A 55724-nucleotide genomic window follows, 5' to 3' on the forward strand; every position below is an offset into this window, starting at 1 on the left:
GGCAGCCTGGAGGCCCAGGGCATCACGGGCGACCTGCGGTTCCACTCGGTCTCCGGCGACCTGACCGTCTTCGAGGGCGCGGGCTCCTCCGTTCGGGCCGAATCGGTGAGCGGCTCGATGATCGTGGACCTCGACCCGGCGGGCGCCCCGACCGACATCGGCCTGACGAACGTCTCGGGCGAGATCGCGATCCGGCTGCCCCATCCGACGGACGCGGACGTGGAGGCGAACACCGCGAGCGGCAACGTGTCCAACGCTTTCGAGGATCTGCGGGTCAGCGGCCAGTGGGGAGCGAAGAGGATCACCGGCCGCCTCGGCACGGGCAGCGGAAGGCTCAAGGCGACGACGGTCTCGGGGTCCATCGCGCTGCTGCGCAGGCCACCGACGGAGGAAGATCCATTCGACGAGGCCCCACCGGCCGCGCCCCCCAAGGACACTCCCCCGGCCGGCGACGCCGCCCCGACCGACAAGAAGGTGCTCTGACATGGCCCCCGTGTTCGCCCACGGCCGACTGCGCCTGTATCTGCTGAAGCTCCTCGACGAGGCCCCGCGCCACGGCTATGAGGTGATCCGCCTCCTGGAGGAGCGTTTCCAAGGGCTCTACGCCCCCTCGGCGGGCACGGTCTACCCGCGCCTGGCGAAGCTGGAGGCCGAGGGCCTGGTCACGCACACCACGGAGGGCGGCCGCAAGGTGTACTCCATCACGGACGCGGGCCGCGCCGAACTGGCCGACCGCAGCGGTGAGCTGGCCGACCTGGAGCTGGAGATCCGCGACTCCGTCGCCGAGCTCGCCGCCGAGATCCGGGACGGCGTGCGGGGCGCGGCCGGTGAGCTCCGCCGCGAGATGCGGGAGGCCGCAAAGGAGGCGCGTGCGTCCAGCGGCGCGTCCGGCACGTCCGGCGCGTCCGGCGCGTCCGGCGCGTCCGGCGCGTCCGGCACGTCCGAGGGCAGGAGCGGCGCAGGCTCCGGCAAGCCCTTCCCCGACCCCGCCGACTTCTTCGACGGCTCCTGGGGCGACAAGGAGGGCTGGCGCCAGGCCAAGGAGGAGTTCAAGCGCGCCAAGCAGGAGTGGAAGGAGCAGGCGCGACGCGCGAAGGACGAGACCCGCAGGGCCCGCGAGGACGCCCAGCGCGCTCGCCGCCAGGCCCAGGACGCACAGGAGACCGCACACGCCCAGGCGCAGGAGGAAGTGCAGCGCATCGCACGGCGCGTCCAGGACCAGGTGCAGGACCACTTCGCACGGGGCGACTGGCCGACGGGGGTCCGCGAGGGGCTGACGGAACTGGCCAAGGAATTCGGCGAGTTCGGCAAGGAGGCGGGCAAGGACCGGGGCCGCAAGGGGACGCGATCCACCACCGAGGAGCCCACGTTCACGGGCACCCGCGAGGACGAGGTCCCCACGGAGTACGTCCCCGACTGGGCCCAGGAGGACACCACCGGCAACCCGGCACGTGACCTGGACCGCCTCCTGGACCGCTTCCGGGACGACATCCGCGACGCGGCCCGGGACCACGGTGTGACGGAGGACCAACTCCGCGACACCCGGCGCCACTTGTCTTCGGCGGCGGCCCACATCGCGGCGACACTGCGCACGCCGATGGCTTGATCCGGGCGGCCATCGGACCACCCCGGGCCGGTCGGACTAAGCGGCACCCGCGCCGTCCGACCCGGAGCCGTCCGTGCCGCCCGTGCCGTAGAGCACCCTCTCCACCGACTCATGGGTCACCCCGTGGTCCGCGAGCACCTCGCTGACGGCTCCGGGGCGGGCGGTCAGGGCGAACAGGATGTGCTCGTCGCCGATGTGCCGGTCCCGGCGGGCCGTGGCGATGCGCAGGGACTTCTCCAGAGTGTCCTTGGCTTCACGGCTGAAAGGCCGGCGCCCGGTCCAGCCGCGACCGGTCCGCCCGGCCTCGCGCCCGCCGCCCGCCAACGCGCCCACGCCATGGGCCTCCTCGACCCGGGAGACGATCTCGGACACGTCGATGCCGAGCCCGGCCAGCGCCTCCGTGTCGGCCTGCGAAAGGCCCCCGCGGCGGCGCGCCTCGCCCAGCGCCTCCTCGATCGAGTCCCGGCGCCGCGCGGCCCCGAGCGAGGCCAGGGCGAAGGACGCCCGACTCGCCTCGCGGTCGAGCAGCGCCAGCAGCATGTGCCCGTCGTCGACGGAGCCCGCGCCTTCACCCTCGGCATGCTCGACCGCACCCTTGACCACGGCGCGGGCGTCCCTCGTGAACCGCTCGAACATCACTGCCTCCCGTACTTCTTGTGCACGGCCTGCCTGCTCACACCGAGCTCCGCGGCGATTCCCTGCCACGACCAGCCCTGCTGACGCGCACTGCGCACCTGCACGGCCTCCAACTGCTCCACCAGCCTCCGCAGCGCGGAGACGGCACGCAGCCCGACCCGTGGATCGCGATCACCCGCGCGCTCGGCGAGATCCGTAGCTTCGGTCATGCATGTCAACTTACGTTGACAACGGGGGCACGTCAACCGAAGTTGACGTCGAATGGCGGCTTCAGAGCCTCAGAGCACCAGACCTCCAGGCCTCCAGGCCTCCAGACCTTCAGACCTCCAGCACGATCTTTCCGAACTGCACGCCGGACTCCATGCGTTCGAAGCCCTCCCGCGCCCGGTCCAGCGGGAGGACCTCGTCGATGACGGGACGTACGCCCGTGGCGGCGCAGAAGGACAGCAGGTCCTCCAGCTCGTCCTTGGACCCCATCGTCGAACCGACGATCTTCAGCTCCAGGAAGAAGACCCGGGTCAGCTCCGCGTGCGAGGGACGGTCACCGCTGGTCGCACCCGAGATCACCACCGTGCCGCCCGGCTTGAGGGACTTGATGGAGTGCGACCACGTCGCCGCCCCCACCGTCTCGATGACGGCGTCCACCCGCTGCGAAAGACGCGCACCGGACTCGACGGCCTCCACCGCGCCGAGTTCCAGCGCCCTCTTCCGCCTGGCCTCGTCACGGCTCGTGGCGAAGACCCGGAGCCCCGCCGCCTTGCCGAGCACGATCGCGGCCGTGGCGACACCGCCACCGGCGCCCTGGACGAGGACGGAATCCCCGGGGCGCACACCGGCATTGGTGAAGAGCATGCGGTAGGCGGTGAGCCACGCGGTCGGCAGACAGGCCGCCTCGGCGAAGGACAGCTCCGCGGGCTTCGGCAGCAGGTTCCACGTGGGCACGGAGACCTGCTCCGCGAACGTCCCTTGATACTTCTCGGTGAGGATCGAGCGGCCCTCACCGGGGTCGACCCCGTACCCGGTCTGGCCGATGACGGAGTGCAGGACGACCTCGTTGCCGTCCTGGTCGATGCCCGCGGCATCGCAGCCGAGGATCATCGGCAGCCTCCCCTCGGGGAGACCGACCCCGCGCAGGGACCACAGGTCGTGATGGTTGAGGGAGGCGGCCCGGACGTTCACGGTCGACCAGCCGGGCCTGGCATCGGGGGCGGGACGCTCCCCCAACTCAAGGCCACTGAGCGGCTGGTCACGGTCGATGCGGGCGGCGTAGGCGGCGAACATGTGGCAGACGATAGGGGGGCGCCCTACCCGCACGTAACCAGGAGCGCCTGTGACACACCCCGCACCGGACCGCAGGCCGTGAGGCACCGACGGCGAGGTCCTCAAACAGGAGACGGCCACCCGGTCAACAGGATGCGCCCACCCGGTCAAGAGACTGAAACCGGTGGCCGGGTGGGAAACGCACGGGCCCCGCCACAACGTGACGGGGCCCAGAGATCCAGCGGCCCAGAGATCCTGTGAGCCGGACATCCAGCGAGCCAGAGATCCTGCGAGCCAGACCTCCAGCGAGCCAGAAATCCTGCGAGCCGAACATCCAACGGCCCAGAAATCCTGCGAGCCGGACATCCAGCGAACCGGAGATCAGCGCCGAGCCACGCCCTCCGCGCGGGCGGCAGCAGCCACCGCCGCGGTGACCGCCGGTGCCACCCTCTCGTCGAACGGCGAGGGAATCACGTAATCGGCGGACAGTTCCTCGCCCACCACACCGGCCAGCGCCTCGGCCGCGGCGATCTTCATCGTCTCGGTGATGCGCGAGGCCCGCACCTGCAGCGCCCCCGCGAAGATGCCGGGGAAGGCGAGCACGTTGTTGATCTGGTTCGGGTAGTCCGAACGCCCCGTCGCGACGACCGCCGCGTACTTGTGGGCGATGTCCGGGTGCACCTCGGGGTTCGGGTTGGCCATGGCGAACACGAACGAGTTCGGCGCCATGGAGGCGACCGCGGGCTCGGGGACGGTGCCGCCCGAGACGCCGATGAACACATCCGCGCCAGAGAGCGCGCTCTCGAGCGAACCGCTGAGACCGGCCTTGTTGGTGATCTCCGCGAGCTCCCGCTTGACCGGGGTGAGGTCGTCCCGGTCCCGGCTCACGACGCCCTTGCGGTCCGTGACCGCCACATCGCCGAGGCCCGCCTCCAGCAGGAACTTGGCGATGGCGACACCGGCCGCGCCCGCGCCGGAGATCACGGCGCGCAGCTCGCCGAGCGTGCGCCCGGTCAGCCGCGCCGCGTTCCGCAGCGCGGCGAGCGTCACGACCGCCGTGCCGTGCTGGTCGTCGTGGAAGACGGGAATGTCGAGCCGCTCCTGGAGCTTGCGCTCGATCTCGAAGCAGCGCGGGGCCGAGATGTCCTCGAGGTTCACGCCGCCGAAGGACGGCGCGAGCCGCACGACGGTCTCGACGATCTCGTCCGCGTCCGTCGTCGCGAGCGCGATCGGAACCGCGTCCACGCCGCCGAACTGCTTGAACAGGATGGCCTTGCCCTCCATCACGGGGAGGGAGGCCTCGGGACCGATGTCACCGAGACCGAGCACGGCCGTGCCGTCGGTGACCACGGCCACGACGTTCGACTTCCATGTGTAGTCGTTCACCAGCTCCGGCTGCTCGGCGATCGCGGTGCACACTTTCGCGACGCCGGGCGTGTACGCCAGGGACAGGTCGTCCTTGTCCCGCACCGGCACAGTGGCCTCGATGGCCATCTTGCCGCCACGGTGCAGCGCGAACGCCGGATCGAAGGGCTCTTCAGCGCCTTCGTGACCCGTATTGCTGTCGCTGCGAGGATTGACGATCTCCGCTGCCACTTGTCTTACCCCTTAAGTCTTAAATCATCAGTTGAGGGTGTCCACTCCTGGTTGAGAAGTGGGCGGGCACCGCGCCTGTGCCCCGCCTGTCGGCGGAGGGAGGTACAGACACGCGAGCGCGCCGCACACGCGCTCTGGGCCCCGGATGAGGGGTGTAACGCACCTTTCTACCTGACGGTGCCGGGGACGGGCGAGTGGGATTGGTTACCTGAGGTGCCCCCGGTCCTTGTAGTGGTTCCACAAGAACGGAGCGGTCGTCCCAGAAGAACGGACGACGGCGTCGCAAGAACGAACGACGGCCCCATGCCCGGAATTTCCGAAGAGCGCACGCCTCCGGTCCACATCGCGAGATTGACCCGGGATTCACGGAAGATCTCAAATAGCGGTACTTCGTTCCCCGCCGGTACGGCCCGGTTGTCCCGACCTGTCTGGGTTCCGTGATGACCCGTTATCCGATTTTGACATCTCCGGCACCCAGAATCGGACGGACCAAATGGCAAGATGCCGTCATCACACGAGGTCGCGACACCCGAAGGTGTGTGCACGACCGCTCGGCAACTCCCTCATCCGCCGGAGGACCCTCATGACCGCACGCTTCATCTGTCGTACCACCGCAGGTAAGTCCGCGAAGTCCCGGACGGCCACGGTCGGCGCGATCGCGGTCGCCGGCGCGCTGCTGCTGTCCGGTTGCGGTGACCAGACCAAGAGCAAGGACGAAGGCGGCGAGAAGGTGAGCAACGCACCGCTCGCCGACAAGCTGCCCAAGGACATCCGGGACGCCGGTGTCATCAAGGTCGGTTCCGACATCGCCTACCCGCCCGTCGAGTTCAAGGACAAGTCCGGCAAGACGGTCGGCATCGACCCCGACCTCGGCGAAGCGCTCGGCAAGCAGCTCGGCGTGGAGTTCCAGTTCGACAACGGCACCTTCGACACCCTCCTCGGCGGCCTGCGCTCCAAGCGCTACGACCTGGCGATGTCGGCCATGACCGACACCAAGAACCGCCAGGAAGGCGTCGACGAGGAGACCGGCAAGAAGATCGGCACCGGCGTCGACTTCGTCGACTACTTCACGGCGGGCGTCTCGATCTACACCAAGAAGGGCGACGACCAGGGCATCAAGACCTGGGCGGACCTCTGCGGCAAGAAGATCGTCGTCCAGCGCGGCACCGTCTCGCACGACCTGGCCAAGGCCGAGTCGAAGAAGTGCAAGAGCGGCAAGAAGATCGCCATCGAGTCCTTCGACAACGACCAGCAGGCCCAGACCCGACTGCGCTCCGGCGGCGCGGACGCGGGCTCGTCGGACTTCCCGGTCGCGGCGTACGCGGTGAAGACCTCCGGCGGCGGCAAGGACTTCGAGCTGGTCGGTGAGCAGGTCGAGGCCGCTCCGTACGGCATCGCGGTCTCCAAGAAGAACTCCGAGCTGCGTGACGCGATCAAGGCCGCGCTCGACGCGATCATCAAGAACGGCGAGTACGACAAGATCATCTCGAAGTGGGGCGTCGAGGACGGCTCGGTCAAGGCAGCCAAGGTCAACGGCGGCAAGTGACCACGTCTCGTCACTGAAAGGCCACTCCTGTGACTACCGACATCTCCAATAAGGGGCCGGAGGACACTCCCCGGTCCTCCCGCCCTGAGGCCATCAAGGCCATCCCCGTCCGGCACTACGGCCGGTACGTCGCCGCGCTCGCCGCCATAGCCGCGCTCGCCGCGATCGTCTACGCGTTCTCCCAGGGCGACATCAACTGGAACGCGATTCCGGACAACTTCTTCGACGACCGCATCCTGCGGGGCGTCAGGGAGACCCTGATCCTGACCGCCCTTTCGATGCTCATCGGCGTGGTCGGCGGCGTCCTGCTCTCCGTGATGCGGATGTCGAAGAACCCGGTGACGTCGTCGATCGCCTGGTTCTACATCTGGTTCTTCCGGGGCACGCCGGTCCTGGTCCAGCTCTTCGTCTGGTTCAACCTCGGTTTCGTCTTCGACTACGTGAACCTCGGCCCCGTCTACAAGGACGAGTGGTCGGACTTCATGACGCCGTTCCTGACGGCGCTGCTCGGCCTGGGTCTCAACGAGGCCGCGTACATGGCGGAGATCTGCCGCGCCGGCCTGCTCTCGGTCGACGAGGGCCAGACCGAGGCGTCGCACGCGCTCGGCATGAGCCACGGCAAGACGCTGCGCCGGATCGTGCTTCCGCAGGCGATGCGGGTGGTCGTGCCGCCGACGGGCAACGAAGTCATCAACATGCTGAAGACGACCTCGCTGGTCGCGGCGGTCCAGTACTACGAACTCCTGCGGTACGCCCAGGACATCGGCACGTCGTCCGGCGCGACGGTGGAGACCCTGCTGCTAGCCGCGTGCTGGTACCTGATCATGACGTCGATCCTCAGCGTCGGCCAGTACTACCTGGAGCGCTACTACGCGCGCGGTTCGTCGCGCACCCTGCCCGACACTCCGTTCCAGAAGATCAAGGCCAACATGCTGTCCCTCGGCAACCGTGCGGGAGGTGTGCGCTGATGACCGCCATGGTGAAGTCCGAAGGCGTTCACAAGTCCTTCGGCAACCTCGAAGTCCTCAAGGGCATCGATCTGGAGGTCGAGTCGGGCGAGGTCTTCTGCCTCATCGGCCCGTCCGGCTCCGGCAAGTCGACGTTCCTGCGCTGCATCAACCACCTGGAGAAGATCAACGCCGGGCGGCTCTACGTCGACGGCGAGCTGGTGGGCTACCGGCAGAAGGGGGCCAAGCTCTACGAGCTCAAGGACAGCGAAGTCGCCCTCAAGCGCCGGGACATCGGCATGGTCTTCCAGCGCTTCAACCTCTTCCCGCACCTGACGGCCCTTGAGAACGTCATGGAGGCGCCGGTCCAGGTCAAGGGCGAGACGAAGGCGGCGGCGAAGGCGCGCGCCGGGCAGCTCCTGGAGCGCGTCGGCCTGGCCGACAAGGCGAAGAACTACCCGTCGCAGCTCTCGGGCGGCCAGCAGCAGCGCGTGGCCATCGCCCGCGCGCTCGCGATGGACCCGAAGCTGATGCTCTTCGACGAGCCGACGTCGGCGCTCGACCCGGAACTGGTCGGCGATGTCCTCGACGTCATGCGCGACCTCGCGGAGTCCGGCATGACGATGATCGTCGTCACGCACGAGATGGGCTTCGCGCGCGAGGTGGGCGACAGCCTGGTCTTCATGGACGAGGGCGTGGTGGTCGAGTCCGGTCACCCGCGCGAGGTCCTGACGAACCCGCAGCACGAACGGACGCAGTCGTTCCTGTCGAAGGTGCTGTAACGCGGACATGACAGAAGGGGCGGTACGGGTCCAAGACCTGTACCGCCCCTTTCGCGTCTACGCGCCACCTGAGTACGCGCTACTTGAACACGCGCAACACGCGCAACACGCGCTGCTTGAGCACGCGCTACTTGAGGCCCAGCACCATCGCGTCCGACGGCGACGACCACACCGTCCGCGCCTCACCGAAGCCCGCGTCGCGCAGCGTCCGCGCGTGCCACTCGGGCGGCGGGGTGTCGCCGTCCGCGTGCTCGCCGTAGATCTCGAAACGCTTGGCGGTGGGCCCCGCGAGGACCGGGTCCTTGGCCGCGAGCTGCCACCACTCCTTCCAGTCCAGGGCGCCGTCGGCCTTGGCCTGATCCATGCGGGCGTGCCGCTGGGTCCGGTCGGCCTCGTTCAGACGGGGTGTCGCGGGGTCGGGCATGTGGTCGGCGTTCAGGAAGACGCCACCGTCCCGTACGACTCCGGCGAGCTGGCCGTAGAGGGTGGTGAGGGGGTCGCTGTGCAGCCAGTGCAGGGCGGTGGCGGTCAGAACGGCGTCGTACGAGTCGTACGGGAGCTGCGCCGTCCACTCGGGGTCCTTGAGGTCGGCGGTGACGAACGTGACCCGGTCGTCCCCGGCGAAGGTGCCCTCGGCGATGGCGAGGAGCGCGGGGTCGAGGTCGACGCCCGTGCTGACCGCGTTCGGGAACCTCTTGAGCAGCCGGTCCGTAATACTCCCCGTACCGCACGCGAGGTCGAGGACACGCGGCTCGGGGCCGACGACGGCTTCGACCATGTCCAGCATGACGCGGAACCGCTCCTCGCGGTCGGGCAGATACCACTCCTGCTGCCGGTCCCAGCTGTCCTGCCAGGCCCGCCAGTCGGTTCCGGACACCGTTTCCGTCATCAGAAGCCCTCCAGTACGTAATACGCTCTCGTAATACCCTCGAAGTACGCGCAACTGTTACTCACGCACGTGACGAAGATAGCCCGCCCCGGTAAGGACTACAAGTGGAACTGGCCTATTACTCAGACTATGCGGTACGTCTGGTCAACAGCGAGGAGCCGGGTCGCAACAAGGACACGCTGACGTCGGTCGAGGCGGTCCGTGAGCTGTTCGGAGGCAGTTCGCAGGCGGCGCGCCGGGCCACGGACGCCGACGTCACCCGCTTCCGCTCGGTGCGGGCCCGGCTCAGGTCGGTCTTCGAGGCGGCCGACGGCGGCGACGAGACCCTGGCGGTCGATCTGCTGAACTCGCTGCTCATGGAGTTCCCGGTCAGCCCGCAGATCTCGGGGCACGGCGACCACGACGCCGAGGGGAAGCCGATGTGGCACATGCACTTGGCGGACCACCCGTCGAACGCGACGTCCGGGTACGCCGCGATCTCCGCGATGGGGCTCGCCTTCCACCTCACCGAGCACGGCGTCGACCGCCTCGGCCTGTGCGAGGCCGCGCCCTGCCGCAACGCCTATCTCGACACGTCGACAAACCGTTCCCGGCGCTACTGCTCGGACCGCTGCGCGACCCGCGCCAATGTCGCCGCCTACCGCGCCCGCAAGCGCTTGGAGACGGACCGGTCCGCCAGCACGGGCCGCGCGGCCGAGACGGCCCAGCGCAGCAGCGCGAACGGCGAGCGCTGACCGGACGTGAACTGGGGCGGGCGGTAGCGGAACCAGACCTTCCCCAGGACGAGCTCCCCGGGCACCGCGCCGTAGTCCGTGCTGTCCCCTCCCGCGTACGCGTTGTCCCCGAGCACCCACCAGCCGCCGTCGCGCCGCTCGGCGGCACGCTTGACGACCAACAGGTCCTGCTGGAACGGATGGCGGAGCACCACCACGTCACCCACTCGGACCCTTGCGCCCCACTGCACCACCAGACGGTCCCCGTGGTAAAGCGTGGGCACCATCGACGGGCCGGTCACCTCGGCCGCGCCCAACGGCAGGACGGCCCTTCTCCGTTCGCTCTCCTGCGACAGCTCCGGCATCACCGACACCTCCCCGGTCCTATCCTCCACGAGTCCCAGTCTGGCCCTGGACTTTTGACCTAAGCCCATGGGGGCACCCGCGAAAACACGTCTCTCACGGAGTAATGTCCCACCTGAGAAGACGATCACGAGGAAGGACCGCTACATGCTTTCCCGCCTGTTTGCCCCCAAGGTAACGGTCAGCGCCCACTGCGACCTGCCCTGCGGCGTGTACGACCCGGCCCAGGCCCGCATCGAGGCGGAGTCGGTCAAGGCCGTCCAGGAGAAGATGGCCGCCAACGACGACGCGCAGTTCCAGACGCGTGCCATCGGCATCAAGGAGCAGCGCGCGGAGCTCGCCAAGCACCACGTGTCCGTGCTCTGGAGCGACTACTTCAAGCCCCCGCACTTCGAGAAGTACCCGGAGCTGCACCAGCTGGTCAACGACACCCTCAAGGCCCTCTCGGCCGCCAAGGGCTCGTCCGACCCGGCCACGGGCCAGAAGGCGCTGGACCTCATCGCCCGGATCGACGAGATCTTCTGGGAGACCAAGAAGGCCTGATCGCCAGCAATGGCATCTGACCTGCTCTTTTCTCCGAAAGAACAGGTCCAGAAGACCGCACCCGGCCCGCAGGGCGCCCCACACGGCGCCCATGACGGGCCGGGTGCGGTCTTTCGTTTCCAAAGCTCGGCCGCTGGTCCTGGTGGCCCGGACGCCAGTGCCCTGACGGTGGAGGCGGCGGCCCATAAATCAGTTGCCGCCCCGCACCGCCCCTGCTGCACTTGCCGTGCACCACCACCTGCCGGGCCCTCCGCCTGCCAGCCCCCCCCCTCCACCTCCTCAAGGAGACGCAATGCGCCGTTTGTTCATGTCCAGCCAGAAGGGAATCGCCATCAACCCAGAGGACATGACACTCAGTGCATACGTCGAGCACGTCCAACTCCCTGAATTTGGGGATCCTGGCGCATGTTGACGCCGGTAAGACCAGCCTGACCGAGCGGCTTCTGCATGCCGCCGGGGTCATCGACGAGGTCGGTCGCGTCGATGCGGGAAACACCCAGACCGATTCGCTGGCCCTGGAACGGCAGCGCGGCATCACGATCAAATCCGCCGTCGTCTCCTTCGCCGTGGACGACGTCACCGTCAATCTCATCGACACCCCCGGCCACCCGGACTTCATCGCCGAGGTGGAACGGGTACTGAGCGTGCTCGACGGCGCCGTACTCGTCATTTCCGCGGTCGAGGGTGTCCAGGCGCAGACCCGCGTACTCATGAGGACGCTGCGGCGGCTCCGCATTCCCACGATCGTCTTCGTGAACAAGATCGACCGACGCGGCGCCCGTTACGAGGATCTGCTGCGCGGCATCGCGGAGCGGCTCGTCCCGGGGAGCCCGGCCATCGTGCCCATGGGGACGGTCCGCGGCCTCGGCCTGCGCGACGGGGTCTTCGTGCCTTTCGCGGCCGGCGACCCCGCCTTCACCTCCCGCCTCGTCGACGTACTCGCCGCGTACGACGACGCCCTGCTCTCCTCGTACGTCGACGACGAGGCAGGCCTCTCCTACCGGCGGCTCCGCGCCGAACTCGGCTCGCAGACCGAGCAGGCCCTGGTCCACCCGGTGTTCTTCGGTTCGGCCGCCACCGGCGCGGGCATCGGCGAACTCATGGCGGGCATCAGGGAGTTGCTGCCCTCCGAGGACGGTGGCCGACGTGCCGACGATCCCGTGTCCGGCACCGTCTTCAAGGTCGAGCGCGGTGACGCCGGGGAGAAGATCGCGTACGTACGGATGTTCTCGGGGACGGTCCGCACGCGGGACCTGCTGCCGTTCGGCGGCGGGCGCGAGGGCAAGGTCACCTCGGTCAGCGTCTTCGACCGCGGGTCCGCCGCCTCGCGCGAGGGGGTCCGTGCGGGGCAGATCGGGAAGCTGTGGGGGCTCGGCGATGTCCGGATCGGCGATGTCCTCGGCGTACCGCGCGCGGAAGGCGCAGAGGGCAGCGCGGGTCAGCGCTTCTTCTCGCCGCCCACCCTGGAGACCGTCGTCGTCCCCACCCGCCCCGGCGACAAAGGCGCGCTGCATCTCGCGCTCGCCCAGCTCGCCGAGCAGGACCCGCTGATCAATCTGCGGCAGGACGACCTCCGCCAGGAGGTGTACGTGTCGCTCTACGGCGAGGTCCAGAAGGAAGTCATCCAGGCGACTCTCCTCGATGAGTACGGGATCGACGTCGCGTTCCGCGAGACCACCACCATCTGCGTGGAGCGCGTGACGGGAAGCGGCTCCGCGTACGAGATCATCGACAAGGACGACAACCCCTTCCTTGCCACGGTCGGGCTGCGTGTCGATCCCGGTCCGCCGGATTCCGGCGTGGAGTTCCGGCTGGAGATCGAACTCGGTTCGATGCCGTACGCGTTCTTCCGTGCCGTCGAGGAGACCGTGCGTCAGACGCTGCTCCAGGGGGTCCACGGGTGGGAGGTCAGTGACTGCGTCGTCACCATGACGCACTCCGGTTACTGGCCGCGCCAGAGCCACGCGCACGGCACCTTCGACAAGAGCATGTCGAGCACGGCGGGGGACTTCCGGCAGCTGACCCCACTGGTCCTGCTGAGCGCGCTGCGCCGGGCGGGCACCGAGGTGCACGAGCCGCTGCACCGCTTCTGGCTCGGCGTCCCCGACGACGTGTTCGGGCAGCTCCTGCCCGCGCTCTCACGGCTGCGGGCGGTACCGCACACCCAGCTGGCGCGCGGCGCCTCGTACGTCGTCGAGGGCGAGATCCCCGCCGCCCGCGTGCACGAGCTCGAGCAGCTGCTGCCCTCGCTGACACGCGGCGAGGGCGAGCTGGAGTCCGCCTTCGAGCGGTACCAGCCGGTCCGGGGCGAGGCCCCGGACCGACCGCGCACCGACCGCAACCCGCTCTGCCGCAAGGAGTACCTGCGGGAGGTGGCGGGTGTCCGGCGGTGAGGTCCTCTCGACCGACGCCGTGTCAGCCGCGGATCTCGGGGAGGCCGAGGGCGCGCATGCGGGCGGGGTCCACGAGGATGTTGAGCTCTACGATCCTGCCGTTCGAGATCGTGAACTCCATGACCGAGACGACCTGGCCGTCCGGCACTCCGATCGCGCCGACACGGCCGTTGATGAACGCGAGCTCGATGGCCGGCGCCCCCTCCGAGAACATCGCGGCCTGCCCGGCCACCACCGTCGCGCCGCGCACCAGCTTCGAGAGCCCGGAGGCCAGTTCGCCGGTGTCGGCCCGCAGCACCACATCGGGGTCCAGCAGTTCGAGCAGCGCGTCGAAGTCGCCGCCCCGCGCGGCGGCGAGGAAGGCGCCGACGACTTCACGCTGACGTACGGGGTCGTTGTCGGGCCTGGGAGCCGAGCCCTGCACCCGGCGGCGGGCCCGGCTCGCCAGCTGCCGGGTCGCGGCCGGGGTGCGCTCCACGATGGGGGCGATCTCGTCGAAGGGCACGGCGAACATGTCGTGCAGCACGAAGGCGAGGCGTTCGGCGGGCGCCAGCGTTTCGAGCACGACGAGGAGCGCGAGCCCGACCGAGTCGGCGAGCAGCACCTCCTGCTCGGGGTCGACCACGTCTCCCCGGCTCACCACGGGGTCCGGCACATGCGTGTCCATCGAGAACGACAGGGAGTCCTCGCGCCGCGACTGCCTCGTACGCAGCATGTCGAGGCAGATCCGGCCGACGACGGTGGTCAGCCAGCCCCCCAGATTCGCCACCTCGGTGGTATCGGAGCGGCTCAGCCTGATCCAGGACTCCTGGACCGCGTCGTCGGACTCGCTGAGCGAGCCGAGCATGCGATAGGCGACGGACTTCAGATGCGGGCGGTACTCCTCGAAGCGGGCCGCCAGCTCATCGTGCCGGTTCGCCGGTGCTCCGTTATCGTCCATCGTCACGTTCCCCCATCGTCCATCTGTCACGTTCCCCCGTCGCGATACGTCGTTGAAGTGGCGCACAGTTCGGCGCACTTGGAGGAGAACAGTAATGAACGCGCGCTCCACACCGACCACCCGCGTCCCGGAGGCGCACAGCGCATGAGCACGGAGACGACAGGGCCCCGCACGTATCTGATCCCGCTGTCCTTCCTCTGGGACGGCGGGAGCCTGCTGGTGGCCACTCCGGACGCCAGCGTGACCGGCCGCGATCTCCGGGCGTCCGGCAAGGCCCGGGTCGGCGTCGGGCCGACCCGTGACGTCGTCCTCATCGAAGGGGCCGTACGCGCCTTGGGCGAGGGCGAGTTGACCCCCGAGGCGGGTGACGCCTCCGCCGGGAAGACGCGCTTCGGCCCACGGGGGCTCGACACCGTGTACACCTACTTCCGCATCACCCCACAGCGGCTCCAGGCCTGGCGCGAGGCCGACGAGTTGGCGGGGCGGGAGTTGATGCTCGGCGGGCGGTGGACGGTTCGGTGAGGCCGGCGGGGCTCGGGTCTCAGCCCCGGTCGAGGACCGGGGCCAGGGCCTCCCGCAGGTCGTCGGGTCCCGTGTAGTGGAGCCCGATCATGCCGAGCGCGACCGCCGCGTCCACGTTCTCCTTGCGGTCGTCCACGAACAGGCAGCGCTCGGCGGGGATCCCTGAGCGCTCCACGGCGATCTCGTAGATCCGGCGGTCCGGCTTGACGACGCCGACACCCGCGCTGCTGACCACGGTGTGCGCGAGGTCGGCGATGCCGAGCAGGGCCAGGTCTTCGTCGAGCCAGGGGGTCGCGTTCGTGACGAGCGCCACGTGCAGGTGCGCGCGTGCCTGCCGCAGGAGGCCGACCACGGTGGCGTCCGCCGAGAACTTCGCCTCGGCGAGTGCGGTGCCGAGCGCGTGCCCGCGCTCGTACGGCACGCGGTCCGCGAGGCCGCGCGCGATCGCCTCCACCCACTCCTCCTTGCCGGTACGCCCGAGCATCAGCGGCAGATCGGTCTCGGGTGCGAAGGCGATCTCGGCGGTACTGCCGTGCGGGAGACCGGCGGCTCGTTCCATCTCCTCCATCTCCGACATGTCGTAGAAGCGGATCACGCCGTCGAGGTCGGAGAGGACGGCGTCGAACGGCAGCGTCGGCAGCACCGGCGGCGTCGGCAGGACCGGCGGCGTCGGCAGGACCGGCCAGCTGAAGCGCAGCTTCTCCTTGGCGTGGGCGCCGATGCGGCCGTAGAAGCGGATCGCGCCCTCGTTCCACGCGGGCGTCTGCCACTGGACCTCGGTGAGGCCGAGGGCTCGGGCCTCCGCCGCCACCGCGTCCGTCAGGAGCGGGCCGAGGCTCAGACCCCGGTGTCCGTCGCGCAGGAAGAGACAGTCCATGTGGAGGTACTCGGCGCCGTCCCAGGTGGAGATCTCCGGCGCGCACGTGGCGTAGCCGACGACCTCGCCACCGGGCAGCTCGGCCACCAGGCAGCGCAGGCGCGGCTCCGGAACCCCGAAGAGGAGGGCGTGCAGGCGCCGGTCGAGGCCCGGGGCGGGCGGTGTGCCCTTCTCGTAAGCGGCGTGCTCGGCGACGAGTTCCACGATGCGGGGCAGGTCGGAGGGGAGGGCGTGGCGGACGCGGGGGGCTTCGCCGTTCTGTGTGGGCGATGCGCCGCTCTGTGCGCGCGGCCCGTCCTGTGCGTGTGCGCGCGGTCCGTCGCCCTGAGCTCCCGCCCCGCCGCCCTGTACGCGCGCCCCGCCGCCCTGTACGCGCGCCCCGTCGCCCTGTGCGCGCGGTCCGTCGTACGTCATCGGAGATCCCCCTCGATGACATCCTGGCCCCACGCGGTGAGCCGCTGCGCGAGCGCCCCGACCCCGTCGAGCACGCACCGCACGTACGCGTCCCGCTCATGCGTGAGCACGGCGGCCTCCCACACGCAGGGCGCGAGACCGGCCCGTCCCGGACGCAGGCCTCCGGGGTCCCCGGCCGGCCCGGTGAAGACCGCGAGGTCCGACATGTACCCCTCGATCCAGCTCTGCACGAGGACATAGTCCCCGTCGCCGCCCGCGTGCACGATCAGTACGGCGAGTCCGGCCGACCCACGGGCACGACCGAGCCCCAGCTGCGCCCCCGCGATCGCGAGCGCGGCCTCCTCGTCCCGCTCGGTCACCTTCCGCCCGGGCGCCTCGACGGCGTACGCCTTCACGAGGTGCCCGCCTGCCTCGCGGACACCCAGGGGCCGTGCGGTACGGGCGTGATGGCCGTCGGCGAGGGCCAGCAGTTGCTCGGCGTCGACGGCCGACGGAAGCGCGTCAAGCTCGGTCATGTCCATGAGCCCATGATGCAGATGTCCGCTGACGTTTGTGATGCGGGTGCGCGCTACTTGCCTGTGATGCGGGTGCGCACAACTGCTTGTTATGCGGGCGGGCGCTACTTCTCGCCGAGCGCCCGCTTCACGTTGGCCCGCACCCGGGCCTGGTCCGCGCGCACGCCGTCGTACGCGTCCTTGTGGCGGGCCACATCGGCGCGCTGCTTCTCCCGGCGCACCACCCACCACACACCGGCCGTGTTGTGCTCCCGCTTGCACTCGACGTCGGCGGTCGCCGTGGCCAGCTCCTCCTCGGTCCGGTCGGTATTGCCGCCGTGGTCGTTCCCGCGGCCCCACGCCTTGTCCCCGAACGCGTCGCTCGGGGTCTCGTAGCGCTTGACGCCCTTGCTCTCCAAGCACTCGGACCAGGTGTCGAGGGCCTCACGCACCCGCTCATCCCCGGCAACCGCCTTGTCCAGGCTCTGGCGCCGCCGTGGGACGTACGTATACATACGCGTCTTGTCCTGTACGCCTTCGGTGAGACGGTCGGCGCCCCTGCTCGCACAGCCGTCGGCGGGCTTGCCGCGCCATCCGTCAAGTGCCTTCTGCTCCCGCGCCGTGACGGCGCGCCCCTCGGACTGCGCGGAATCGGCCAAGGGCCGCTCCGGGTCCCAGCCGTAGCCCCAGCGGCGGGCGCTGTCGAGGTCGAGCGGCCCGTACGGATACGACGACATCGCCACCGCGGTCATCTCAAACGAATTCGCCATCTTCGGCGACGCCGGATAGCGGGGAAAGTCCTCGAAGCCGAGCTTGCGCATGCAGCTCTGCGTCACGCGCGCCTGCGCCTCCGTGTGACGCCGGATGTCGCGCGTACTGGCCTCGTAGCGGTCCAGGGGCAGTGCGGGGAGGTCCTTCTCCTCCTTCACGGAGGGCACAGCGGGCAGACCGGGATCACCGGGGTCACCCGGGCCTCCCCCGGAGAACTCGGCCCCGCATCCCGCGAGCCCCACCGCCACCAGCCCCGCCACCAGCCCCGCCACAGCCCACCGGGTCATCCCCCGCAGCCTCATCAGTCCGTCCCCTCCCCATGCGCCTCACAGACCGGAACCGTCGGACCATACATCCCGCCCGACTTCCGCCAGCAGGGATACGCGGCCGAGATACGTCGAGGTCCGCTTGCGCACGGAGAGCGTGGCCGGTTCCCACGGCCCCCGCGAGGTCTGCGTACACATCGCACTCATGCCTTCAGCGCCGTGTCCACCAGCGAACGCACCTCGTCCCCCGAGAGCCCAAGCTCCAGCGCGTCGGCGACGAACACGCGCACCCGCTCCCCCAGTTGGGCCCGCGCCTGCGCCGCCGCGCCATCCACGACCGTCGCGCCGCGCCCCCGCCGGAGCTCGATCAGGCCCTCCTCGCGCAGGCGCTGGTAACCACGCAGCACCGTATGGACGTTGACCCCGAGGGAGTCGGCCAGCATGCGCGCGGCGGGCAGCCGTTCGCCCGGCCGCGCCGAGCCGTCGGCGACGGCGCGGCGCGCGCAGGCGGCGATCTGGTCGGCGAGGGGCACCGACGACGTCGCGTCGATCCGGAACAGCATGTCGTCAGCGCCGCCCGTCCTGGGGCGAGGCCTCGCGCTCCACCAGTGCGTTGAGGAGCGCGGCGGCCGTCGCCGAGTCCTCCACGGTGACGGCGAAGTCGTTGCCGTTCGCCCGCCGCACGACCAGCGCCTCGCCCGACCGCATGATGATGCCGGAACGTCCGGGGACGATGCGGTAACCCCAGCCCCCGTAGTCCGCGAAGGCGCTGATCTGCCGGCTGTCCGCGCGTTCTATGCGGTCGAGACGCAGCCGGATGCGCGGCCACGGCACCAGTCCCGGCGACACCATGAGCCCCCGCCGGTCCACGGTGACGCAGGCCCGCGCGAAGGCGGCGATCAGGAGTCCGGAGACGAGCATGGTCAGCGGCGCCAGCCAGCCGTCATCCGTCAGCCACGCGGTGACGATGCCCGCGACCGCCATCGAGACGCCCATCCCGCTCAGCATCCACGAGCCCGTCCGCCGTACCCACCCGGCGACCTCGTCACGCCCCAAGTCGATCTGCCCGGCGTCCACTTGGCCGTCCGCTCCGAGCGGCGAACGCGCATCGGGCAGCGGCACGCACCACGAGAGCGCCGCCCCGAAGCCCGCCGCGAGGGCGGCGACTCCGGCCGCGACAGCGAGGTGCCACAGGGGGAACACAGGCGCCTCGCCGTCGGCGGTGCCACGGTTGGCCACGAGGCTCGCACCCATCGGCCAGGCCAGGAACGCGGAGGTCGCGTACACACCGGCGAGCAGCCCGCGCAGTCCGCGCCGATAGGTGGCGAAGTCGCTCCTCAGCGCGAAGAAGACACTGATCGCGCCGAGCACGACGAACGTCCCGACGAGCATCGCGAGGAATCCGCCGTGCCCGACATAGCCGTCCGCCTGCCCGTCGCCGCCGAAGTGCCGGGCCAGCCGATCGGGCAGTTGATCACGAACGGTCACATACACAGCCAGGTCGGCGACGAGTCCGAGCACGAAGGGGAGCGCGGCGAGCAGCGCGACGCGGGCGCCCCCGGGGGCACGAACGTCACGGGCGCCGCGACGGGGTGAGTGATCAGCCATAGCCATAAAACCTCCATTGTTTGCATCTTAGTAGAACAATGAAGATGTAGGGAGGCGCATCGACTCGATCGCGTCGACGACCAGCGTGTCCGGGCCGATCGCGGCACCGGACGCGGCACCGGACGCGGCCTTGTCGCCCACGGCGGGGCGCATGGCACGGGCGGGGGGCCCGCACAGGGACGAACACTCCGAGCACCTTGCGCCACTTGATGGCGGCTTGGTGGCGGCGGCTTGGTGGCGGCTTGATGGCGGTGGCGACAGTCCGTCCACAGCTCGCGCACACCGGCTCGCTCCGCGGGCGGGGGCCGGACCGGCGCCCATCCCGTCGGCGCCCATCACATCGGCGCCCATCCCGTCGGCGCCGATGCGGCCAGGACATGGCGGGCGGCGCGGGCCGGACAACCCGACCGCCGCCCAGTCGTCAGCGCTTTCGGCGGTACGTCCGCACGACGACGCCGTTCCCGAAGACCCGGGACGCTTCCAGCGTGAACTCGCTGATCACACTCTCCACACCCGGCCCGGAACCCACCCCCGGCCCGGAACCCGCACCCGCACCCGCACCCGCACCCGCACCCGCACCGAACATCGGCATGCCGGTCCCCAGAAGCACCGGGTACGTCTTGATGACCAGCTCGTCGACCTCGTCCCGCAGCTCCCCCGCGATCCTCGAACCACCGCACAGCCAGATGTCGAACTCGCTGTCCTCCTGCTTGAGTTCGCGGATCCTTCCGACCACATCGCCGGGGATGATCTCGACGTTCGGGTCGGGCGACTTGTCGAGGGTGCTGGACGCCACGTACTCGCGCAGGTGCCCGTACGGACTCGTGATGTCGGCGTCCAGGGCGAGCCGGTAGCTGCCCCGGCCCTGGACGACCGTGTCGAAGTGCTTGTTCTCCACGCCTTCGAGACCGAGCATCCGGCGGCCCTCGGTCGGGACGGTCTCCGGGTATTCCGTCTTGAGGAACTCCAGGAACTCCTCGTCCACGAACGGCATGAACGATCCCCCGTCGCCGCTCCGGTCACCGATGAAGCCGTCGATCGACACGGCGACGAAGTAGATGAGCTTGCGCACGGAGTCTCCTGACTCGGGTCGGCCGCTTCTTCATGCTCACGGGAGCGAAGCCGCGCCACGCCCCCTCGGGTCCGGACCGGCCCGCGTCACACCCGGCGGATGCCCTCCGTGTCGAGCTCCCCCGCCACCACCTGCCGCGCGCACTCCGCGAGCCGCAGCCGGTTCGCCCTCGCATGCCGCCGCAGCGCCACGAAGGCGTCGTCGACCGTGCACTTCCACCGCTCGGCGAGCACCCCCTTCGCCTGCTCGATGGCGATCCGGCTGGTGAGGGCCTCCTGCAACTGACCGCGCTCCACCTCGCTGCGTTCCAGGGAACGCCGCTGGAGTATCGCGATCGTGGCGACATCCGCGAGGGCCTGCGCGAGCGCGATGTCGTCGGGGCCGAGGAACTGCGGCTTCGCCTGGAACAGATTCAGCGTGCCGAGGATCTGATCGCCCTGTTGCAGGGGAAGCACCTGTGTCATCCCGTAGCCCGCCGCCAACGCGCGTGACGCGAACTGCGGCCAGGTGGTGGTCGCTTCGAGTCCGCTGAGGGCGATGTTCGTGTGCGCTGTGCCGGAGCGGTAGCAGTCAAGGCACGGTCCCTCTTCCTGCTGCAGGGCAAACAGGTCGAGCACCCATGCGTGCTCACCGGACGCGGCGACGAGCCGCAACTCGCCCTTCGGGTCCGCCAACAGGACGCCCACCGACGAGACGCCAAGCAGTTCCACGCAGCGAACGGCCAGGCTCTGCAGAAACTCGGCGACGTCGAAATCGCCGTTCAAGGAGTCGGCCACCTCCACGAACGCCTCCGCCAGAAGTCGTTCGCGGGATGTGTCGCCGGGCACGTCACGGATCAGTTCGTGGGACATGAGCTCGCCCCCCTCATTTGTGTCTGCTGACAACACACCAGTGCTGCGACAACTTTATGCGCATCAGCCGGTGTTGCCACAGTCCATGGCGAAAAGCCGGGGCTCCCGCCACATCGGCCACAAGTGCGGGCCGTCCGGCAGATCGATGGTGTTTCCAGTGAAGTGGAAGCCCAGCCGTCTGTACAGCTCACGGCTGCGGCTGTTGCTCGCTTCCAGATAGGCGTGCAGGCCCTCCCGGTCGCACCGTTCGAGCACGGCTTCGATCAGCGCCGAGCCGAGCCCCTCGCCCTGCCGCTCGGGGCTCACACCGATCATGTGCAGATACTGGTGGGCCCGGTCGGTCGGGTGCGCCTCACCGGTCATCCGGCCGATCTCCTCGATCCGCGCGTTGTCCGGGTCGACGGCCTCGCGGAGCTGCGCGGGCCCTTCTTCCCCGTCCTCGCCCTCGCTCTCGTCCTTGCCCTCGCCCTCGTCCTCGCCCGCCGGGACGGACCACCACAGGGCGACGGCCGTGCCGTCCTCCGTGATGTCGACGAACCCCTGGCTCAGCGCGAGGTCGAGGAAGGCCTCCATGAGAGCGCCGTGCGTGCTGCGGCGATGACCCTCGTCGGGGAAGACCCAGCTGCTCACCGGATCGTTCAAGAACGCCTCGTCGAGCAACCGGACCACGTCCGCTCTGTCGCGCTCCCCCGCCCTCCGGATCGCTATGCCCACTGCCCGCCCCTTTGCCCCTCGATCACGCTCAACCGCGTTCGCCGCCCCGCCGGTCAACTCGTTGGCAGCCTAGGCGATCGGGGCCGGGCACACGGGCGAGCCCCGCACCCTGACCGGATCTCGGCGGAGCGCGGAGCTCGTCGGCTCTGTGCGACGTTCCTGTTCAGCACGTCTTGTCGGGCAGATCCCTTCTTCGCACATTCAGGGGGAGTATCTCCGGGCCTACCCCTACACACCGATACGCCCCGCACGCACCCGTACGCACTCATACGCACTCATACGCACTCATACGCACTTGCATACCTCGTACGTTCAGTGCGTACGCCGCGTCACGAACTCCGCGAGCGCCAGCAGGCCGCCCGCCTCCTCCGGGACCGGCACCGCGCGGGAGAGCTGGTTGAGCGCGCGGGACATCCGGTCGGCCGCGTGCATCAGCGCCCAGTCCCTGCCGCCCGCCGCCTCGACGGCATGCGCCATGCGCTCCAGGTCACCGTCCTTCTCGGGCTCGGTCGGCGGCCGTCCGTACAACTCGGCCAGTTCGGCGGCCGCCGGAGCGCCGGAGGCCAGCGCCGCGACCACCGGCAGAGACTTCTTGCGGGCCGCGAGATCGGCGCGGGCGGGCTTGCCGGTGTGTCCCGGATCGCCCCAGATGCCGATCACATCGTCTATGAGCTGGAAGGCGAGGCCCGCCTCGCGGCCGAACCCGTCGAGCGCCTCCACCACACTCCACTCCGCGCCCGCGTACAGCGCACCCAGCGCACAGGCGCAGCCGAGCAGCGCCCCCGTCTTGGCCTCGGCCATGGCGAGGCACTCGTCGAGCGTGACCTCGTCGGGCTCACGCCGTTCGAGGGCGCAGTCCGCCTGCTGGCCCGCGCAGAGCTCCACCACACAGGCGGCGAGCCGGGCCGCCGCCGCCGGGGCCCTTGGGTGCGGGTCCTCGGCGAGCAGCTGCTGCGCGCGTGCCTGGAGGGCGTCACCGGCCAGGATCGCGTCGGGTTCACCGAACACGGTCCATGCGGTGGGCCGGTGCCTGCGGGTGGTGTCGCGGTCGATGATGTCGTCGTGCAGCAGGGTGAAGTTGTGCGTCAACTCCACTGCCGCCGCGGCCCGGACAGCCATGGCCTGCTCCCCGCCGAGCGCCCGCACAGCGGCGAGCACCAGCGCAGGCCTGATCGCCTTGCCCGCGTTCCCGGCCGCCGGTGCGCCGTCCGCGTGCTCCCAGCCGAAGTGGTAGCGCGCGATGCGGCGCATCGCTCCGGGCAGCGAGTCGACCGCCCGGCGCAGCTCGGGGTCGACGCACACCCGCACCGACGCGAGGATCTCCGCCGCTTCGGACGCTTCGTAGCCTTCATCGCCATAGCGCTCGTCGTGCTCGTCGTGCTCCTTGCGCTCTTCGGTGAGCCCCTGCTCGGCGGGGCCCCGCCCCATCTGCGTCATCTCCGTCATGTCCGTCGTCGTGTCCGTCATGGACTCACCCCGGGGAGGATCCGGACGGTGGCGTTTCCTGGGCCTGCGGGCGCGTACGGAAGGTGTCTACCCGGCGGCGCGCCCACAGACACCGGCTCACTGCCAGCGGCCGATCTCGACGTTCTCCAGGACGCCCAGGGCGTCCGGCACCAACACGGCCGCGGAGTAGTACGTCGACACGAGGTACGAGATGATCGCCTGCTCGCTGATCCCCATGAAGCGCACGGACAGGCTCGGCTCGATCTCGTCCGGGATGCCGGTCTGGTGCAGGCCCACGACGCCCTGCTCCTCCTCGCCCGTACGCATGCAGATGATCGAGGTCGTGCGGGCATCGCTGACCGGGATCTTGTTGCACGGGAAGATCGGCACCCCGCGCCAGGTGGGGATGCGGTGGCCTCCCATGTCGATGGTCTCCGGCACGAGCCCGCGCTTGTTGAGCTCGCGGCCGAACGCGGAGATCGCGCGCGGGTGGGCCAGGAAGAGCTTCGATCCCCGCCTGCGGCTGAGCAGTTCGTCCATGTCGTCCGGACTCGGCACGCCGTCGTGCGGCTGCAGCCGCTGGTCGTACTCGCAGTTGTTGAGCAGCCCGAACTCGCGGTTGTTGATCAGCTCGTGCTCCTGGCGCTCCTTGAGCGCCTCGACCGTCAGCCGCAACTGCTGCTCGGTCTGGTTCATCGGCTGGTTGTAGAGGTCGGCCACGCGCGTGTGGACGCGCAGGACGGTCTGGGCGACGCTCAGTTCGTACTCGCGCGGCGCGGCGTCGTAGTCGACGTAGGTGCCCGGCAGTACGGCTTCGCCGACGTGTCCGGCGGAGAGGTCGATGGGCGCCTCGCCGAACTTGTTCATCCGCTGGGCCGGGATGGACCGCAGTCGCTGCAGGTGCTCGCGCAGGGAATCCGTGCGCTCCGCGACCTGCTCCAGGTCCTGGCGGGGCAGTGTGAGCACGGTGCACGCGGTCACCGCGCGCGTCGTGTACTCCCAGATGGCCTCCGGGTCGAGCAGTGCCTGCTCGCCGAAGTAGGAACCGTCGGCGAGGGTGCCGAGGATCGTGTCGTCTCCGTAGGGACCGGTGCCGATCTTCTCGACCCTGCCGTGCGCGAGCAGGAACACCTCGTCGGCCTGGCTGCCGAAGGAGGTGATGACCGAGCCGGCGGCGAACTCCCGCTGCTGGCAGCGCTGGGCCAGCTCCCCCAGAACATCCGTGTCCCCGTACTCCCGCAGGACCGGCAGCTCGCCGAGCTCGGCGGGGATGACCTGCACGCGGTCTCCGGTCTTCACGAACGTCACCCGGCCGTCGCCGACCGCGTAACTCAACCTCCGGTTCACTCGATACGTACCGCCCTGCACCTGCACCCACGGCAGCGTCCGCAGGAGCCAGCGGGAGCTGATCTCCTGCATCTGCGGCGCGGACTTGGTGGTGGTGGCCAGATTCCGTGCGGCTGATGTGCCCAAGCTCTGTTGCGGCTCGGACTGCTCCGCACGGACCTCTTCGCCTACCGACATTGGCTATGCCCTCCCGATCAAGCACTGATCTGCGCCGACAACACTTCCAGCACGGAGAGTGCGGGCGCCATTACACAAAAGAGGGGGAATGGATCACGCGGGACGGGGCACTCGCCCGCGTACCAGGAGGCGGGGCCCCGGCGACGGGGAACTCCAAGATCCGTGCACCCGTTGAACAGGACACACGACCGGTAGCCTCTGTACCGATATGCACCAATCCGCACCAATCCGTAGGAGACGGCAATGGCAGGCTTCCTGGATCGCGCCAAGGAACAGGCGCAGCGCGGACTCACCCAGGGCAAGCAGAAGATCGACGAGGTCCAGGCGCAGCGCACGGGCGGCGATCTCCTGAAGAAGCTGGGCGCGGCGTACTACGCCCAGCAGCACGGCACGGGCACCCCCCAGGACACCCAGCAGGCCCTGCAGGCCCTGGAGGCCCACATCGCCACGAACGGCGACGCGTTCCTGCACGGCGGCGACCAGCGCGGCTGACCGCTTCGGCTCGCACGGTGCCCGAACAGTCATGGAATTGTTCCAAACGGCTGGTCCGGGCACCGTGGTTCGGGGTAAAAGCGGACGTACGAGATGGTCCGCGACCGGCGGCCGTCGCGCTCCGCAAAGGAGTCGGCCATGGCCCCACCCATGTCCGCGGGCAGCTTCCTCGACGCTCTCAAGGGCGAAGGGGTGACGGTCGTCGAAGTCGGCGACTGGCGTCACCACAACCGCAACCACAAGGGGCCGTGGGGCCCCGTGCACGGCGTCATGATCCACCACACGGTCACATCGGGCAGCGAGCGGACGGTGGAGATCTGTCGCGACGGGCACCCATCACTGCCCGGTCCGCTCTGTCACGGCGTCATCACCAAGGACGGCCGCGTCCACCTCGTCGGGTACGGCCGCGCCAACCACGCGGGCATGGGCGACGACGACGTCCTGCGCGCGGTCATCGCCGAGAGAGCTCTCCCGCACGACAACGAATCGAACACCGACGGAAACCCTCACTTCTACGGCTTCGAGTGCGAGAACCTCGGCGACGGCGAGGATCCCTGGCCCGCGGCGCAACTGGAGGCGATCGAGAAGGTCTCGGCGGCCATCTGCCGCCACCACGGGTGGACCCAGCGCTCCGTGATCGGCCACCTGGAATGGCAGCCGGGCAAGGTGGATCCCAAGGGCTTCACCATGAAGAGCATGCGGGGGCGCATCGAGGAGCGCCTCAAGTAGGCACACCGCGGCCGTGCCGACCGGTGCGGCGCCGGGCAGAATGGCGGGGTGAGCACCACCCCGCCGACAAGACCGCGCACGCGGCTCCCGTCCCCGCTCGAAGAGCTCCGGGACGACCGGTTCGCGCGGCACGGCGTCACTCTCACCCTCAAGCGGGACGACCTGATCCACCCGGATCTGCCGGGCAACAAGTACCGCAAACTCTTCCTGAACCTGGACGCCGCCGTCGCAGCGGGCCACGAAGCCCTGCTGACCTTCGGCGGCGCCTACTCCAACCACCTCAGGGCGACCGCCGCGGCGGGCCGCCTCCTCGGCATGGGCACCATCGGCATGGTCCGCGGCGACGAACTCGCCAACCGCCCCCTGAACCCGTCACTGGCGCAGTGCGCGGCCGACGGAATGCGCCTGCACTTCATCGACCGGTCGACCTACCGCAGGAAGACCGATCCGGAGGTCCTGGCCGCCCTCCTGCGTGCGACAGGCGCCAGGAACCCCTACGTCATCCCCGAAGGGGGCAGCAACTCCCTTGCCGTACAGGGCTGCACGGCCCTGGGCGAGGAGCTGCGCGGCCGCACCCACACGGCGGCCGTGGCCTGCGGCACCGGTGGCACCCTCGCCGGACTGGCCGCGGGCCTCGCCCCCGGCCAGCGCGCGCTCGGCATACCCGTACTCAAGGGCGGCTTCCTCGGCCCCGAGATACGGGCACTGCAACAGCGGGCCCTCGGCGCCCCCACCGCCAACTGGCAGCTTGACGAACGCTTCCACTTCGGCGGCTACGCCCGTACGCCCCCCGAACTCACCTCGTTCGCGAACGACTTCGAGGACCGGCACGGCCTCCCCGTGGAGCGCGTCTACGTGGCCAAGCTCCTGTACGCGCTGACGGCCCTCTCCGAAGAGGGCGCCTTCGCCCCCGGCACCAGGGTCACGGCTGTGATCACCGCGACGGATCCCGGGCCCCCCGCGGCTCGGCCGTCTCAGTCCTCGACCTCCCGGTAGGCCGCCGCCTCCTCCAGGTCCAGCTTCCGCAGCAGGGTCCGCATCATCTCGTCGTCGATGCGCCGCTCGTCCCGCATCTTCACGAACACCTCCCGCTCCACGGCGATCGCCTCCCTGGTGAGCCTGCGGTACGTGCCGTCCACGGACTCCCCCGTCACCGGGTTGGACTGACCGAGCCTCTCCCACACGGAGTTGCGGCGTCGCTCCAGGACGGTCCGCAGACGGTCCTGGAGGGGCTGCGGGAGGCGATTGCGCTCGTCCTCCATGAGTTCGTCCACCCGCCGCTCCGCGGCCTGCGAGGCGGCGTTCTGCGCCTGCGCCTCCGCGAGCGTCTCCGCCTGCGTGTCCCGGCCGGGCAGCTTCAGGACCCGGATCAGCCACGGCAGCGAGAGCCCCTGCACGACCAGCGTGCCGATCACGGTGGTGAAGGTCAGGAACAGGACGAGGTTGCGCGCGGGGAACGGCTCCCCGTCGTCCATGACCAGCGGGATCGAGAAGGCGATCGCCAGCGACACCACACCGCGCATCCCGGCCCAGCTGACGATCAGCGGCCGCCGCCAGTCCATGTCGCGCTCCCGCTCCTTGATGCGCTTGGACAGCATCCGCGGCAGGTAGGTGGCCGGATACGACCACGCGAAGCGCGCGAGCACCACGAAGAAGAAGACCCCCAGCGCGTACCAGGCGGCCTGTACGCCGCCGTACTCGCCGAGCCCCTTGAGCACGAGCGGCAGTTGCAGGCCGATGAGCGCGAAGACGGCCGACTCCAGGATGAACGCGACCACCTTCCACACGGCGGCCTCCTGGAGCCGTGTCTCGAAGTCGACCTCCCAGGAGCGGTGTCCGAGGAACAGCGCGACGACGACCACGGCGAGCACTCCGGAGGCGCCGACCTGCTCGGCTGCCGCGTACGCGACGAAGGGGATCAGCAAGGAGAGGGTGTTCTGCAGCATCGCCTCCTTCACGTGCCGGCGCAGCCAGTGGATCGGCACCATGAGGATCAGCCCGACACCCACCCCGCCGACCGAGGCCACCAGGAACTCCCAGATCCCGCCCGCCCAGCTCGCGCCCTCGCCGACCGCCGCCGCCAGGGCGACCTTGTAGGCGGTGATCGCGGTCGCGTCGTTCACCAGGGACTCGCCCTGCAGGATCGTGGTGATCCGCGAAGGCAGTCCCACCTTCCGCGCGACGGCCGTGGCCGCGACCGCGTCCGGCGGCGCGATCACCGCGCCGAGGACCAGCGCGGCGGTCAGCGACAGATCGGGGATCAGCAGATACGCGAGCCAGCCGACGGCGACGGTCGCGAACAGCGTGTACCCGACCGAGAGCAGCGCCACGGGCCTGAGGTTGGCGCGCAGATCGAGGTACGAGCTCTCCAGGGCCGCGGTGTGCAGCAGGGGCGGAAGAATGAGCGGCAGCACGACGTGCGGGTCCAGGTGATAGTCCGGGACTCCGGGCACGTACGCGGCGACCAGTCCCACCGCGACGAGCAGCAGCGGCGCGGGCACAGGCGTCCAGCGTGCGGCTCCCGCCACCGCCGCACTCGCCGCGATCAGTGCCACCAGGGGCAATACGTCCATGGGTCAGGCCCTCCGCGATACGCGTTCCCGTCGTAACCTGGCAATCATGAACGAGTGCCCACATGTGGCAACGCTGCCGCACCCTGAGCCCGCCCCGCTGAGCGAGACCTGCCCGGAGTGTCTCGCCGTCGGCAGTCACCCGGTGCAACTGCGGCTCTGCCTGGACTGCGGGCATGTGGGCTGCTGCGACTCCTCGCCTTTCCGGCACGCGACGGCCCACTTCGAGGCCACCGGACACGCGGTGATGAGGACCTTCGAACCGGGCGAGAGCTGGCGTTGGTGCTTCGTGGACGGTTCGATCGTCTGAGGCCTGGGTACGTCAACCCGACGCCCGTACTCTCCAATTGGGACCGCGCGACCCCTAGCCACTCTCCGTACCCTTAGGCTTACTATGAGTGACAGCAACGGAGCGGGGTCCCCGGGACACGGAACTGGGGAGCGCGATAGCGTCACCGCTGAACTACGTGGTGCGTTACCCGTGTGACGCAGTCCGGACCGCCGGTAGACGGCGGACCTGGAGCCCCGAAAGTGCTTGTACCACCTTGGAGGTGAGGGTGTCCCAGATCGCAGGCGAGCCCGGGAATCAGGACTTCGTCGAGGTCCGCCTTCCGGCTGCGGGTGCCTACCTGTCGGTGCTGCGTACGGCCACGGCCGGTCTCGCGGCGCGTTTGGACTTCACTCTCGACGAGATCGAGGACCTCCGCATCGCGGTCGACGAGGCCTGCGCGATCCTGCTCCAGCAGGCCGTGCCCGGTTCGGTACTCAGCTGCGTCTTCCGACTCGTCGACGACTCCCTGGAGGTGACCGTCTCGGCTCCGACCACCGACGGCAGGGCCCCGGAGCGGGACACGTTCGCCTGGACCGTGCTGTCCGCTCTGGCGGGTCAGGTCGACTCCACCGTGGCCGAGGACAAGACCGTCTCGATCAGCCTCTACAAGAAGCGCGGCGCGGGACCCGGGCCGGCGTGAGGGACGGGGAGGGGCCGGTGCGCAACGAAGAGCGCGGCACACGAGATCTGCCCGGCGAGCGGGGAGATACGCCGATAGAGCCGACGAGGGGGCGCGCGGCTCCGGCGGAGTCGCCCCTCACGGGCATCCCCGAGCAGCAGGCCAGGCCACACCCGGAGGATCCGGAGCAGCCGGGTCCGCCGACTGTGGCTGACGCGTCGGAGCAGGCAGAGCCGACCGCCGGGGAGGAGCGCGCAAAGCCCTCCTTCCGGAGCGGCGGGCAACGGGCGGGATACATGAGCGATCACGGTGAGCAGCAGCACACCCGGCATAATCCGCAGGACCGCAGCGGTGCACGCGCGATGTTCATCGAGCTGCGCGAGCTGGAGAGCGGCAGCCCCCAGTACGCGGAGCTGCGCAACAAGCTGGTCCGCATGCACCTGCCGCTCGTCGAGCACCTGGCCCGCCGCTTCCGCAACCGCGGCGAGCCCCTTGACGATCTGACGCAGGTCGCCACCATCGGCCTGATCAAGTCCGTGGACCGCTTCGACCCGGAGCGCGGCGTGGAGTTCTCCACGTACGCGACACCCACGGTCGTCGGCGAGATCAAGCGGCACTTCCGCGACAAGGGCTGGGCGGTCAGGGTGCCGCGGCGCCTCCAGGAGCTGCGGCTCGCCCTGACCACGGCGACCGCCGAGCTGTCCCAGCTGCACGGCCGCTCGCCCACGGTGCACGAGCTCGCCCAGAAGCTGGCCATCTCCGAGGAGGAGGTCCTTGAGGGCCTGGAGTCGGCCAACGCGTACTCCACACTCTCGCTCGACGTGCCGGACACGGACGACGAGTCGCCGGCGGTCGCGGACACCCTGGGCTCGGAGGACGAGGCCCTTGAGGGCGTCGAGTACAGGGAATCCCTCAAACCGCTCCTGGAAGACCTTCCACCACGCGAGAAGCGCATTCTGCTGCTGCGGTTCTTCGGCAACATGACGCAGTCGCAGATCGCCCAGGAGGTCGGCATCTCCCAGATGCACGTCTCCCGGCTCCTCGCCCGCACACTCGCGCAGCTGCGCGAGAAGCTCCTCGTCGAGGAGTGACGAAGGAGCAGGCCACCCCTCCGGGCCTGCTCCTTCGGGACGTCTCGTGCGGGACGGCTACTTCACGTCGTCCTGTGCGTTCCCCGGCCCCCGGATGCCAAGGGCCTCGGTCGTGGCGGGGTTGACCAGCAGGACGAGCGCGGCCACCGCGACTGCGGCGAGCACGATGCCGACCGGGATGGCCATGCTGTCCGCCTGCAGCAGCTGCCAGGCCACCGGAAGCGCCATGATCTGCGTGATGATGGCGGGCCCCCGGCTCCAGCTGCGGCGGCCCAGGAGACCGCGTGCGGCGAGCAGGGGCAGGAGCGCGAGGACGATCAGCGTGACGCCGCCCGTCGTGGCCTGTTCCGGGTTGTCGGGGTCACCCGCGAGGCCCATCACGAGCATGTAGACACCCGCCGCGATGAGTGCGACGCCCTCCAGCGCGGCGAGCGCCGCGGCGGCCGTCAGACGTCCGGGACGCGGGCCGGATTCCGGGGCTTGTGGGGTGGGGTTCCGCTCAGTGCTCACCCATGCAGCGTAGCTGTGCGTGTCCGTACTCCGGGCCCCGGTCCGCCCCCTCGGTCTAGGCCGGGTAAAGACCGCTAGGTACTCTGCTTCGCATGCGTGCACTTCTTGTGGTCAACCCAGCGGCAACCACCACCAGCGCGCGCACGCGTGACGTACTGATCCACGCGCTGGCGAGCGAGATGAAACTCGAAGCGGTCACCACGGAGTACCGCGGCCATGCCCGGGACCTCGGAAGACAGGCCGCGGAGAGCAAGGACATCGAGCTGGTCGTCGCCCTCGGCGGGGACGGCACGGTCAACGAGGTCGTCAACGGCCTGCTGCACGGCGGACCCGCCCCGGACCGCCTGCCCCGCCTCGCCGTCGTCCCCGGCGGCTCCACCAACGTCTTCGCCCGAGCCCTCGGTCTGCCCAACGACGCCGTGGAGGCGACGGGCGCCCTGCTCGACGCCCTGCGTGAGGGAAGCGAACGGACAGTGAGCCTGGGCCAGGTGTCGGGCACTCCCGGCACGGAGGACGAAGCCGTCCCCTCGCGCTGGTTCACCTTCGCCGCCGGATTCGGATTCGACGCGGGAGTGGTGGGCCGGGTCGAACAACAGAGGGAACGCGGGAAGCGGTCCACCCATGCGCTGTATTTGCGCCAGGTGCTCCGTCAGTTCATCGACGAGCCGCACCGCAGGCACGGAATGATCACGCTGGAACGGGCCGGCGAGGACCCGGTGACCGACCTCGTGCTCTCCATAGTCTGCAACACCTCTCCCTACACCTACCTGGGCAATCGCCCGATGTACGCGTCCCCGCAGGCCTCCTTCGACTCGGGTCTGGACGTGCTCGGTCTGAGCAAGCTCTCCACCACTGCGGTGGCCCGGTACGGGACCCAACTCCTGACGTCGACGCCTGATCGCGGACCACACGGCAAGCACGCGGTTACGCTCCATGACCTCACCGACTTCACCTTGCATTCGAAGGTGCCGCTCCCCCTCCAGATGGACGGTGACCACCTGGGGCTGCGCACGAGCGTGACGTTCACAGGCGTACGCCGTGCACTGCGTGTGATTGTGTGAGTGGAAGGGGCCAAAGTCCTTTCACTCGAACGTTTAGGCCAGGATCCACCCCATGGAAGTACGGCTGTGACCCAGTCGACACTGAGGAATCAAAAAAAACTTCCCGGAAGGGGTTGTATCCGCCGCCGAGGTTTGCGAATCTCTACATGGCGATCGGGACGGCCCGCAACATCGGCCCCACAGAAAGCCAGAACCCCCTCCTCAACACATAGGACATCGTCGCGTATGTGACGAACGTCCCTTCCGTCGTCGAGGGATTCGTGAAAGCGTTCACATTCACAAGCAACTTGCATGTAATACCAAGGAGAGGTAGCAGCCATGGACTGGCGTCACAACGCCGTTTGCCGCGAGGAAGACCCCGAGCTCTTCTTCCCCATCGGCAACACCGGTCCTGCGCTGCTGCAGATCGAGGAAGCCAAGGCCGTCTGCCGCCGCTGCCCCGTCATGGAGCAGTGCCTGCAGTGGGCGCTCGAGTCCGGCCAGGACTCCGGCGTCTGGGGTGGCCTCAGCGAGGACGAGCGCCGTGCAATGAAGCGCCGCGCCGCTCGCAACCGTGCACGCCAGGCAAGCGCCTGACGCTCACGCCCCCTACGAGCCTGAGCCCGGCGGCGCGTACAGCGAGTACGCATCTCCCGCCCCCGAGCCGCAGCCGCGCAGTACCCCCGATGCGCAACGCAACGTGAGTAGTGAGCCCCGGACCATTTCGGTCCGGGGCTCACTGCTTTGTCGTGTGTGTACGTACGCGATCGGCGTTGTGTGTGTACGTATGCGATCGGCCGCGTCCCGGCGCTACTTGTCGCCGCGCACCGGGATGTCGAGGACGACCTGCGTGCCACGCTCCGGCGCCCGCACCATGTCGAACGTACCGCCCATCTCGCCCTCGACCAGGGTGCGGACGATCTGCAGGCCGAGGTTGCCCGAGCGGTGCGCGTCGAAGCCTTCGGGCAGGCCGACGCCGTCGTCCTGGACCGTGATCAGGAGGCGGCCGTCCTTGCTGGTGGTGCTGCCGCGTACGGCGGAGACCTCGACCGTGCCGGTGTCGCCTTCCTGGAAGCCGTGCTCCAGGGCGTTCTGCAGAACCTCGGTGAGGACCATCGACAGCGGGGTCGCGACCTCGGCGTCCAGGATGCCGAAGCGTCCGGTGCGCCGGCCGGTGACCTTGCCGGGCGAGATCTCCGCCACCATCGCGAGAACACGGTCGGCGATCTCGTCGAACTCCACGCGCTCGTCCAGGTTCTGGGACAGCGTCTCGTGCACGATGGCGATGGAGCCCACGCGGCGTACCGCCTCCTCCAGTGCCTCGCGGCCGGTGGCGGAGTCAATGCGGCGTGCCTGCAGGCGAAGAAGGGCGGCAACCGTCTGGAGGTTGTTCTTCACCCGGTGGTGGATCTCCCGGATGGTCGCGTCCTTGGTGATCAATTCCCGCTCGCGTCGGCGCAGTTCAGTGACGTCGCGCAGGAGTACGAGTGAACCGATGCGCGGGCCCTTGGGCTTGAGCGGGATCGCGCGGAGCTGGATCACGCCGTCGCCGCCCTCGATCTCGAACTCACGGGGCGCCCAGCCGCTGGCGACCTTGGCGAGTGCCTCGTCCACCGGGCCGCGGGACGGGGCCAGTTCGGCGGTCGCCGTGCCGAGGTGGTGGCCGACCAGGTCGGCGGCGAGGCCGAGGCGGTGGTACGCGGAGAGCGCGTTCGGCGACGCGTACTGGACGATGCCGTCCGCGTCGAGCCGGAGCAGACCGTCGCCCACCCGTGGAGACGCGTCCATGTCGACCTGCTGACCGGGGAACGGAAAGGATCCCGCGGCGATCATCTGGGCGAGGTCCGATGCCGACTGAAGGTAGGTCAGCTCCAGGCGTGAGGGGGTGCGCACGGTGAGCAGGTTCGTGTTGCGGGCGATGACACCCAGGACGCGCCCTTCCCTGCGTACGGGAATGGACTCGACCCGCACCGGGACCTCCTCGCGCCACTCGGGGTCGCCCTCGCGCACGATGCGGCCCTCGTCCAGGGCGGCGTCGAGCAGCGGGCGGCGGCCACGCGGGACGAGATGGCCGACCATGTCGTCCTGGTAGGAGGTGGGGCCGGTGTTGGGCCGCATCTGCGCCACGGAGACATAGCGGGTGCCGTCACGGGTGGGTACCCACAGCACGAGGTCGGCGAAGGAGAGGTCGGAGAGCAGCTGCCACTCCGAGACCAGCAGGTGCAGCCACTCGAGATCGGAGTCACCGAGAGCGGTGTGCTGGCGTACGAGATCGTTCATGGAGGGCACGTGTGCGAGCGTACCTGGCAGGTCCGGCGGGTCCGCTCCGGGAGATTCCCGTCGAGCCGCGGCGCCAGGGCGGGACCCTCAACCCACCCACGGCACCGCAGCCCTTCAGGAACACCGACCACCGGAATGTGCGGTACCAGGCGGTCGATCGGAGGATCCGACACGGTCAGGGCAGAGAGTGCCGGCTCCTCGGTCCGCCCTCCTGTGCGGGAAGGACGGATGCTTTACCAACGCATTGTGGACTAGACCATTCACCTGTGTCTACGCGTCGGCAGATGTTTGTTGTTGTCTCTTTCTCTCACTTGTCGCCCGGCAGAGCTATACGTCGCCCGGCGGACTTATTCATGCCGCCCGAGCGGACTCACGCATGCCGTCCCAGCGGATTCACACATCCGGCCAGACACGCATGGCCATCTCGGCGACCGTTTCGAGCTCGCGTCGGGTCGCGCCGTCGCGGGACTGCTGGGACATGCCCTGGAGCACGGCTCCGGTGTAGCGGGCCAGGGCGGGGGCGTCGGTCCGAGGGGGGAGCTCGCCCGTGGCGACGGCGGCCCTGATGCGGGACTCGATGGAGCTGATGTTGGCGTTGCGGCGATCGCGCAGACCGGCGTCGATCTCCGGTGTCGCGCAGTTCGTCGCGGCGCAGATGACGAGGCAGCCGTGCGGGTGCCCGTCTTCCGTGTACTTGTCCGCGGCCTCGTGCAGCATGCGCGCGACTCCGCCGCGGACGGTCGGCTCCTCCGCGAACGCGCGCTCGCCGAAGGAGCCGTGCGTCTGCCCGTAGAGCAGCACGACCTCCTCGAACAGTGACTGCTTGTCACCGAAGGCCGCATACATGCTCGGGGCGCCGATACCCATGGCCCGGGTGAGGTCCGTGACCGATGTCGCCTCGTACCCCTGCTCCCAGAAGGTGCGCAGCGCCTGCTCCAGCGCGGTCTCGCGGTCGAAGGAGCGGGGGCGTCCACGTTGTTTCGTCGCCATGGAGGGAATTGTATAGCGAGCGCTAGAAAAACGACGCGGAGTGCGCTACGGTTTTTTCTGTAACGACCACTAGAGAAATAGGGGGCGGCTCCCATGGGCGCGCTTGCGGGGAAGACGGCACTGGTCACGGGCGGCAGTCGCGGCATCGGGCGGGGCATCGCCGAGCGGCTCGGGCGGGACGGCGCGCGGGTCGCCGTGCACTACGGCAGCAATGCGGTGGCGGCGAAGGAGACGGTCACGGCGATCGTGGCGGCCGGGGGCTCCGCCTTCGCGATCGGGACCGAGCTCGGGGTGCCAGGAGACGCGGCAGCGCTGTGGGAGGCGTTCGACGCGCACGCGGACGGTGTGGACATCCTGGTGAACAACGCGGGGATCGGCACGTCGCGGCCGTTCGCCGATGCGGACGAGGCGGAGTTCGACCGGCTGTTCGCGGTCAACGCCAAGGCGCCGTTCTTCATCGCCCAGCTCGGCGAGCGGCGGCTGCGCGACGGCGGGCGGATCATCAACATCTCGTCGGGCGTCTCCCAGGCGGCGGTCCTGCCGGAGATCCTGACGTACGCCATGACCAAGGGCGCCCTGGACGTCTTCACACGGAATCTGTCCAAGGTCCTCGGCCCCCGCGGCATCACGGTCAACTCGGTGGCGCCGGGCATCGTGGACACGGACGTCAACGCCGAGTGGCTGCGCGGCGACGCGAACAAGGAGGCCTGGGCGGGCGCGGCGGCGATGTCGGCGCTCGGCCGGGTCGGCACCCCTGCGGACATAGCCGACGTGGTGGCCTTCCTCGCGTCGGACGACGGGCGCTGGGTGACCGGCCAGTGGATGGACGTGACGGGAGGCTCACTGGCCTAGGGCTCCGGACCCCGGGCGCTGAGCACTGGGCACTGGGCACTGGGCACTGGGCACTGGGCACTGGGATATGGAACTCGACGGGCGGGACGGGCGGGGGGTGCTCGACGGGCGGGGGCGGGCCGGAGAGTCGAGCATGGAACGAGGGAACTTGAGCCCGAGAACCTGGGGCTCAGATGGGCCAGCTCTGCTAGATTGGTCTATACCACATTGCCCGTGGGTCCTCTCTCCAGACCCGTGAGTCCCCTCTCCAGATCGGCAGGCCCAGCGTGGAAGTTGTCATCGTCCCGGACGCCAAGGCAGGCGGCGAGCTCATCGCGGAGGCCATGGCCGCCTTGGTGCGCCGTAAGCCTGACGCCCTGCTCGGTGTCGCCACCGGATCCACCCCCCTGCCCATCTACGAAGCCCTTGCCGCCAAGGTCGGCTCCGGTGCCGTGGACGCCTCGCAGGCCCGGATCTGCCAGCTCGACGAGTACGTGGGGCTGCCCGCCGGGCACCCCGAGTCCTATCGCTCCGTGGTGCTGCGCGAGGTCGTCGAGCCGCTTGGGCTCAGCGAGAAGTCCTTCATGGGGCCCGACGGCAGCGCCGAGGACGTGCAGGCGGCGTGCGAGGCGTACGACGAGGCGCTCGCGGCGGCCGGCGGCGTGGACCTCCAGCTGCTCGGCATCGGCACGGACGGGCACATCGGATTCAACGAACCCTGCTCCTCGCTCGCCTCGCGTACGCGGATCAAGACGCTGACGGAGCAGACGCGGGTGGACAACGCGCGCTTCTTCGACGGGGACATCGAGCAGGTGCCGCATCACGTGATCACCCAGGGCATCGGGACGATCCTGGAGGCCCGGCACCTGGTGCTGCTCGCCACGGGCGAGGGCAAGGCGGATGCGGTGGCCGCGACGGTGGAGGGGCCTGTCGCCGCGGTGGTTCCGGCTTCGGCTCTGCAGCTGCATCCGCACGCGACCGTCGTCGTGGACGAGGCCGCGGCCTCCAAGCTGAAGCTCGGGGAGTACTTCCGGGCCACATTCGCGGCGAAGCCGGCCTGGCAGGGCCTGTAGGCGAGTCGGGCTGTACGAAGGTGCCGGGGCGCCCCCGCTGGGGCGCCCCGGCACCTTTCGTCTGTCGTCACGCCACGCGTGCGTCAGGGCCGGTCGCGCAGCTCCCCGTGACCCTCACGGGGCACTGCTCAAGCCCCTGTGATCACCTCTGCCGCCGCCAGGCCGCAGACCCTGGCCGCTCCATGCGTGGCGATGTGGAGGGAGCCCCTCGGGGCTGAGCGGGGCACGCCCATCTCGACCACGATCGTGTCGGGGCGGGCCGTCAGCAGGGTGGTCAGGGCCTCTGCCATCCACCCGTGGCGGTGAGCGTCGCGGACGACGGCCACCACTCGCCGCTCCCCCGCCTCGGCCAGCGCGAGCGCACCCGCGTCCGCGCCGGTGAAGCTGCCCGTCCGAGTGCCCGGGAGCAGGCGTTCCAGCTCGGCTGCGACGCCCCACGGGGTCTCGTCGCCCACCGCGATGTTGGCCATCGGGGTGAAGGCGGCGACGTACGGAGCCTCGGTGAGCGGGGCCGTGTAGGACTCGCCCCGGGTGACCGTCAGAGCACGGCGGGCCGCGACCAGGCCGATCTCGGTGCCGGGCGCGCCCCCCGAACGATCGGCCGCGCCCGGCATCGAGGTCCAGTGGGCCAGCGCACGTACGCGCGTGGCCGCGTCGGCGAGGCGCTCCTCGGAGAGCTCGCCCGAGCGGACGGCCCCGACCAGCGCGTCACGAAGGCGCAGGACCGTCTCGTCGTCAGCGAGGCCGCCGCCCACGCAGATCGCGTCGGCACCGGCGGCGATGGCGAGCACGCTGCCGCGCTCGATGCCGTAGGTGGCGGCGATGGCCTGCATCTCCATGCCGTCCGTGACGATCAGGCCGTCGTAGTTCAGTTCCTCGCGCAGGAGGCCCGTCAGGATGCGGCGCGACAGGGTCGCCGGGTACTCCGCGTCCAGGGACGGGACGACGATGTGCGCGCTCATCACCGCGCGCGAGCCCGCGGCGATCGCCGCGCGGAACGGCGCGAGGTCGCGTGCCCGCAGCACATCGGGGTCGACCCCGATGCGCGGCAGGTCGTGGTGCGAGTCGACCGCGGTGTCGCCGTGCCCGGGGAAGTGCTTGGTGCAGGCGGCGACGCCCGCGGACTGCAGCCCCTCGACGTACGCGGCGGTGTGCCGGGCCACCAGGAGAGGATCCGCGCCGAAGGAACGTACGCCGATGACGGGATTGTCCGGGTTGGAGTTGACGTCGGCGGACGGCGCCCAGTTCAGGTTGACGCCGCACGCGGCGAGCCGGCGGCCCATCTCGGCGGCCACGTCACGGGTGAGCCCGGTGTCGTCGACCGCGCCGAGCGCGAGGTTGCCGGGGAAGGAGGAGCCGGAGCGGACCTCCAGGCGGGTCACGTCACCGCCCTCCTCGTCGATGGCGACCAGGACGTCGTCGCGCTCGGCGCGCAACTGGGCCGTCAGTGCGCCCAGCTGTTCGGGCGAGGCGATGTTGCGGCCGAACAGGCCGACCGAGGCGAGGCCTTCACCGATCCTGCGCAGCAGCCAGTCGGGCGCGCTGGTCCCGACGAAGCCGGGCTGCAGGACGGTCAGGGCGTCGCGGGTCAGGGTGTCGGTGGGGCGGGCGAGTGTCGTCATATGGCGTGTTATCCCTTCACGGCACCGTCGGTCAGACCGCTGACGGCCCTGCGCTGCAGGAAGACGAAGAGGACGAGGATCGGGATGGCGAAGAGCGAGGCGGCGGCCATGGTGGCACCCCAGTCGTCACCGAAGGCGGTCTGGAAACCGGAGAGCCACACCGGCAGGGTCTTGGCTTCCGCCTCCTTGTTGAGGACAAGGACGAGCGGGAATTCGTTCCAGGCGGTGATGAATCCGAAGAGCGAGGTTGACATCAGACCCGGCGCGAGCAGCGGCAGGATCACCCGGCGGAACGCCTGCATCCGCGAACAGCCGTCCACCATCGCCGACTCCTCCAGCTCGCGCGGCACCGCGGCGACGAAGCCGCGCAGCGTCAGGAGCGTGAAGGGCAGGATCATCACCATGTAGAAGAGGGTGAGCGGGACGAGGCTGTTCAGCATGTCGGCGTCGCGCACGATGATGTAGATCGCGATGACCATGACTTCCCAGGGCGCCATCTGCGCCAGCATGAAGCCGATGATGAAGCCCTTGCGGCCCTTGAACCGCATCCGGGCCAGCGCGAACGCCGACGCCAGGCCGATGATCAGCGAGGAGACCACGGCGAGCAGCGTGACGGTGAGGGAGTTGCCGACCATCGTCCAGAAGTGGTCGGCGTTCACGGCCGTCTTGAAGTGTTCGAACGTCACGTCGGTCGGGATCCACACCGGATCCTCGCTGATGATGTCGCCGGTCGGCTTGAAGGCCGTGGCGAACATCCAGTAGACCGGGAAGACGAAGCCGATGAAGAGTACGACGGCCACCGCGTTGGGCCAGATCCGCCGGAACCTCGACGAAGCAGTGCGCGTCACAGCTCGTCCTCCTCTTGCTTGAGCACGATCCGCAGGTAGAAGGCGGTCAGGGCCAGCAGGATCACGATGGTGAGCAGCGCGATCGCCGCACCCATGCCGAAGTGCTGGTTGCCCATGCCCTCGATGTAGGCGTAGACGGGCAGGATCTCGGTGAGCCGGTCCGGGCCGCCTTCGTTGAGCGCCATGACCTGCGCGAACGCCTTGAAGACCCAGATGATCTCCAGGAACGTCGTCGCGTAGAGGAAGGGCCGCAGGTAGGGCAGCGTGACGTTCGTGAAGCGCTTCCAGGCGCCTGCGCCGTCGAGCGACGCGGCCTCGTAGAGCTCCTTGGGGATCACCGTCGTCGCGGCGTACAGGTTGATCGCCACGAACGGGATCGACATCCAGACGATCAGGAAGATGACCACGAAGAACGTGGAGAGCTGGCTGCCCATCCAGTCGTAGTCGGCCATCGAGTGCCAGCCGGCCTTGTCCAGGACCCAGTTGACGACGCCGAAGCGCTGGGCGAACAGCCACTGGTAGACGGTCGTCGCCGCGATGACCGGCATCGCCCAGGCGAGCACGAGCCCGACCAGGAGGAGCGTGCGCATCCGCTTGCCGAGGCGTGCCAGCAGCAGGCCCACAAGCGTGCCGATCGCCATGATCAGTACGACGTTGATCGCGGTGAACGCGATCGAGCGCCCGGTGACCCGCCAGAAGTCCTCTCCGGTGAGGACCTCCTTGAAGTTGTCGATCCCGTTCCACTCCGTGAGGTGGAGGATGAACTGCCTCATGTTGAGGTTCTGGAACGACAGCATCCCGTTGTTGATCAGCGGCCAGCCGAGGAACACGAGCGTGGCCGCGATCGCGGGAAGCAGGAGCAGGTAGGGGGCGAGCGACCGGGCACGCTCGCGGGGCTTGCCCGGATCTCCCGGCCGTCCGTCCGTTTTCACGACGTCCGGCGGGCCGGTGGGCGGCCGTTCGGTCTGCACGGTCATGCTCGCCATCTCTTTCGTGGGCATCGCGGAACGCAGCGCTGTGCCGGGGCAGCGGGCCCGGGGGCGGAAGTCACCCCGGGCCCGAAGTCCCCGGCAGGAGCGCGTCCTTACTGCTTCTGCGACAGGCGCTTGTTGAGCTCGCCCTCGACCTGCTTGGCGGCGTCGTCGTTCGACTTACCGTTCAGCACCGCGGTCATGTAGTTCTTGATCGGGTTCGGCGGGTTCTCGACCGCCGCCCACTCCGGGATCAGCGGGGTGGTGCCGCCGCCGGCGGTGGCAGGGGCCATGGCCTCGGCGGCCGGGTTGCCCTTGAGCTGGGCCTCCAGGGCCTGCTTGTTCGGGATGACGCCGCCTTCCTTGGCGAGCGCACCCTCGAACTTGTCGTTCAGCGCGATCTTCAGGAACTCCTTGGCGAGCTCCTGCTTCTTGCTGGTCGCGGCGACGGCGAAGTTCGAGCCGCCGAGGAAGACGCCCTCGGGCTTGGCGGCGGTGGCGCCGGGGATCGTGAAGTAGCCGATGTCCTTCTCGATCTTCGGGTTGGCCTTGATCGCGGTCGCGGCCTCCCAGCTCATGCCGATGAAGGCGCCGGTCTTGCCCTTGGCGAAGACCTCGGCCTGCTGCGGGGTGGCCTCGTCCTTGTTCTTGGGGGCCTTGGAGAGGTCCGCGAACTCCTTGTACGTCTTCATGGCCTTGGCGACCTTGGGGTCGGTCAGGTTGGAGACGTACTTGTCGCCGTCCTTCTTGACCAGCTCGGCGCCCTCACCGATGGTCAGGCCGACGAAGTGGTACCAGTTCTGGCCCGGCAGGTAGATCGGCTCGGCCTCGGTCTTGGAGCCGATCTGCTTGAGGTCCTTGAGGAACTCGGCGCGGGTCTTGGGGGTGTCCTTGATGCCGGCGTCGGCCCAGACCTTCTTGTTGTAGATCACGACGCGGTTCAGGACGAACCACGGGGCGGCGTACTGCTTGCCGTCCACGACCGAGGACTTGTTGATCGACTCGGTCCAGTCGGCGCCGACGCCTTCCTTGAGGTCGCTCAGGTCGGCGAGGCCGCCGGTCTTGGCGTACGCGGCGGTCTGGGTGTTGCCGATCTCGAAGACGTCCGGCGGGTTCTCCTCGGAGAGAGCGGTCGTCAGCTTCTGCTGGATGCCGTTCCACTGCTGGACTTCGAGCTTCAGCTTGGCGCCGGTCTTCTTCTCGAAGGCGGCCTTGACGTCCTTGGTCCAGCCGGCGGGCGTGGAGCCGTCCATCGCCCAGAGCGTCAGGGTCTCCCCCTTGAAGCCGTCCGCCCCGGCCTTCTTGTCGTCACTGTCGTCGCTGCCGCACGCTGCGATCGAGACCAACATGCCCGCGACACCGATGGCCGCTATGAGCTTGCGCTTCACGTCACCCTCCTCAAGGGATGCCAGTCAACCCCCCACCCGCAGCGACCGAATGGACCGAGATCTGCCCGTGGGACTGGAACCTGGTCTTTAATGGTGTAGACCAGTACGGGGAGCTTGGCCTAGACCTTTAGGGGTGTCAAGGGTGTATAAGAAGGGCTGTCAGGTCCGTTATCGGACCGACACCTGAGGGCTCAGTCCTCCCCCGAGCTCGCGACTTCGCTCGGCAGGGGGACCCCCTCGGCCCGGTACGTGCCACGATGTGAGCCGCGACAGACGGAGGAGCCGGTGACGGCAGCAGCACAGGAGCCGGGAAGGCAGCGCATGGGCAGCGAGGCAGGCAGTACCGAGACCGACGCGGGCGCGGCCCCGAGCGTCGGCCGCACCGCGCGCGTGCCCAAGTACTACCGCCTGAAGCGCCACTTGCTCGACATGACGGAGACACTGCCGCCCGGCACCCCGGTCCCCCCGGAGCGCACGCTGGCCGCCGAGTTCGACACCTCCCGCACGACGGTCCGCCAAGCCCTCCAAGAGCTGGTCGTCGAGGGCCGCCTGGAGCGGATCCAGGGCAAGGGCACCTTCGTGGCCAAGCCCAAGGTGTCCCAGGCGCTGCAACTCACCTCGTACACCGAGGACATGCGGGCCCAGGGCCTGGAACCCACCTCCCAGCTCCTGGACATCGGCTACATCACCGCCGACGACACCCTGGCCGGACTGCTCGACATCAGCACGGGCGGCCGGGTGCTCAGGATCGAGCGGCTCCGGCTCGCCAACGGCGAGGCCATGGCCATCGAGACGACGCACCTCTCGGCCAAGCGCTTCCCGGCCCTGCGCCGCTCCCTGGTCAAGTACACCTCGCTCTACACGGCACTCGCCGAGGTGTACGACGTCCATCTCGCGGAGGCCGAGGAGACGATCGAGACCTCCCTCGCGACCCCGCGCGAGGCGGGCCTGCTCGGCACGGACGTGGGCCTGCCGATGCTGCTCCTGTCGCGGCACTCCCTGGACGGCGGCGGCCAGCCGGTGGAGTGGGTCCGTTCGGTCTACCGGGGCGACCGCTACAAGTTCGTGGCACGCCTCAAACGCCCCACGGACTGACCGCTGCTCCTCACCGGCCGGTCTCTCCCCGCCCACTGACCCTCGTCCGGGGTCTGGCGCCAGATCGCCGTGCTGCTCTACGGTCCTCCCGTCATCGCATGATGAGCGTGATGAACGGGAGGACGACCCGGTGCGCACAGCGAATCCCCGATCCATCGTCATCTGGACCCTCGTCGCCCTTGTGGGCGCCGCGGGCTGGGCCGTGCTTGCGCTCTCGCGCGACGAGGAGGTGTCGGCCGCCTGGATGGTGGCCGCGGCCCTCGGCTCGTACGCCATCGCCTATCGCTTCTACTCCAAGTTCATCGTCAACCGTGTCCTGAAGGTCGACAAGAACCGGGCCACTCCGGCGGAGCGCCTGGACAACGGCATCGACTTCCACCCGACCGACCGCCGCGTCCTGCTCGGCCACCACTTCGCGGCCATCGCGGGCGCGGGGCCGCTCGTGGGGCCCGTACTCGCCGCGCAGATGGGCTATCTGCCGGGCACGATCTGGATCATTGTCGGGGTGATCTTCGCAGGCGCCGTGCAGGACATGGTCGTCCTCTTCTTCTCCACGCGGCGCGACGGCAAGTCGCTCGGCCAGATGGCGCGCGAGGAGATCGGCCCCTTCGGCGGGGCCGCCGCGCTGCTCGCCGCCTTCGCCATCATGATCATCCTGCTCGGGGTGCTCGCGCTCGTCGTCGTCAACGCGCTCGCCGACTCGCCGTGGGGCACCTTCTCCATCGCGATGACCATTCCGATCGCGTTGTTCATGGGCTTCTACCTGCGGGTCCTGCGCCCCGGGCGGGTCAGCGAGGTCTCCCTCATCGGGATCACGCTGCTCCTGATCGCGCTCGTCGCCGGGCGCCGGGTCGCCGAGTCGTCGCTCGCGGACACCTTCACGCTCGCGCCGTCGACGCTGGTCATCTGGCTGGTGGCGTACGGATTCATCGCATCGATCCTGCCGGTGTGGATGCTGCTCGCGCCGCGCGACTACCTCTCCACCTTCATGAAGATCGGCACGATCCTGCTGCTCGCGATCGGCGTCGTCGTCACGCTGCCGACGCTGAAGATGGACCCGGTGACCGACTTCGCCTCGCGCGGCGACGGGCCCGTATTCGCCGGATCGCTCTTCCCGTTCGTCTTCATCACCATCGCCTGCGGGGCCCTGTCCGGTTTCCACGCGCTGATCTCGTCGGGCACGACGCCGAAGATGGTCCAGAAGGAGACCCAGATCCGGATGATCGGCTACGGCTCCATGCTGATGGAGTCGGCCGTCGCGATCATGGCTCTCGTCGCGGCGAGCATCATCGACCCGGGGCTCTACTTCGCGATGAACGCGCCCGCCGGGGTCATCGGGGACAACGTCCAGGCCGCGTCGCAAGCCGTCGCGGGCTTTGGATACTCCATCTCCCCCGAGGACTTGGCGCAGGCCGCCAAGAACGTCGAGGAGTCCTCGCTGCTCTCGCGCACCGGTGGCGCTCCCACGCTCGCGATCGGTGTCTCCGAGATCTTCTCGAAGGTCACCGGCGGCTCCATGAAGGCGTTCTGGTACCACTTCGCGATCATGTTTGAGGCGCTGTTCATCCTGACCGCGCTCGACGCGGGCACGCGCGTGGGCCGCTTCATGCTCCAGGACATGCTCGGGAACGTCTACAAACCCTTCAAGAGCGTCAGCTGGAAGCCAGGACTCATCATCACGAGCGCGGTCGTCACAGGCCTGTGGGGCTACTTCCTCTGGGTGGGCGTGCACGAGCCGCTCGGCGGGATCAACCAGCTCTTCCCGATCTTCGGCATCTCCAACCAGCTACTCGCCGCGGTCGCGCTCGCCGTCTGCACGACGCTCCTGGTGAAGTCGGGGCGCCTCAAGTGGGCCTGGATCACCGGGATTCCACTGGTCTGGGACGCGACGGTGACGCTGACCGCCAGCTGGCAGAAGGTCTTCTCCAGCGACCCGCGCGTGGGCTTCTTCAAGCAGCGCTCCATCTACCAGGACGCGATCGACGACGGAAAGATCCTGCCGCCCGCCAAGTCCATGGACGACATGCACACCGTCGTCACCAACTCCACGGTGGACGGCGTCCTCTCGGCCACGCTCGCCCTGCTCATCGTCATCGTGATCGCCGACGCGGCCCGGATCTGCGTGAAGCACGTCCGCGATCCGCGGTCGTCGCGGCTGAGCGAGGCCGAGTACGTGGAGTCGAGGCTGACCGCGCCGGCCGGGCTCGTGCCGACCCAGGAGGAGAAGGCGGAGCTGGCGGCTGCGAAGGCTGAGACCGACGCGAAGGTCCCGTCATGACCTGGGTGCTCCGCGGGCTGCGGTGGGTGCGGTGGTACGCACGGGAGTTGACCGATGAATCCGCGTACGACCGCTATGTCGCGCACACGCGGAAGACGCATCCCGGGGCATCCGTGCCCACCCGGAGGGAGTTCGAGCGAATGCGCACGGATCAGCAGGAGTCGGATCCGCGGCAGGGGTTCCGCTGCTGCTGAACAGGCGCTGAGCAGAGGCTTCGACACGTCCGTTATCCGGACAGGGGTTCCATAGATCAATACTCTCGCTTAGATTTCCCGCACGTTAAAGGTGAGATAAGCGAGGGAGCGGAACCGCAAGTGTCAGATGCGCCTGAAGTGAGCAGACCGGTGATCACGCCGGTCCGCGTGGTCATTGCCCTCTGTCTCGTAGCGCCGTTCGTGGCGATGCTCTGGGTGAGCTCCTACGCGAAGGTCGAACCGACCTTCATCGGCATCCCGTTCTTCTACTGGTACCAGATGCTGTGGGTGCTCATCTCCACCGCTCTCACCATGATCGCGTACAAGCTGTGGCAGCGTGACCAGCGCGCCCGCAAGGCCGAGCAGGCCCAGGGGGGTGCGACCCGATGAACGAGCTCGCAGCGGACACGGGCGGCGTCAACGGCATCGCCCTCGCCGTCTTCATCTTCTTCTTCGTCGCCGTCACGGCGATGGGCTTCCTGGCCGCGCGCTGGCGCAAGGCCGAGACCGAGAGCCTGGACGAATGGGGCCTCGGCGGCCGGTCGTTCGGCACCTGGGTCACCTGGTTCCTGCTCGGCGGCGACCTCTACACGGCCTATACGTTCGTGGCCGTCCCCGCGGCGATCTACGCGGCGGGCGCGGCCGGCTTCTTCGCCGTGCCGTACACGATCCTCGTCTACCCGCTGATCTTCACCTTCCTGCCGCGCCTGTGGTCCGTCTCGCACAAGCACGGATACGTGACCACCTCCGACTTCGTGCGCGGACGCTTCGGCTCTAAGGGGCTCTCCCTTGCCGTCGCGGTCACCGGCATCCTCGCCACGATGCCGTACATCGCGCTCCAGCTCGTCGGCATCCAGGCCGTGCTCGACGTGATGGGCGTCGGCGGCGGTCCGGACACGAACTGGTTCATCAAGGACCTGCCGCTCCTGATCGCGTTCGCGGTGCTCGCCGCGTACACCTACTCGTCGGGGCTGCGCGCCCCCGCGCTGATCGCGTTCGTGAAGGACGGTCTGATCTATCTCGTCATCGCCGTCGCGATCATCTACATCCCGATCAAGCTCGGCGGCTTCGACAGCATCTTCCAGGCGGCGAACGAGAAATTCTCGGCGGCGAACGAGGCGGCGGGCAAGCCCGTGGCGGGTCTCGCGCCGGGGCACACCGGGCAGTGGACGTACGCCACGCTCGCGCTCGGCTCCGCGCTCGCGCTGTTCATGTACCCGCACTCGATCACCGCGACGCTCTCCTCCAAGAGCCGCAACGTGATCCGCCGCAACACCACGATCCTGCCGCTCTACTCCCTGATGCTCGGCCTGCTCGCGCTGCTCGGCTTCATGGCGATCGCGGCCGGGGTCAAGGTGGAGAACGGGCAGCTGGCGATTCCGCAGCTGTTCGAGAACATGTTCCCCGACTGGTTCACCGGCGTGGCCTTCGCCGCCATCGGCATCGGCGCCCTGGTGCCCGCCGCCATCATGTCGATCGCGGCCGCGAATCTCTTCACCAGGAACATCTACAAGGACTTCCTCAAGCCGGACGCGACGCCACAGCAGGAGATGAAAGTCTCCAAGCTGGTCTCGCTCCTGGTGAAGGTGGGCGCGCTCGCCTTCGTCCTCACCATGGACAAGACGGTCGCGATCAACTTCCAGCTCCTGGGCGGCATCTGGATCCTGCAGACCATGCCCGCGCTGGTCGGCGGCCTGTTCACACGGTGGTTCCACCGCTGGGCGCTGCTCGCGGGCTGGGCGGTCGGCATGGTCTACGGGACGGTCGCCGCGTACGGTGTCGCCTCGCCGACGCAGAAGCACTTCGGCGGCTCGTCCGACGAGATCCCCGGCATCGGCGAGATCGGCTACATCGGCCTCACGGCGTTCGTCCTGAACCTGGTGGTCACCGTGGTCATGACGTTCGTCCTGCGCGCCGCCAAGGCACCTGACGGCATCGACGAGACCTCTCCCGGCGACTACACGGCGGACGCGGGCGACCCCGGCGTCGTGGAGGAGCTTCCGCCGGCCACGGCGGGGGCGCCTGGCGGGCACTGAGCCCCCTGCGCACACCGATCACCGTCCGACACGGGCCGCCGGTTCTCCGGCGGCCCGTTGGCATTCCTGTGCCCTCACCAGGCCACGCCGACACAAGATATGGGGCTGCCGCCCAGAGCCAGCACAAGATGTATGCTCGTGCTCGCTGTCGCCGCAGGGGAATCCGGTGCAAGTCCGGAACTGTCCCGCAACGGTGTATGAGTGCGCATTTGTCGTGCTCGTGAGTCCGAGGACCTGTCGACAGCGCGCCCGTTCCGACCGGTCCGGGCGCCAACGACGTCCGGGCCTCGTGGAATGGGCTGGTGGACGCGGAGCGCAGCCCTGCCCAGGCGGCGCCCGTGTGTCACTCCTCCCCTCCTCAAGGTTCCGAGCCGAGCGAGGGAGTGCTCCGTGACCATCGCGCCAGCCGAACCTGCGTCAGCGCAGACCACCGACGGTCAGCAGACCACCGTTGGCCAGCAGACCGGCGACGGCCCAGGAACCGCGCTGCTGCGCACCCTGACCGACCTCACCGCCGACCTCCCCGACGCCGACCCCGGCCGGGTCGCCGCCGCCGCGCTGCGCGGCCGTTCGGCCAAGGCGGATCTGGCGGAGCTGCGGGAGCTCGCGACCGAGGCGGCCGCCGGGCTCATCTCCGAGGACCCGACGTACTCGCAGCTCGCGGCCAGGCTCCTGAGCCTCAGCATCCGGGACGAGGCCGCGTCGCAGGGCGTGCGTTCCTTCTCCGACTCGGTCGCCGTGGGGCACCGCGAGGGCCTGATCGCGGACCGCACCGCCGCGTTCGTCGTCGACCACGCGGACCGTCTGGACGGCCTCGTGGAGGCCGCCCTTCAGGACGGCGCCGACTTCCGCTTCGGCTACTTCGGCCTGCGCACGCTGCACAGCCGCTATCTGCTGCGCCACCCGATCACCCGGCACGTCATCGAGACCCCGCAGCACTTCATGCTGCGCGTCGCGAGCGGCCTGGCCGAGACTGCATCTGATTCAACGACGGTCAGCGCGCGCTCGGTGGACGAAGTCGCCTCCCTGTACCGCCTGATGAGCCGCCTGGACTACCTGCCGTCGTCGCCGACGCTCTTCAACTCCGGCACCCGCCACCCGCAGATGTCCTCCTGCTACCTCCTCGACTCGCCCCTGGACGAGCTGGACTCCATCTACGACCGCTACCACCAGGTCGCGCGCCTCTCCAAGCACGCGGGCGGCATCGGCCTCTCGTACTCCCGCATCCGGGCCCGCGGTTCGCTGATCCGCGGCACGAACGGCCACTCCAACGGCATCGTGCCGTTCCTCAAGACCCTGGACGCCTCCGTCGCCGCCGTGAACCAGGGCGGCCGCCGCAAGGGCGCCGCCGCGGTCTACCTGGAGACCTGGCACTCCGACATCGAGGAGTTCCTGGAGCTGCGCGACAACACGGGTGAGGACCAGCGGCGCACGCACAACCTCAACCTCGCGCACTGGATCCCGGACGAGTTCATGCGCCGGGTCGCCGCCGACCAGGACTGGTCGCTGTTCTCGCCCGCCGACGTGCCCGACCTTGTCGACCTGTGGGGCGACGCGTTCGACGCCGCCTACCGCGAGGCCGAGGCCGCCGGGCTCGCCCGCAAGACCATCCCCGCCCGTGACCTCTACGGCCGCATGATGCGCACCCTCGCGCAGACCGGCAACGGCTGGATGACCTTCAAGGACGCCGCCAACCGCACCGCCAACCAGACGGCGGAGCCCGGCCACACCGTCCACTCCTCCAACCTCTGCACGGAGATCCTGGAGGTGACGGACGACGGGGAGACGGCCGTCTGCAACCTGGGTTCGGTGAACCTCGGCGCCTTCGTGGACACGGCGGCCGGTGACATCGACTGGGAGCGGCTCGACGAGACCGTCCGCACCGCCGTCACCTTCCTCGACCGCGTGGTCGACATCAACTTCTACCCGACGGAGCAGGCCGGCCGGTCGAACGCCCGGTGGCGCCCGGTGGGCCTGGGCGCCATGGGGCTCCAGGACGTCTTCTTCCAGCTGAAACTGCCCTTCGACTCGCCCGCCGCGCGCGCCCTCTCGACGCGCATCGCCGAGCGGATCATGCTCGCCGCGTACGAGGCGTCCGCCGATCTCGCCGAGCGCAACGGCCCTGTGCCCGCCTGGGAGAAGACCCGCACCGCGCGGGGCGTCCTGCACCCCGACCACTACGGCGTCGAGCTGACCTGGCCGGAGCGCTGGGCCGCGCTGCGGGAACGTATCGCCACGACCGGCATGCGCAACTCGCTGCTCCTGGCCATCGCGCCGACCGCCACGATCGCGTCCATCGCGGGCGTGTACGAGTGCATCGAGCCGCAGGTCTCCAACCTCTTCAAGCGCGAGACGCTGTCCGGCGAGTTCCTCCAGGTGAACGCCTACCTGGTGCAGGAGCTGAAGCGGCTCGGCGTCTGGGACGCGCAGACCCGCGAGGCGCTGCGCGAGGCCAACGGCTCCGTGCAGGGATTCAGCTGGATCCCCGCCGAGGTGCGCGATCTCTACCGCACCGCGTGGGAGATCCCGCAGCGCGGTCTGATCGACATGGCCGCCGCGCGCACGCCGTTCCTCGACCAGGCGCAGTCCCTGAACCTGTTCCTGGAGACGCCGACCATCGGCAAGCTCTCCTCGATGTACGCCTACGCCTGGCAGCAGGGTCTGAAGACCACGTACTACCTGCGTTCGCGCCCGGCGACCCGGATCGCCCGCGCCGCGGCGGGCCGCACCGAAGGCGCCGAACCCGCTCCCACCCCCGTACCCGCCCAGGTCTCGGCCGAAGAAGCCGTCGCCTGCTCCCTGGAAAACCCCGAGTCCTGCGAGGCCTGCCAGTAATGCCCACCCGTCACCCGGCCACCACCCCCGATGGACAGCGCTTCGCGCCGGAAGCCACCCCCACCAACGCCGAGAAGAACCTGCTCGACCCGGGCTTCGAGCTGACCCTGCGTCCCATGCGCTACCCCGACTTCTACGAGCGCTACCGGGACGCGATCAAGAACACCTGGACCGTCGAGGAGGTCGACCTCCACTCGGACGTCTCCGACCTCGCCAAGCTCTCGCCCGGCGAGCAGCACATGATCGGCCGTCTGGTCGCGTTCTTCGCGACCGGCGACTCGATCGTCTCCAACAACCTCGTGCTCACGCTCTACAAGCACATCAACTCCCCCGAGGCCCGGCTCTACCTGAGCCGCCAGCTCTTCGAGGAGGCCGTGCACGTCCAGTTCTATCTGACGCTGCTCGACACCTATCTGCCCGACCCCCAGGACCGCGCCGCGGCCTTCGACGCGGTCGAGGAGATCCCCTCCATCCGCGAGAAGGCCGAGTTCTGCTTCCGCTGGATGGACTCGGTCGAGAAGATGGACCGCCTGGAGAGCAAGTCCGACCGGCGCCGCTTCCTGCTGAACCTGATCTGCTTCGCGGCGTGCATCGAGGGGCTCTTCTTCTACGGTGCCTTCGCCTACGTCTACTGGTTCCGCTCGCGCGGCCTGCTGCACGGCCTCGCCACCGGCACCAACTGGGTGTTCCGCGACGAGACGATGCACATGAGCTTCGCCTTCGACGTCGTCGACACCGTCCGCAAGGAGGAGCCGGAGCTCTTCGACGACGCGCTCCAGACGCAGGTCACCGACATGCTCAAGGAGGCCGTCGAGGCCGAGCTGCAGTTCGCGCGCGACCTGTGCGGTGAGGGCCTGCCCGGCATGAACACCGACTCCATGCGCGAGTATCTGCAGTGCGTCGCCGACCAGCGGCTCCAGCGGCTCGGGTTCGCGCCGGTCTACGGCTCCTCAAACCCGTTCTCGTTCATGGAACTCCAGGGTGTTCAGGAGCTGACCAACTTCTTCGAGCGGCGTCCTTCGGCCTACCAGGTCGCGGTCGAGGGTTCGGTCTCCTTCGACGACGAGTTCTAGCCGCGCCGAGCTGCGGGAGGCGGTGGACGCGGCCGCCCGCAGCTCGCGGTCGATCCGGCGGTCGTGGACGTACCCGACGAGCGCGGGTGCGGCCAGGAGGAGGAAGACGGTCAGGACGGTCGCGTAATCGAGGATCGTGTTCATGTCCTTACTGTCCTGCGGCCCCGAGGGAAGCGTCAGTGGCAGGACTGCCACACACCATCGACTTACTGCCAGCCCTGCGGCACACTGACAGACATGCTGAGGAACGTGGCCGTAGTGCTGCTCGACGGCGTGAATCCCTTCGAACTCGGCGTCGTCTGCGAGGTGTTCGGCCTCGACCGGAGCGACGCAGGCCTTCCGGTGTACGACTTCGCGGTGGTCGCCGCCGAGGACGGACCCCTGAGCAATCACGCGGGGTTCACGATCACCACTCCGTACGGCCTCGACCGGCTCGAAGAGGCCGACCTCATCGCCGTGCCCGCGGGCCAGGAGTTCGTGGACCGCGCCTACCCCGAGGATCTGCTCGCCGCCCTGCGCCGTGCGGTGGACCGCGGGGCGCGCGTCCTCTCCGTCTGCTCCGGGGTCTTCGTGCTCGGCGCCGCGGGACTGCTCGACGGCCGCCGTTGCGCCGTGCACTGGCGGCACGCCACGGAGCTCGCGGTGCGCCATCCGCGGGCCCGGGTCGAGCCCGACGTCCTGTACGTGGACGAGGGCCCGGTCATCACATCGGCCGGCACCGCGGCCGGGATCGACGCCTGCCTGCACATCGTGCGCCAGGAGCACGGCATCGAGGTCGGCAACGCCATCGCGCGGCGCATGGTCGTACCGCCCCATCGCGACGGCGGTCAGGCCCAGTTCGTGGAGCGCCCGCTGCCGCGCACGTCGTGCGACACCGTGGGCGGGGTGCTCGCCTGGATGGAGCGCCATCTGGACAGGGACATCACCGTCGAGCTGCTCGCCGAGCGCGCGCACATGTCACCGCGCACCTTCGCCCGCCGCTTCCAGCAGGAGACCGGCACCACGCCCTACCGCTGGCTCCTGCGCCAACGGGTTCTCCTCTCACAGGAGTTGTTGGAGGGCTCGGACGAGACGGTGGACGCCATCGCCGGGCGCGCCGGGTTCGGCAACGCCGCGGCGATGCGCCACCAGTTCCTGCGGGCGCTCGGCACCACACCGAACGCCTACCGCCGCACCTTCCGCGGACCGGCGGCCATCAGCGCCTCTCGGCCTTCAGAACCAGCCTCTTCGGCTGCAGGGTGATACCGATCTTCGTGTCGGCGTCGGTCTCCGCGATCGGCGCCAGGTGCCACTTCGGGGCAACCGTCGCCAGGATGATGGCGAGTTCGGCCAGGCTGAAGTGGTCACCCGGGCACTTGCGGTTGCCCGTACCGAACGGCATCATCGCGAACTCCGGTACATCTGAGGCACGTTCCGGATTCCAACGGTCCGGGTCGAAGCGGAGATGCTGCTCGAAGGAACGCGGATCGCGTTGCATCGCATACACGCTGTAGACGATGTCCGCGTCAGCCGGAATGCGGTAGCCGCCCAGAGTGGTCTCTCCTACCGACCGGCGCGTGAATATCCAGGCAGCCGGTTGTATACGCATGGCCTCAGTGACGACATTCCGGGTGTGCGGAAGGTCCTTGAGGTCGGCGAATGTGATCTCCCGGTCCGGTGCGACGGCATTTACCTCTTCAACCAATCGCCTTTCCTGCTCGGGGTGTTCGGCCAGCAGATGAAACGTCCACGCCAGGGTCGACGCGATATTCTCGGCGCCCGCCACGACAAGGGAGATCACATGGTCATGGACCTCCTGATCGCTGAGCGGCTGACCGGATTCATCGTGCGCCCGCAGCATTTCGGCCAACAGGTCGTCCCGGTCCGCGCCCGCCGCCCTTCCTTCGGCGATGATCTCGTCGACCAGTGCGTGCAGATCGGCGAGCGCGCTCTGGAAGCGGCGGTTGCCCTGGGTCGGCACGCGGTACAGCGGCCCGACCGAGAGCACCATCCTGCGGTAGAGCCCCTCGAAGACGGTGTGCAGCGAATCGGCGATGCGGTCCGCCTTCTCACCGATCGCGTCGACTTCCAGGAGCGAGCGGGACACGACGCGCACGGCCGTACGGAACATGTCCGCGTTGATGTCGACCGTGTCGCCCGAGCGCCAGCGCGCGGCCGTGGCGCGGGCCTCCTCCTCCATCACCTTGGCGTAGTCGGCGATCCGCTCGCGCCTGAACGCGGGCTGCATCATGCGCCGTTGACGCTTGTGCAGCTTGCCGTTGCTGGTCGCCACGCCCTTGCCGAGCAGCACTTCCAGGGTGTCCCAGAGGGGTCCTCCGACGATGTAGTCGGGGCTGCGCAGGAGCTGCCCGACCAGCTCCGGATCGCAGACCGCGTACGCCGTCTTGGGGCCGAGCCTGATGCGGACGAGATCACCGTGGTCCCGCAGCGCGGCGAAGAAGCCGAGCGGGTCGCGCACCAGGTTCCAGGCGTGTCCGATGAGCGGGGCGCCACCGCTGACGAGCGGTGGCGTCGCCGCGGGAGTCGCGGGTATCGCGGATTCGACGCTCATTCCTCACCTACCAATTCAATTTCAGCCAAGTCGCTCATTCCCGCATCACTCACATACGGCGGAATGGACCTGTCGTCCCAGCTGTCCACCCGATAGCGACCGGATTCGTGGTGGAACCAGTACACGGAAGAGAACCAGTTCCGCATGTTTGCGACGCACGATTCCACCGCGCCCGAGAGTTCCTTGCCGTACGCGCTTCCGTCGGCCAGCTGACCAGCGAGACGCAATACTTCTTCCTCCGCCACGAGGAAATCCGATATGCACTGGGTCACCCGCCTGTGGACTTCCGCCACGGCCTCTTCGAGGGAAAGACCCTCGTGCTGGATCAGGCTGATGCCCAGATTGTGCAGTTCATCTCCCGCGAGTTCTTTGGGAAGTGAGCACAGGTCGTTGTACCAGGCGGAGAAATCCTGCGTGGCGAGCGCCGCCCGCCGATATGCGGGATGCTTCCGCACCTCCTGCGGCAGCTCGTGCCGCGCCGTGGGCTCGAGCAGGTCGATCCACGTCCAGTGCGCGAACGTCAGCCTGCGCAGCTCGATGTAGGCCTCGACCGTCGGCACCGTGCCGGTCCTGCGGTTCCTGAACTCCAGGTCGTACGCCTCGATCACGCTGTGGAAGTGCCGGGCGAACCGGGCGTTCCAGCTGGCCCCCAGCTGCGAGTACAGCCGAAGGACGCAGTCGGCGAACCCCGCGACCAGTGGGTCGTGGTGGTCCAGCTGTTGCCGGGGTGCCCGGAGCGTCTCGTGAAGGCCGCGGCACAGGCGGCGCCACTGCGCCGCTCTGCCGTGCACCGAGTCGCGGTCGTGCCGGTCGTCCCACGCGAAGAACCAACTGCTGAGGTCGGCTATCGCGCTGAGCAACTCATCGGGCGCGCCAATGTAGTAGCCCGCCACCAGGTCCGTGTAGCACAGACTGTCGGCGTACCGCTCCACCTTGTCCGCGGGCATGAGGCGCATTTCGCGCAGCCATGTCCTGGATTTTTCCTGAAGCTCCGGCCAATACGGATGCAGTCGTCGCGGAAAGTCTGCCTCGATCACCGGGAGCGCCAACGCAGGCGGCACGGATACCGCCGGTGTCTGTGACTGTGTCGGTGAAGTGCCAAATGAATATGCAGGCACGAACTGGCCCCTCTCAGCCGCTTGAGGACGTACGCCCCTCCCGCCGTACCGGGCGCGCGCCGTTGCGTTTCCCCGCGCTTTCCATTCAGCACCACAACTGACCGTTCAGGGAACAGATTTGCGCCATTCACTACCCCCCTGTGCCGAAAAAATCCACGTACGTGACTAATTTTGGATCATCGTGAGCCTGTTTTGCTCGCACAGTTGACCGGTCCATGCGAACAGCCCATGCGAACGGCCCCTGGACGGGAGGGAGATCCCGACCAGGGGCCGCTGGACGCGCGCTTGCTCTTCGGCCTGCTCTTGGCCTGCTCTTCGGCTTGCTCAGTCGTTCGGCACGACGGGGTAGCGCGGAGTGCCCTCTTCCATCTGCCGCAGCGCGTCCT

At 69.1% G+C, this 55724-nt stretch carries 56 protein-coding genes and 1 riboswitch (2 of these 57 only partly in view); of the genes, 27 read left to right on the plus strand and 29 right to left on the minus strand.

Annotation, left to right across the window (positions count from 1 at the left end; genetic code table 11):
- Positions 1 to 483 carry the 3' portion of a DUF4097 domain-containing protein gene (locus ACFVXC_RS09435; RefSeq protein WP_389903286.1) on the plus strand. 420 nt of this gene lie to the left of the window's left edge, so the window shows 483 of its 903 coding nt (coding positions 421-903); its start codon lies off the left edge, out of view; it ends in the stop codon at positions 481 to 483.
- A 1-nt stretch (position 484) separates the two neighbouring features.
- Positions 485 to 1606, plus strand: coding sequence for a helix-turn-helix transcriptional regulator (locus ACFVXC_RS09440; RefSeq protein ID WP_389903288.1), 1122 nt, complete (start codon positions 485 to 487; stop codon positions 1604 to 1606).
- 36 nt (positions 1607 to 1642) lie between these two features.
- On the opposite strand, the gene ACFVXC_RS09445 is transcribed toward ACFVXC_RS09440, so the two are convergent.
- From ACFVXC_RS09445 to ACFVXC_RS09460, 4 genes are all read right to left on the minus strand, one after another.
- Positions 1643 to 2242, minus strand: a complete 600-nt coding sequence (locus ACFVXC_RS09445; RefSeq protein ID WP_389903289.1) for a Clp protease N-terminal domain-containing protein — start codon at positions 2240 to 2242, stop codon at positions 1643 to 1645.
- The gene (locus ACFVXC_RS09450; RefSeq protein ID WP_160507185.1) at positions 2242 to 2451 is read right to left on the minus strand and encodes a helix-turn-helix domain-containing protein; all 210 of its coding nucleotides are present in this window, start codon (positions 2449 to 2451) and stop codon (positions 2242 to 2244) included. The genes ACFVXC_RS09445 and ACFVXC_RS09450 overlap by 1 nt, the downstream gene beginning before the upstream one ends.
- 109 nt (positions 2452 to 2560) lie before the next feature.
- Entirely contained in the window at positions 2561 to 3523 is a 963-nt protein-coding gene (locus tag ACFVXC_RS09455) for a zinc-binding dehydrogenase (protein ID WP_389903291.1), read from the minus strand.
- Positions 3524 to 3883: 360 nt separating this feature from the next.
- A complete protein-coding gene (locus ACFVXC_RS09460) occupies positions 3884 to 5098 on the minus strand; it encodes an NADP-dependent malic enzyme (protein ID WP_389903294.1) in 1215 nt (404 codons plus the stop codon).
- A gap of 583 nt (positions 5099 to 5681) precedes the next feature.
- Here ACFVXC_RS09460 and ACFVXC_RS09465 point away from each other — a divergent pair.
- The 3 genes from ACFVXC_RS09465 to ACFVXC_RS09475 are packed head-to-tail and all read left to right on the plus strand — an operon-like array spanning position 5682 to position 8373.
- Positions 5682 to 6644: an ABC transporter substrate-binding protein gene (locus ACFVXC_RS09465; protein ID WP_389903296.1), complete on the plus strand. Its 963-nt coding sequence runs from the start codon at positions 5682 to 5684 to the stop codon at positions 6642 to 6644.
- A 29-nt stretch (positions 6645 to 6673) separates the two neighbouring features.
- Positions 6674 to 7612 (plus strand): amino acid ABC transporter permease, encoded by a 939-nt coding sequence (locus ACFVXC_RS09470; RefSeq protein WP_389903299.1) that lies wholly within the window; start codon positions 6674 to 6676, stop codon positions 7610 to 7612.
- A complete protein-coding gene (locus tag ACFVXC_RS09475; RefSeq protein ID WP_389903301.1) occupies positions 7612 to 8373 on the plus strand; it encodes an amino acid ABC transporter ATP-binding protein in 762 nt (253 codons plus the stop codon). The genes ACFVXC_RS09470 and ACFVXC_RS09475 overlap by 1 nt, the downstream gene beginning before the upstream one ends.
- 127 nt (positions 8374 to 8500) lie before the next feature.
- Here the strand turns inward: ACFVXC_RS09475 and ACFVXC_RS09480 are convergent, their stop codons facing one another.
- Complete coding sequence (locus ACFVXC_RS09480; protein WP_389903303.1) at positions 8501 to 9262, minus strand: class I SAM-dependent methyltransferase; 762 nt, start codon at positions 9260 to 9262, stop codon at positions 8501 to 8503.
- A gap of 104 nt (positions 9263 to 9366) precedes the next feature.
- Here ACFVXC_RS09480 and ACFVXC_RS09485 point away from each other — a divergent pair, with 104 nt between their 5' ends.
- A complete protein-coding gene (locus ACFVXC_RS09485; protein WP_389903306.1) occupies positions 9367 to 9996 on the plus strand; it encodes a CGNR zinc finger domain-containing protein in 630 nt (209 codons plus the stop codon).
- Here ACFVXC_RS09485 and sodX read toward each other — a convergent pair.
- Positions 9900 to 10340 (minus strand): nickel-type superoxide dismutase maturation protease, encoded by a 441-nt coding sequence (gene sodX / locus ACFVXC_RS09490; protein WP_389904387.1) that lies wholly within the window; start codon positions 10338 to 10340, stop codon positions 9900 to 9902. The two genes, ACFVXC_RS09485 and sodX, sit on opposite strands and share 97 nt — an antisense overlap.
- A gap of 145 nt (positions 10341 to 10485) precedes the next feature.
- Here sodX and sodN point away from each other — a divergent pair, with 145 nt between their 5' ends.
- Both sodN and ACFVXC_RS09500 read left to right on the plus strand, forming a co-directional pair.
- The gene (sodN, locus tag ACFVXC_RS09495) at positions 10486 to 10881 is read left to right on the plus strand and encodes a superoxide dismutase, Ni (protein WP_383284241.1); all 396 of its coding nucleotides are present in this window, start codon (positions 10486 to 10488) and stop codon (positions 10879 to 10881) included.
- A gap of 356 nt (positions 10882 to 11237) precedes the next feature.
- Positions 11238 to 13274, plus strand: a complete 2037-nt coding sequence (locus tag ACFVXC_RS09500) for a GTP-binding protein (protein ID WP_389903309.1) — start codon at positions 11238 to 11240, stop codon at positions 13272 to 13274.
- Positions 13275 to 13296: 22 nt separating this feature from the next.
- Here ACFVXC_RS09500 and ACFVXC_RS09505 read toward each other — a convergent pair whose 3' ends face one another.
- Positions 13297 to 14214 (minus strand): sigma-70 family RNA polymerase sigma factor, encoded by a 918-nt coding sequence (locus ACFVXC_RS09505; RefSeq protein ID WP_389903311.1) that lies wholly within the window; start codon positions 14212 to 14214, stop codon positions 13297 to 13299.
- A gap of 144 nt (positions 14215 to 14358) precedes the next feature.
- Here ACFVXC_RS09505 and ACFVXC_RS09510 point away from each other — a divergent pair, with 144 nt between their 5' ends.
- Entirely contained in the window at positions 14359 to 14736 is a 378-nt protein-coding gene (locus tag ACFVXC_RS09510; protein ID WP_389903313.1) for a pyridoxamine 5'-phosphate oxidase family protein, read from the plus strand.
- 19 nt (positions 14737 to 14755) lie between these two features.
- Here ACFVXC_RS09510 and ACFVXC_RS09515 read toward each other — a convergent pair whose 3' ends face one another.
- From ACFVXC_RS09515 to ACFVXC_RS09565, 11 genes are all read right to left on the minus strand, one after another.
- On the minus strand, positions 14756 to 16027 hold the full coding sequence (locus ACFVXC_RS09515) for an HAD-IA family hydrolase (RefSeq protein WP_389903315.1): 1272 nt from the start codon (positions 16025 to 16027) through the stop codon (positions 14756 to 14758).
- A complete protein-coding gene (locus ACFVXC_RS09520) occupies positions 16024 to 16548 on the minus strand; it encodes a hypothetical protein (RefSeq protein ID WP_389903316.1) in 525 nt (174 codons plus the stop codon). Before ACFVXC_RS09520 ends, ACFVXC_RS09515 begins: the two co-directional genes overlap by 4 nt.
- 98 nt (positions 16549 to 16646) lie before the next feature.
- The gene (locus ACFVXC_RS09525; RefSeq protein WP_389903318.1) at positions 16647 to 17579 is read right to left on the minus strand and encodes a hypothetical protein; all 933 of its coding nucleotides are present in this window, start codon (positions 17577 to 17579) and stop codon (positions 16647 to 16649) included.
- A 182-nt stretch (positions 17580 to 17761) separates the two neighbouring features.
- Complete coding sequence (locus ACFVXC_RS09530) at positions 17762 to 18121, minus strand: GntR family transcriptional regulator (protein ID WP_389903320.1); 360 nt, start codon at positions 18119 to 18121, stop codon at positions 17762 to 17764.
- A 4-nt stretch (positions 18122 to 18125) separates the two neighbouring features.
- A complete protein-coding gene (locus tag ACFVXC_RS09535; protein ID WP_389903322.1) occupies positions 18126 to 19166 on the minus strand; it encodes a DUF1648 domain-containing protein in 1041 nt (346 codons plus the stop codon).
- Positions 19167 to 19193: 27 nt separating this feature from the next.
- Complete coding sequence (locus tag ACFVXC_RS09540) at positions 19194 to 19319, minus strand: hypothetical protein (protein ID WP_389903325.1); 126 nt, start codon at positions 19317 to 19319, stop codon at positions 19194 to 19196.
- Positions 19320 to 19587: 268 nt separating this feature from the next.
- Positions 19588 to 20238, minus strand: coding sequence for a dihydrofolate reductase family protein (locus ACFVXC_RS09545; protein ID WP_389903328.1), 651 nt, complete (start codon positions 20236 to 20238; stop codon positions 19588 to 19590).
- Positions 20239 to 20324: 86 nt separating this feature from the next.
- A complete protein-coding gene (locus ACFVXC_RS09550; RefSeq protein WP_389903331.1) occupies positions 20325 to 21089 on the minus strand; it encodes an ANTAR domain-containing protein in 765 nt (254 codons plus the stop codon).
- Positions 21090 to 21152: 63 nt separating this feature from the next.
- Entirely contained in the window at positions 21153 to 21803 is a 651-nt protein-coding gene (locus ACFVXC_RS09555) for a GNAT family N-acetyltransferase (RefSeq protein WP_389903333.1), read from the minus strand.
- A gap of 312 nt (positions 21804 to 22115) precedes the next feature.
- Positions 22116 to 23270, minus strand: a complete 1155-nt coding sequence (locus ACFVXC_RS09560; protein WP_389903336.1) for a family 2 encapsulin nanocompartment cargo protein polyprenyl transferase — start codon at positions 23268 to 23270, stop codon at positions 22116 to 22118.
- A 96-nt stretch (positions 23271 to 23366) separates the two neighbouring features.
- The gene (locus tag ACFVXC_RS09565) at positions 23367 to 24773 is read right to left on the minus strand and encodes a family 2B encapsulin nanocompartment shell protein (RefSeq protein ID WP_389903338.1); all 1407 of its coding nucleotides are present in this window, start codon (positions 24771 to 24773) and stop codon (positions 23367 to 23369) included.
- Between the two features lie 243 nt (positions 24774 to 25016).
- Between ACFVXC_RS09565 and ACFVXC_RS09570 the strand changes: the two genes are divergently transcribed.
- The 3 genes from ACFVXC_RS09570 (at position 25017) to ACFVXC_RS09580 (ending at position 26990) form a co-directional block, all read left to right on the plus strand.
- Positions 25017 to 25265 (plus strand): hypothetical protein, encoded by a 249-nt coding sequence (locus ACFVXC_RS09570; RefSeq protein ID WP_389903340.1) that lies wholly within the window; start codon positions 25017 to 25019, stop codon positions 25263 to 25265.
- A gap of 138 nt (positions 25266 to 25403) precedes the next feature.
- Positions 25404 to 25994, plus strand: a complete 591-nt coding sequence (locus ACFVXC_RS09575; protein WP_389903342.1) for an N-acetylmuramoyl-L-alanine amidase — start codon at positions 25404 to 25406, stop codon at positions 25992 to 25994.
- Between the two features lie 48 nt (positions 25995 to 26042).
- Positions 26043 to 26990, plus strand: a complete 948-nt coding sequence (locus ACFVXC_RS09580) for a 1-aminocyclopropane-1-carboxylate deaminase/D-cysteine desulfhydrase (RefSeq protein WP_389903344.1) — start codon at positions 26043 to 26045, stop codon at positions 26988 to 26990.
- Here the strand turns inward: ACFVXC_RS09580 and ACFVXC_RS09585 are convergent.
- Positions 26969 to 28567, minus strand: coding sequence for a Na+/H+ antiporter (locus ACFVXC_RS09585; protein WP_389903346.1), 1599 nt, complete (start codon positions 28565 to 28567; stop codon positions 26969 to 26971). The genes ACFVXC_RS09580 and ACFVXC_RS09585 overlap by 22 nt on opposite strands.
- 46 nt (positions 28568 to 28613) lie before the next feature.
- Between ACFVXC_RS09585 and ACFVXC_RS09590 the strand changes: the two genes are divergently transcribed.
- The 3 genes from ACFVXC_RS09590 (at position 28614) to ACFVXC_RS09600 (ending at position 30605) form a co-directional block, all read left to right on the plus strand.
- Complete coding sequence (locus tag ACFVXC_RS09590) at positions 28614 to 28874, plus strand: UBP-type zinc finger domain-containing protein (protein ID WP_389903347.1); 261 nt, start codon at positions 28614 to 28616, stop codon at positions 28872 to 28874.
- A gap of 247 nt (positions 28875 to 29121) precedes the next feature.
- The gene (locus tag ACFVXC_RS09595) at positions 29122 to 29535 is read left to right on the plus strand and encodes an anti-sigma regulatory factor (protein WP_356256223.1); all 414 of its coding nucleotides are present in this window, start codon (positions 29122 to 29124) and stop codon (positions 29533 to 29535) included.
- Positions 29532 to 30605: an RNA polymerase sigma factor SigF gene (locus tag ACFVXC_RS09600; protein ID WP_389903349.1), complete on the plus strand. Its 1074-nt coding sequence runs from the start codon at positions 29532 to 29534 to the stop codon at positions 30603 to 30605. Before ACFVXC_RS09595 ends, ACFVXC_RS09600 begins: the two co-directional genes overlap by 4 nt.
- Before the next feature lie 57 nt (positions 30606 to 30662).
- On the opposite strand, the gene ACFVXC_RS09605 is transcribed toward ACFVXC_RS09600, so the two are convergent.
- Positions 30663 to 31115, minus strand: a complete 453-nt coding sequence (locus ACFVXC_RS09605; protein WP_389903351.1) for a hypothetical protein — start codon at positions 31113 to 31115, stop codon at positions 30663 to 30665.
- 92 nt (positions 31116 to 31207) lie between these two features.
- Between ACFVXC_RS09605 and ACFVXC_RS09610 the strand changes: the two genes are divergently transcribed.
- Together ACFVXC_RS09610 and ACFVXC_RS09615 are read left to right on the plus strand one after the other, a co-directional pair.
- Positions 31208 to 32176: a diacylglycerol/lipid kinase family protein gene (locus ACFVXC_RS09610; RefSeq protein ID WP_389903354.1), complete on the plus strand. Its 969-nt coding sequence runs from the start codon at positions 31208 to 31210 to the stop codon at positions 32174 to 32176.
- Positions 32177 to 32494: 318 nt separating this feature from the next.
- Positions 32495 to 32752, plus strand: a complete 258-nt coding sequence (locus tag ACFVXC_RS09615) for a WhiB family transcriptional regulator (RefSeq protein WP_016639615.1) — start codon at positions 32495 to 32497, stop codon at positions 32750 to 32752.
- 213 nt (positions 32753 to 32965) lie between these two features.
- On the opposite strand, the gene ACFVXC_RS09620 is transcribed toward ACFVXC_RS09615, so the two are convergent.
- The gene (locus ACFVXC_RS09620; protein WP_389904389.1) at positions 32966 to 34435 is read right to left on the minus strand and encodes a sensor histidine kinase; all 1470 of its coding nucleotides are present in this window, start codon (positions 34433 to 34435) and stop codon (positions 32966 to 32968) included.
- A gap of 393 nt (positions 34436 to 34828) precedes the next feature.
- Complete coding sequence (locus tag ACFVXC_RS09625; RefSeq protein WP_389903355.1) at positions 34829 to 35425, minus strand: TetR/AcrR family transcriptional regulator; 597 nt, start codon at positions 35423 to 35425, stop codon at positions 34829 to 34831.
- A 93-nt stretch (positions 35426 to 35518) separates the two neighbouring features.
- On the opposite strand from ACFVXC_RS09625, the gene ACFVXC_RS09630 reads away from it, so the two are divergent.
- Both ACFVXC_RS09630 and nagB read left to right on the plus strand, forming a co-directional pair.
- Complete coding sequence (locus ACFVXC_RS09630; RefSeq protein WP_389903357.1) at positions 35519 to 36277, plus strand: SDR family oxidoreductase; 759 nt, start codon at positions 35519 to 35521, stop codon at positions 36275 to 36277.
- 266 nt (positions 36278 to 36543) lie between these two features.
- The gene (gene nagB, locus ACFVXC_RS09635) at positions 36544 to 37329 is read left to right on the plus strand and encodes a glucosamine-6-phosphate deaminase (protein WP_389903358.1); all 786 of its coding nucleotides are present in this window, start codon (positions 36544 to 36546) and stop codon (positions 37327 to 37329) included.
- A 128-nt stretch (positions 37330 to 37457) separates the two neighbouring features.
- On the opposite strand, the gene ACFVXC_RS09640 is transcribed toward nagB, so the two are convergent.
- The 4 genes from ACFVXC_RS09640 to ACFVXC_RS09655 form a co-directional block, all read right to left on the minus strand.
- On the minus strand, positions 37458 to 38951 hold the full coding sequence (locus ACFVXC_RS09640) for a glycoside hydrolase family 3 protein (RefSeq protein ID WP_389903361.1): 1494 nt from the start codon (positions 38949 to 38951) through the stop codon (positions 37458 to 37460).
- 8 nt (positions 38952 to 38959) lie between these two features.
- Complete coding sequence (locus ACFVXC_RS09645) at positions 38960 to 39766, minus strand: carbohydrate ABC transporter permease (RefSeq protein ID WP_389904390.1); 807 nt, start codon at positions 39764 to 39766, stop codon at positions 38960 to 38962.
- 29 nt (positions 39767 to 39795) lie between these two features.
- Positions 39796 to 40776 carry a carbohydrate ABC transporter permease gene (locus tag ACFVXC_RS09650; RefSeq protein ID WP_389903364.1) on the minus strand — a complete coding sequence of 327 codons (981 nt, stop codon included), beginning with the start codon at positions 40774 to 40776 and terminating at the stop codon, positions 39796 to 39798.
- Positions 40777 to 40883: 107 nt separating this feature from the next.
- Positions 40884 to 42158, minus strand: a complete 1275-nt coding sequence (locus ACFVXC_RS09655; RefSeq protein WP_389903367.1) for an extracellular solute-binding protein — start codon at positions 42156 to 42158, stop codon at positions 40884 to 40886.
- Between the two features lie 321 nt (positions 42159 to 42479).
- On the opposite strand from ACFVXC_RS09655, the gene ACFVXC_RS09660 reads away from it, so the two are divergent.
- The 8 genes from ACFVXC_RS09660 (at position 42480) to ACFVXC_RS09695 (ending at position 52911) form a co-directional block, all read left to right on the plus strand.
- Positions 42480 to 43253, plus strand: a complete 774-nt coding sequence (locus ACFVXC_RS09660; protein WP_389904392.1) for a GntR family transcriptional regulator — start codon at positions 42480 to 42482, stop codon at positions 43251 to 43253.
- Between the two features lie 130 nt (positions 43254 to 43383).
- The gene (locus ACFVXC_RS09665) at positions 43384 to 45531 is read left to right on the plus strand and encodes a carbon starvation CstA family protein (RefSeq protein WP_389903370.1); all 2148 of its coding nucleotides are present in this window, start codon (positions 43384 to 43386) and stop codon (positions 45529 to 45531) included.
- Positions 45528 to 45725 carry a YbdD/YjiX family protein gene (locus tag ACFVXC_RS09670; protein WP_389903372.1) on the plus strand — a complete coding sequence of 66 codons (198 nt, stop codon included), beginning with the start codon at positions 45528 to 45530 and terminating at the stop codon, positions 45723 to 45725. The genes ACFVXC_RS09665 and ACFVXC_RS09670 overlap by 4 nt, the downstream gene beginning before the upstream one ends.
- Before the next feature lie 120 nt (positions 45726 to 45845).
- On the plus strand, positions 45846 to 46115 hold the full coding sequence (locus ACFVXC_RS09675; protein WP_249587841.1) for a DUF3311 domain-containing protein: 270 nt from the start codon (positions 45846 to 45848) through the stop codon (positions 46113 to 46115).
- On the plus strand, positions 46112 to 47761 hold the full coding sequence (gene mctP, locus ACFVXC_RS09680; RefSeq protein ID WP_389903374.1) for a monocarboxylate uptake permease MctP: 1650 nt from the start codon (positions 46112 to 46114) through the stop codon (positions 47759 to 47761). Before ACFVXC_RS09675 ends, mctP begins: the two co-directional genes overlap by 4 nt.
- Positions 47762 to 47918: 157 nt before the next feature.
- Positions 47919 to 47996, plus strand: a riboswitch (cobalamin riboswitch).
- Positions 47997 to 48151: 155 nt separating this feature from the next.
- Positions 48152 to 50596 carry a ribonucleoside-diphosphate reductase subunit alpha gene (locus ACFVXC_RS09685; protein ID WP_389903377.1) on the plus strand — a complete coding sequence of 815 codons (2445 nt, stop codon included), beginning with the start codon at positions 48152 to 48154 and terminating at the stop codon, positions 50594 to 50596.
- 116 nt (positions 50597 to 50712) lie between these two features.
- Positions 50713 to 51669: a ribonucleotide-diphosphate reductase subunit beta gene (locus ACFVXC_RS09690; protein WP_389904393.1), complete on the plus strand. Its 957-nt coding sequence runs from the start codon at positions 50713 to 50715 to the stop codon at positions 51667 to 51669.
- A 237-nt stretch (positions 51670 to 51906) separates the two neighbouring features.
- A complete protein-coding gene (locus ACFVXC_RS09695; RefSeq protein WP_389903379.1) occupies positions 51907 to 52911 on the plus strand; it encodes a helix-turn-helix domain-containing protein in 1005 nt (334 codons plus the stop codon).
- On the opposite strand, the gene ACFVXC_RS09700 is transcribed toward ACFVXC_RS09695, so the two are convergent.
- The 3 genes from ACFVXC_RS09700 to def all read right to left on the minus strand — a co-directional run.
- A complete protein-coding gene (locus tag ACFVXC_RS09700) occupies positions 52865 to 54220 on the minus strand; it encodes a cytochrome P450 (RefSeq protein ID WP_389903382.1) in 1356 nt (451 codons plus the stop codon). The genes ACFVXC_RS09695 and ACFVXC_RS09700 overlap by 47 nt on opposite strands.
- Complete coding sequence (gene cyc1, locus ACFVXC_RS09705) at positions 54217 to 55338, minus strand: epi-isozizaene synthase (RefSeq protein WP_389903383.1); 1122 nt, start codon at positions 55336 to 55338, stop codon at positions 54217 to 54219. Before cyc1 ends, ACFVXC_RS09700 begins: the two co-directional genes overlap by 4 nt.
- 324 nt (positions 55339 to 55662) lie before the next feature.
- On the minus strand, positions 55663 to 55724 hold the 3' end of the coding sequence (def, locus tag ACFVXC_RS09710; protein WP_389903386.1) for a peptide deformylase. The gene runs 589 nt beyond the window's last position; the window shows 62 of its 651 coding nt (coding positions 590-651); its start codon lies off the right edge, out of view — the gene reads right to left on this strand; it ends in the stop codon at positions 55663 to 55665.

Source organism: Streptomyces sp. NPDC058257 (assembly GCF_042881845.1).
Taxonomy (GTDB): Bacteria; Actinomycetota; Actinomycetes; order Streptomycetales; family Streptomycetaceae; genus Streptomyces.

Excerpts from the sequence above, each read along its gene's own strand:
- ACFVXC_RS09440 (WP_389903288.1), top strand. The coding sequence starts at position 485 with ATGGCCCCCGTGTTCGCCCACGGCCGACTGCGCCTGTATCTGCTGAAG.
- ACFVXC_RS09445 (WP_389903289.1), bottom strand. The coding sequence starts at position 2,242 with ATGTTCGAGCGGTTCACGAGGGACGCCCGCGCCGTGGTCAAGGGTGCG.
- ACFVXC_RS09450 (WP_160507185.1), bottom strand. The coding sequence starts at position 2,451 with ATGACCGAAGCTACGGATCTCGCCGAGCGCGCGGGTGATCGCGATCCA.
- ACFVXC_RS09455 (WP_389903291.1), bottom strand. The coding sequence starts at position 3,523 with ATGTTCGCCGCCTACGCCGCCCGCATCGACCGTGACCAGCCGCTCAGT.
- ACFVXC_RS09465 (WP_389903296.1), top strand. The coding sequence starts at position 5,682 with ATGACCGCACGCTTCATCTGTCGTACCACCGCAGGTAAGTCCGCGAAG.
- ACFVXC_RS09475 (WP_389903301.1), top strand. The coding sequence starts at position 7,612 with ATGACCGCCATGGTGAAGTCCGAAGGCGTTCACAAGTCCTTCGGCAAC.
- ACFVXC_RS09480 (WP_389903303.1), bottom strand. The coding sequence starts at position 9,262 with ATGACGGAAACGGTGTCCGGAACCGACTGGCGGGCCTGGCAGGACAGC.
- sodX (WP_389904387.1), bottom strand. The coding sequence starts at position 10,340 with ATGCCGGAGCTGTCGCAGGAGAGCGAACGGAGAAGGGCCGTCCTGCCG.
- sodN (WP_383284241.1), top strand. The coding sequence starts at position 10,486 with ATGCTTTCCCGCCTGTTTGCCCCCAAGGTAACGGTCAGCGCCCACTGC.
- ACFVXC_RS09505 (WP_389903311.1), bottom strand. The coding sequence starts at position 14,214 with ATGGACGATAACGGAGCACCGGCGAACCGGCACGATGAGCTGGCGGCC.
- ACFVXC_RS09510 (WP_389903313.1), top strand. The coding sequence starts at position 14,359 with ATGAGCACGGAGACGACAGGGCCCCGCACGTATCTGATCCCGCTGTCC.
- ACFVXC_RS09515 (WP_389903315.1), bottom strand. The coding sequence starts at position 16,027 with ATGACGTACGACGGACCGCGCGCACAGGGCGACGGGGCGCGCGTACAG.
- ACFVXC_RS09520 (WP_389903316.1), bottom strand. The coding sequence starts at position 16,548 with ATGGACATGACCGAGCTTGACGCGCTTCCGTCGGCCGTCGACGCCGAG.
- ACFVXC_RS09525 (WP_389903318.1), bottom strand. The coding sequence starts at position 17,579 with ATGACCCGGTGGGCTGTGGCGGGGCTGGTGGCGGGGCTGGTGGCGGTG.
- ACFVXC_RS09530 (WP_389903320.1), bottom strand. The coding sequence starts at position 18,121 with ATGCTGTTCCGGATCGACGCGACGTCGTCGGTGCCCCTCGCCGACCAG.
- ACFVXC_RS09535 (WP_389903322.1), bottom strand. The coding sequence starts at position 19,166 with ATGGCTGATCACTCACCCCGTCGCGGCGCCCGTGACGTTCGTGCCCCC.
- ACFVXC_RS09540 (WP_389903325.1), bottom strand. The coding sequence starts at position 19,319 with ATGCGCCCCGCCGTGGGCGACAAGGCCGCGTCCGGTGCCGCGTCCGGT.
- ACFVXC_RS09550 (WP_389903331.1), bottom strand. The coding sequence starts at position 21,089 with ATGTCCCACGAACTGATCCGTGACGTGCCCGGCGACACATCCCGCGAA.
- ACFVXC_RS09560 (WP_389903336.1), bottom strand. The coding sequence starts at position 23,270 with ATGACGGACACGACGACGGACATGACGGAGATGACGCAGATGGGGCGG.
- ACFVXC_RS09565 (WP_389903338.1), bottom strand. The coding sequence starts at position 24,773 with ATGTCGGTAGGCGAAGAGGTCCGTGCGGAGCAGTCCGAGCCGCAACAG.
- ACFVXC_RS09570 (WP_389903340.1), top strand. The coding sequence starts at position 25,017 with ATGGCAGGCTTCCTGGATCGCGCCAAGGAACAGGCGCAGCGCGGACTC.
- ACFVXC_RS09575 (WP_389903342.1), top strand. The coding sequence starts at position 25,404 with ATGGCCCCACCCATGTCCGCGGGCAGCTTCCTCGACGCTCTCAAGGGC.
- ACFVXC_RS09585 (WP_389903346.1), bottom strand. The coding sequence starts at position 28,567 with ATGGACGTATTGCCCCTGGTGGCACTGATCGCGGCGAGTGCGGCGGTG.
- ACFVXC_RS09590 (WP_389903347.1), top strand. The coding sequence starts at position 28,614 with ATGAACGAGTGCCCACATGTGGCAACGCTGCCGCACCCTGAGCCCGCC.
- ACFVXC_RS09610 (WP_389903354.1), top strand. The coding sequence starts at position 31,208 with ATGCGTGCACTTCTTGTGGTCAACCCAGCGGCAACCACCACCAGCGCG.
- ACFVXC_RS09615 (WP_016639615.1), top strand. The coding sequence starts at position 32,495 with ATGGACTGGCGTCACAACGCCGTTTGCCGCGAGGAAGACCCCGAGCTC.
- ACFVXC_RS09620 (WP_389904389.1), bottom strand. The coding sequence starts at position 34,435 with ATGAACGATCTCGTACGCCAGCACACCGCTCTCGGTGACTCCGATCTC.
- ACFVXC_RS09625 (WP_389903355.1), bottom strand. The coding sequence starts at position 35,425 with ATGGCGACGAAACAACGTGGACGCCCCCGCTCCTTCGACCGCGAGACC.
- ACFVXC_RS09630 (WP_389903357.1), top strand. The coding sequence starts at position 35,519 with ATGGGCGCGCTTGCGGGGAAGACGGCACTGGTCACGGGCGGCAGTCGC.
- ACFVXC_RS09640 (WP_389903361.1), bottom strand. The coding sequence starts at position 38,951 with ATGACGACACTCGCCCGCCCCACCGACACCCTGACCCGCGACGCCCTG.
- ACFVXC_RS09650 (WP_389903364.1), bottom strand. The coding sequence starts at position 40,776 with ATGACCGTGCAGACCGAACGGCCGCCCACCGGCCCGCCGGACGTCGTG.
- ACFVXC_RS09660 (WP_389904392.1), top strand. The coding sequence starts at position 42,480 with ATGGGCAGCGAGGCAGGCAGTACCGAGACCGACGCGGGCGCGGCCCCG.
- ACFVXC_RS09670 (WP_389903372.1), top strand. The coding sequence starts at position 45,528 with ATGACCTGGGTGCTCCGCGGGCTGCGGTGGGTGCGGTGGTACGCACGG.
- mctP (WP_389903374.1), top strand. The coding sequence starts at position 46,112 with ATGAACGAGCTCGCAGCGGACACGGGCGGCGTCAACGGCATCGCCCTC.
- ACFVXC_RS09690 (WP_389904393.1), top strand. The coding sequence starts at position 50,713 with ATGCGCTACCCCGACTTCTACGAGCGCTACCGGGACGCGATCAAGAAC.
- ACFVXC_RS09695 (WP_389903379.1), top strand. The coding sequence starts at position 51,907 with ATGCTGAGGAACGTGGCCGTAGTGCTGCTCGACGGCGTGAATCCCTTC.
- ACFVXC_RS09700 (WP_389903382.1), bottom strand. The coding sequence starts at position 54,220 with ATGAGCGTCGAATCCGCGATACCCGCGACTCCCGCGGCGACGCCACCG.